At 47.1% G+C, this 57,432-nt stretch carries 58 protein-coding genes (2 of these 58 cut by a window edge); 50 read left to right on the top strand and 8 right to left on the bottom strand.

Annotated elements, in window-relative coordinates; translation table 11 throughout:
* The 13 genes from HMPREF1548_RS12240 to HMPREF1548_RS28945 form a co-directional block, all read left to right on the top strand.
* Positions 1–1,081, top strand: the 3' portion of a protein-coding gene (locus HMPREF1548_RS12240; protein ID WP_021636462.1) for an FtsK/SpoIIIE domain-containing protein. Its footprint begins 317 nt before the window's first position; only the last 1,081 of its 1,398 coding nucleotides appear in the window; the start codon falls outside the window, past its left edge; the stop codon is at positions 1,079–1,081.
* Positions 1,082–1,272: 191 nt separating this feature from the next.
* Positions 1,273–2,454, top strand: coding sequence for a MobT family relaxase (gene mobT / locus HMPREF1548_RS12235; protein ID WP_502690627.1), 1,182 nt, complete (start codon positions 1,273–1,275; stop codon positions 2,452–2,454).
* Positions 2,455–2,502: 48 nt separating this feature from the next.
* Positions 2,503–2,724, top strand: coding sequence for a hypothetical protein (locus tag HMPREF1548_RS12230; RefSeq protein WP_021636460.1), 222 nt, complete (start codon positions 2,503–2,505; stop codon positions 2,722–2,724).
* A 201-nt stretch (positions 2,725–2,925) separates the two neighbouring features.
* A complete protein-coding gene (locus tag HMPREF1548_RS12225; RefSeq protein WP_021636458.1) occupies positions 2,926–3,504 on the top strand; it encodes a hypothetical protein in 579 nt (192 codons plus the stop codon).
* A gap of 87 nt (positions 3,505–3,591) precedes the next feature.
* Positions 3,592–4,080, top strand: coding sequence for an antirestriction protein ArdA (locus HMPREF1548_RS12220; RefSeq protein ID WP_021636457.1), 489 nt, complete (start codon positions 3,592–3,594; stop codon positions 4,078–4,080).
* Between the two features lie 103 nt (positions 4,081–4,183).
* Positions 4,184–4,576 (top strand): conjugal transfer protein, encoded by a 393-nt coding sequence (locus HMPREF1548_RS12215; RefSeq protein ID WP_021636456.1) that lies wholly within the window; start codon positions 4,184–4,186, stop codon positions 4,574–4,576.
* Positions 4,560–7,013, top strand: a complete 2,454-nt coding sequence (gene tcpF / locus HMPREF1548_RS12210; RefSeq protein ID WP_021636455.1) for a conjugal transfer ATPase TcpF — start codon at positions 4,560–4,562, stop codon at positions 7,011–7,013. The genes HMPREF1548_RS12215 and tcpF overlap by 17 nt, the downstream gene beginning before the upstream one ends.
* A gap of 68 nt (positions 7,014–7,081) precedes the next feature.
* Positions 7,082–9,277, top strand: coding sequence for a CD3337/EF1877 family mobilome membrane protein (locus HMPREF1548_RS12205; RefSeq protein ID WP_051358380.1), 2,196 nt, complete (start codon positions 7,082–7,084; stop codon positions 9,275–9,277).
* The gene (locus HMPREF1548_RS12200) at positions 9,274–10,275 is read left to right on the top strand and encodes a bifunctional lytic transglycosylase/C40 family peptidase (protein ID WP_021636453.1); all 1,002 of its coding nucleotides are present in this window, start codon (positions 9,274–9,276) and stop codon (positions 10,273–10,275) included. Before HMPREF1548_RS12205 ends, HMPREF1548_RS12200 begins: the two co-directional genes overlap by 4 nt.
* Positions 10,276–10,289: 14 nt before the next feature.
* A complete protein-coding gene (locus HMPREF1548_RS12195; protein ID WP_035321911.1) occupies positions 10,290–11,198 on the top strand; it encodes a conjugal transfer protein in 909 nt (302 codons plus the stop codon).
* Between the two features lie 170 nt (positions 11,199–11,368).
* Positions 11,369–11,947 (top strand): TetR/AcrR family transcriptional regulator, encoded by a 579-nt coding sequence (locus HMPREF1548_RS12190; RefSeq protein WP_021636451.1) that lies wholly within the window; start codon positions 11,369–11,371, stop codon positions 11,945–11,947.
* Between the two features lie 143 nt (positions 11,948–12,090).
* Positions 12,091–12,576: a flavodoxin domain-containing protein gene (locus tag HMPREF1548_RS12180; RefSeq protein WP_054354502.1), complete on the top strand. Its 486-nt coding sequence runs from the start codon at positions 12,091–12,093 to the stop codon at positions 12,574–12,576.
* A gap of 87 nt (positions 12,577–12,663) precedes the next feature.
* Complete coding sequence (locus HMPREF1548_RS28945) at positions 12,664–12,849, top strand: cysteine-rich KTR domain-containing protein (RefSeq protein WP_083492971.1); 186 nt, start codon at positions 12,664–12,666, stop codon at positions 12,847–12,849.
* A gap of 50 nt (positions 12,850–12,899) precedes the next feature.
* Here HMPREF1548_RS28945 and HMPREF1548_RS12175 read toward each other — a convergent pair whose 3' ends face one another.
* On the bottom strand, positions 12,900–13,256 hold the full coding sequence (locus tag HMPREF1548_RS12175) for a helix-turn-helix domain-containing protein (protein ID WP_021636447.1): 357 nt from the start codon (positions 13,254–13,256) through the stop codon (positions 12,900–12,902).
* A gap of 594 nt (positions 13,257–13,850) precedes the next feature.
* Between HMPREF1548_RS12175 and HMPREF1548_RS12170 the strand changes: the two genes are divergently transcribed.
* The 3 genes from HMPREF1548_RS12170 to HMPREF1548_RS12160 all read left to right on the top strand — a co-directional run bounded on the left by HMPREF1548_RS12170 (position 13,851) and on the right by HMPREF1548_RS12160 (position 15,235).
* Complete coding sequence (locus tag HMPREF1548_RS12170) at positions 13,851–14,273, top strand: sigma-70 family RNA polymerase sigma factor (RefSeq protein WP_021636445.1); 423 nt, start codon at positions 13,851–13,853, stop codon at positions 14,271–14,273.
* The gene (locus HMPREF1548_RS12165) at positions 14,270–14,506 is read left to right on the top strand and encodes a helix-turn-helix domain-containing protein (protein ID WP_021636444.1); all 237 of its coding nucleotides are present in this window, start codon (positions 14,270–14,272) and stop codon (positions 14,504–14,506) included. Before HMPREF1548_RS12170 ends, HMPREF1548_RS12165 begins: the two co-directional genes overlap by 4 nt.
* A gap of 519 nt (positions 14,507–15,025) precedes the next feature.
* Entirely contained in the window at positions 15,026–15,235 is a 210-nt protein-coding gene (locus tag HMPREF1548_RS12160; RefSeq protein ID WP_021636443.1) for a hypothetical protein, read from the top strand.
* Here the strand turns inward: HMPREF1548_RS12160 and HMPREF1548_RS30850 are convergent.
* From HMPREF1548_RS30850 to HMPREF1548_RS12150, 3 genes are read right to left on the bottom strand one after another with little or no spacing between them, the layout of a single operon-like run.
* Positions 15,206–15,373, bottom strand: a complete 168-nt coding sequence (locus HMPREF1548_RS30850) for a helix-turn-helix domain-containing protein (RefSeq protein WP_207708383.1) — start codon at positions 15,371–15,373, stop codon at positions 15,206–15,208. The genes HMPREF1548_RS12160 and HMPREF1548_RS30850 overlap by 30 nt on opposite strands.
* 38 nt (positions 15,374–15,411) lie before the next feature.
* The gene (locus HMPREF1548_RS12155) at positions 15,412–16,929 is read right to left on the bottom strand and encodes a ferrous iron transporter B (protein ID WP_021636441.1); all 1,518 of its coding nucleotides are present in this window, start codon (positions 16,927–16,929) and stop codon (positions 15,412–15,414) included.
* Complete coding sequence (locus tag HMPREF1548_RS12150; RefSeq protein ID WP_021636440.1) at positions 16,919–17,170, bottom strand: FeoA family protein; 252 nt, start codon at positions 17,168–17,170, stop codon at positions 16,919–16,921. The genes HMPREF1548_RS12155 and HMPREF1548_RS12150 overlap by 11 nt, the downstream gene beginning before the upstream one ends.
* 326 nt (positions 17,171–17,496) lie before the next feature.
* On the opposite strand from HMPREF1548_RS12150, the gene HMPREF1548_RS12145 reads away from it, so the two are divergent.
* The 4 genes from HMPREF1548_RS12145 (at position 17,497) to HMPREF1548_RS12130 (ending at position 22,950) form a co-directional block, all read left to right on the top strand.
* On the top strand, positions 17,497–17,958 hold the full coding sequence (locus HMPREF1548_RS12145) for a thioesterase family protein (RefSeq protein WP_021636438.1): 462 nt from the start codon (positions 17,497–17,499) through the stop codon (positions 17,956–17,958).
* Positions 17,959–17,966: 8 nt separating this feature from the next.
* Complete coding sequence (locus HMPREF1548_RS12140) at positions 17,967–19,433, top strand: arylsulfatase (protein ID WP_021636437.1); 1,467 nt, start codon at positions 17,967–17,969, stop codon at positions 19,431–19,433.
* 281 nt (positions 19,434–19,714) lie between these two features.
* The gene (lysS, locus tag HMPREF1548_RS12135; RefSeq protein WP_021636436.1) at positions 19,715–21,778 is read left to right on the top strand and encodes a lysine--tRNA ligase; all 2,064 of its coding nucleotides are present in this window, start codon (positions 19,715–19,717) and stop codon (positions 21,776–21,778) included.
* Between the two features lie 149 nt (positions 21,779–21,927).
* Complete coding sequence (locus tag HMPREF1548_RS12130; protein ID WP_021636435.1) at positions 21,928–22,950, top strand: S66 family peptidase; 1,023 nt, start codon at positions 21,928–21,930, stop codon at positions 22,948–22,950.
* A gap of 70 nt (positions 22,951–23,020) precedes the next feature.
* Here HMPREF1548_RS12130 and HMPREF1548_RS12125 read toward each other — a convergent pair whose 3' ends face one another.
* Entirely contained in the window at positions 23,021–23,551 is a 531-nt protein-coding gene (locus HMPREF1548_RS12125; RefSeq protein WP_035321908.1) for a histidine phosphatase family protein, read from the bottom strand.
* Between the two features lie 250 nt (positions 23,552–23,801).
* Between HMPREF1548_RS12125 and HMPREF1548_RS29475 the strand changes: the two genes are divergently transcribed.
* A complete protein-coding gene (locus HMPREF1548_RS29475; protein ID WP_021636433.1) occupies positions 23,802–23,957 on the top strand; it encodes a hypothetical protein in 156 nt (51 codons plus the stop codon).
* A 16-nt stretch (positions 23,958–23,973) separates the two neighbouring features.
* Entirely contained in the window at positions 23,974–25,497 is a 1,524-nt protein-coding gene (locus tag HMPREF1548_RS12120) for an alpha-N-arabinofuranosidase (RefSeq protein ID WP_021636432.1), read from the top strand.
* A gap of 198 nt (positions 25,498–25,695) precedes the next feature.
* On the opposite strand, the gene HMPREF1548_RS29935 is transcribed toward HMPREF1548_RS12120, so the two are convergent.
* Positions 25,696–25,839, bottom strand: coding sequence for a hypothetical protein (locus HMPREF1548_RS29935; protein WP_021636431.1), 144 nt, complete (start codon positions 25,837–25,839; stop codon positions 25,696–25,698).
* A 291-nt stretch (positions 25,840–26,130) separates the two neighbouring features.
* On the opposite strand from HMPREF1548_RS29935, the gene HMPREF1548_RS12115 reads away from it, so the two are divergent.
* The 14 genes from HMPREF1548_RS12115 (at position 26,131) to HMPREF1548_RS12050 (ending at position 42,427) form a co-directional block, all read left to right on the top strand.
* Positions 26,131–27,126, top strand: coding sequence for an NYN domain-containing protein (locus tag HMPREF1548_RS12115; RefSeq protein WP_021636430.1), 996 nt, complete (start codon positions 26,131–26,133; stop codon positions 27,124–27,126).
* Between the two features lie 308 nt (positions 27,127–27,434).
* Positions 27,435–28,784, top strand: a complete 1,350-nt coding sequence (locus HMPREF1548_RS12110; protein WP_021636428.1) for an ABC transporter substrate-binding protein — start codon at positions 27,435–27,437, stop codon at positions 28,782–28,784.
* Between the two features lie 44 nt (positions 28,785–28,828).
* A complete protein-coding gene (locus HMPREF1548_RS12105) occupies positions 28,829–29,749 on the top strand; it encodes a carbohydrate ABC transporter permease (RefSeq protein ID WP_021636427.1) in 921 nt (306 codons plus the stop codon).
* Positions 29,742–30,587 carry a carbohydrate ABC transporter permease gene (locus tag HMPREF1548_RS12100; protein WP_021636426.1) on the top strand — a complete coding sequence of 282 codons (846 nt, stop codon included), beginning with the start codon at positions 29,742–29,744 and terminating at the stop codon, positions 30,585–30,587. Before HMPREF1548_RS12105 ends, HMPREF1548_RS12100 begins: the two co-directional genes overlap by 8 nt.
* A gap of 17 nt (positions 30,588–30,604) precedes the next feature.
* A complete protein-coding gene (locus HMPREF1548_RS12095) occupies positions 30,605–31,936 on the top strand; it encodes a glycoside hydrolase family 28 protein (RefSeq protein ID WP_021636425.1) in 1,332 nt (443 codons plus the stop codon).
* Positions 31,937–32,093: 157 nt separating this feature from the next.
* Positions 32,094–32,861, top strand: a complete 768-nt coding sequence (locus HMPREF1548_RS12090; protein ID WP_051358375.1) for a helix-turn-helix domain-containing protein — start codon at positions 32,094–32,096, stop codon at positions 32,859–32,861.
* A gap of 36 nt (positions 32,862–32,897) precedes the next feature.
* Positions 32,898–34,058 (top strand): serine hydrolase domain-containing protein, encoded by a 1,161-nt coding sequence (locus HMPREF1548_RS12085; RefSeq protein ID WP_021636422.1) that lies wholly within the window; start codon positions 32,898–32,900, stop codon positions 34,056–34,058.
* Between the two features lie 236 nt (positions 34,059–34,294).
* Positions 34,295–35,251, top strand: a complete 957-nt coding sequence (locus HMPREF1548_RS12080; protein WP_021636420.1) for a MurR/RpiR family transcriptional regulator — start codon at positions 34,295–34,297, stop codon at positions 35,249–35,251.
* Positions 35,248–36,567 (top strand): BaiN/RdsA family NAD(P)/FAD-dependent oxidoreductase, encoded by a 1,320-nt coding sequence (locus HMPREF1548_RS12075; RefSeq protein ID WP_021636419.1) that lies wholly within the window; start codon positions 35,248–35,250, stop codon positions 36,565–36,567. The genes HMPREF1548_RS12080 and HMPREF1548_RS12075 overlap by 4 nt, the downstream gene beginning before the upstream one ends.
* A 100-nt stretch (positions 36,568–36,667) precedes the next feature.
* Complete coding sequence (gene cmk, locus HMPREF1548_RS12070) at positions 36,668–37,339, top strand: (d)CMP kinase (protein WP_025491030.1); 672 nt, start codon at positions 36,668–36,670, stop codon at positions 37,337–37,339.
* A gap of 1 nt (position 37,340) precedes the next feature.
* A complete protein-coding gene (ispH, locus tag HMPREF1548_RS12065) occupies positions 37,341–38,189 on the top strand; it encodes a 4-hydroxy-3-methylbut-2-enyl diphosphate reductase (RefSeq protein WP_021636417.1) in 849 nt (282 codons plus the stop codon).
* Entirely contained in the window at positions 38,170–39,342 is a 1,173-nt protein-coding gene (rpsA, locus tag HMPREF1548_RS12060; RefSeq protein ID WP_021636416.1) for a 30S ribosomal protein S1, read from the top strand. Before ispH ends, rpsA begins: the two co-directional genes overlap by 20 nt.
* A 168-nt stretch (positions 39,343–39,510) precedes the next feature.
* Entirely contained in the window at positions 39,511–40,023 is a 513-nt protein-coding gene (locus tag HMPREF1548_RS12055; RefSeq protein WP_021636415.1) for an L-2-amino-thiazoline-4-carboxylic acid hydrolase, read from the top strand.
* A gap of 28 nt (positions 40,024–40,051) precedes the next feature.
* Positions 40,052–42,427 (top strand): putative glycosyltransferase family protein, encoded by a 2,376-nt coding sequence (locus tag HMPREF1548_RS12050; RefSeq protein ID WP_021636414.1) that lies wholly within the window; start codon positions 40,052–40,054, stop codon positions 42,425–42,427.
* Here the strand turns inward: HMPREF1548_RS12050 and HMPREF1548_RS12045 are convergent.
* Positions 42,424–43,533 (bottom strand): ribonuclease H-like domain-containing protein, encoded by a 1,110-nt coding sequence (locus HMPREF1548_RS12045; RefSeq protein WP_021636413.1) that lies wholly within the window; start codon positions 43,531–43,533, stop codon positions 42,424–42,426. The genes HMPREF1548_RS12050 and HMPREF1548_RS12045 overlap by 4 nt on opposite strands.
* 255 nt (positions 43,534–43,788) lie before the next feature.
* Between HMPREF1548_RS12045 and rsxC the strand changes: the two genes are divergently transcribed.
* The 11 genes from rsxC (at position 43,789) to HMPREF1548_RS11995 (ending at position 53,711) form a co-directional block, all read left to right on the top strand.
* On the top strand, positions 43,789–45,126 hold the full coding sequence (gene rsxC / locus HMPREF1548_RS12040; protein ID WP_025491034.1) for an electron transport complex subunit RsxC: 1,338 nt from the start codon (positions 43,789–43,791) through the stop codon (positions 45,124–45,126).
* 12 nt (positions 45,127–45,138) lie between these two features.
* Positions 45,139–46,071, top strand: coding sequence for an RnfABCDGE type electron transport complex subunit D (locus HMPREF1548_RS12035; RefSeq protein WP_021636411.1), 933 nt, complete (start codon positions 45,139–45,141; stop codon positions 46,069–46,071).
* Positions 46,068–46,682 (top strand): RnfABCDGE type electron transport complex subunit G, encoded by a 615-nt coding sequence (locus tag HMPREF1548_RS12030; protein WP_021636410.1) that lies wholly within the window; start codon positions 46,068–46,070, stop codon positions 46,680–46,682. Before HMPREF1548_RS12035 ends, HMPREF1548_RS12030 begins: the two co-directional genes overlap by 4 nt.
* Positions 46,675–47,430 carry an electron transport complex subunit RsxE gene (gene rsxE, locus HMPREF1548_RS12025; RefSeq protein WP_021636409.1) on the top strand — a complete coding sequence of 252 codons (756 nt, stop codon included), beginning with the start codon at positions 46,675–46,677 and terminating at the stop codon, positions 47,428–47,430. The genes HMPREF1548_RS12030 and rsxE overlap by 8 nt, the downstream gene beginning before the upstream one ends.
* 12 nt (positions 47,431–47,442) lie before the next feature.
* On the top strand, positions 47,443–48,024 hold the full coding sequence (rsxA, locus tag HMPREF1548_RS12020; protein ID WP_025491036.1) for an electron transport complex subunit RsxA: 582 nt from the start codon (positions 47,443–47,445) through the stop codon (positions 48,022–48,024).
* Between the two features lie 12 nt (positions 48,025–48,036).
* Positions 48,037–48,855, top strand: a complete 819-nt coding sequence (locus HMPREF1548_RS12015; protein ID WP_025491037.1) for an RnfABCDGE type electron transport complex subunit B — start codon at positions 48,037–48,039, stop codon at positions 48,853–48,855.
* 53 nt (positions 48,856–48,908) lie between these two features.
* Positions 48,909–49,931, top strand: a complete 1,023-nt coding sequence (locus HMPREF1548_RS12010; RefSeq protein WP_021636406.1) for an aldo/keto reductase — start codon at positions 48,909–48,911, stop codon at positions 49,929–49,931.
* A gap of 305 nt (positions 49,932–50,236) precedes the next feature.
* The gene (locus HMPREF1548_RS29470) at positions 50,237–50,410 is read left to right on the top strand and encodes a hypothetical protein (protein WP_154463381.1); all 174 of its coding nucleotides are present in this window, start codon (positions 50,237–50,239) and stop codon (positions 50,408–50,410) included.
* 268 nt (positions 50,411–50,678) lie between these two features.
* Positions 50,679–52,112: a TrkH family potassium uptake protein gene (locus HMPREF1548_RS12005; protein WP_198168633.1), complete on the top strand. Its 1,434-nt coding sequence runs from the start codon at positions 50,679–50,681 to the stop codon at positions 52,110–52,112.
* 64 nt (positions 52,113–52,176) lie between these two features.
* Positions 52,177–52,851, top strand: a complete 675-nt coding sequence (locus HMPREF1548_RS12000) for a potassium channel family protein (protein WP_025491041.1) — start codon at positions 52,177–52,179, stop codon at positions 52,849–52,851.
* A 14-nt stretch (positions 52,852–52,865) separates the two neighbouring features.
* Positions 52,866–53,711, top strand: a complete 846-nt coding sequence (locus HMPREF1548_RS11995) for a DUF368 domain-containing protein (RefSeq protein ID WP_021636401.1) — start codon at positions 52,866–52,868, stop codon at positions 53,709–53,711.
* Here HMPREF1548_RS11995 and HMPREF1548_RS11990 read toward each other — a convergent pair.
* The gene (locus tag HMPREF1548_RS11990; protein ID WP_021636400.1) at positions 53,680–54,720 is read right to left on the bottom strand and encodes an FAD:protein FMN transferase; all 1,041 of its coding nucleotides are present in this window, start codon (positions 54,718–54,720) and stop codon (positions 53,680–53,682) included. The genes HMPREF1548_RS11995 and HMPREF1548_RS11990 overlap by 32 nt on opposite strands.
* Before the next feature lie 251 nt (positions 54,721–54,971).
* On the opposite strand from HMPREF1548_RS11990, the gene HMPREF1548_RS11985 reads away from it, so the two are divergent.
* The 3 genes from HMPREF1548_RS11985 to HMPREF1548_RS11975 form a co-directional block, all read left to right on the top strand.
* Positions 54,972–55,598, top strand: coding sequence for a cell wall hydrolase (locus HMPREF1548_RS11985; RefSeq protein WP_021636398.1), 627 nt, complete (start codon positions 54,972–54,974; stop codon positions 55,596–55,598).
* Positions 55,599–55,778: 180 nt separating this feature from the next.
* The gene (locus HMPREF1548_RS11980) at positions 55,779–56,528 is read left to right on the top strand and encodes a LytR/AlgR family response regulator transcription factor (protein ID WP_021636397.1); all 750 of its coding nucleotides are present in this window, start codon (positions 55,779–55,781) and stop codon (positions 56,526–56,528) included.
* Positions 56,525–57,432, top strand: the 5' portion of a protein-coding gene (locus HMPREF1548_RS11975) for a sensor histidine kinase (RefSeq protein WP_021636396.1). It continues 403 nt past the right edge of the window; only the first 908 of its 1,311 coding nucleotides appear in the window; the start codon lies at positions 56,525–56,527; its stop codon lies off the right edge, out of view. The genes HMPREF1548_RS11980 and HMPREF1548_RS11975 overlap by 4 nt, the downstream gene beginning before the upstream one ends.

Genomic DNA, 57,432 nt, shown 5'->3' with positions numbered 1-57,432 from the left:
AAATAAATGGTATGAAGCGGAACAGGTGCAGTCAGACGGTTTCTTCAAAGACCTGTCTTCCAGCCGTTCCAAAGAAAAAATCAGCTATTTCCCTAAAATCTACTACCAGCTAAAAAACGGTCAGATTCACATTCGGGTGGAAATCACGCTGGGAAAATATCAAGACCAGCTTTTGCACTTGGAAAAGAAGCTGGAAAGCGGCTTGTATTGCGAGCTGACCGACAAGGAATTAAAGGATTCCTACGTGGAATATACTCTGCTCTACGACACTATCGCAAACCGCATTTCCATTGAGGACGTGCAGGCAAAGGATGGCAGGTTGAGGCTGATGAAAAATATCTGGTGGGAGTATGACAAGCTGCCCCATATGCTGATTGCCGGAGGAACGGGCGGCGGTAAGACGTATTTCATTCTGACGCTCATAGAAGCCCTGCTCCGAACAAATGCCGTTCTTTACGTCTTAGACCCGAAGAACGCCGACCTTGCCGACTTGGAAGCCGTCATGCCGAATGTCTACTATAAAAAGGATGATATGACCGCCTGCCTTGACCGTTTCTATGAGGAAATGATGAAACGCAGCGAGGATATGAAGCAGATGGAGGACTACAAGACAGGGGAAAACTACGCCTACTTGGGATTGCCAGCAAACTTCCTTATCTTTGACGAATACGTGGCGTTCATGGAAATGCTGGGAACAAAAGAGAACGCCGCTGTCCTTAACAAATTGAAGCAGATTGTCATGCTGGGGCGGCAGGCCGGATTCTTTCTGATTCTTGCCTGCCAGCGTCCGGACGCAAAATATCTGGGCGACGGAATCCGTGACCAGTTCAATTTCCGTGTGGCTCTTGGGCGTATGTCTGAAATGGGTTATGGGATGATGTTCGGGGAAACCGACAAGGACTTTTTCTTGAAGCAGATAAAAGGGCGTGGCTATGTAGATGTGGGAACAAGCGTCATATCAGAATTTTACACGCCCCTTGTGCCAAAAGGACACGATTTCTTAAAGGAAATAAAACTATTTGCTAACAGCAAGCAGGACACACAGGCGGCGTGCGGAGCGGAAGCCGCAGGGGTGGACTGACCTGCTGGCTGGTGTGCCGCAAGGCACGCCAGCACCTAACCCCCCGTATCTAACAGGGGGGTACAAATCGACTGGAAACAGTCTGAAAATAGAGCGGAATCCTACTGGTTACATGGGATTCCTTAAAATCCGGCGTGTGTCAGCGAAGTACCGAAAGTTGACATACGCTTTTTTGATTGGAGGGATATTCACTGAATCACGATATTTGGGTACAGGAATTAAAGGAAAAACGCTCCGGCTATGGAATCTCGCAGAGCAGGCTTGCGATAGCTGCTGGCATGACACGCCAGTATCTAAGCGACATTGAAACGGGCAAGGTGCTTCCATCCGCCGAACTGAAAACGGCAATCTTGGAAGCACTGGAACGGTTCAACCCAGACGCTCCCCTTGAAATGCTCTTTGACTATGTGCGGATTCGCTTCCCTACTCTGGATGTGAAGCACGTCGTTGAGGATATTTTGAGGTTGAAGCTGTCCTATATGCTCCATGAAGACTACGGCTTTTATTCTTACGCTGAACATTACTGTCTGGGCGACATATTCGTTCTGGTATCGCCGAAAGAAGAAAAAGGCGTGCTGCTGGAACTGAAAGGGCGTGGCTGCCGCCAGTTTGAAAGCTACCTGCTGGCACAGGAACGGAGCTGGTACGAGTTTTTCATGGACTGTCTGGTGGAGGGCGGCGTGATGAAGCGGCTTGACCTTGCCATCAACGACAAGACAGGGATTCTTAACATCCCCCGTCTGACGGAGAAATGCCGGAATGAGGAATGTGTTTCCGTGTTCCGCAGCTTTAAGAGCTACCGCAGCGGCGAACTGGTGCGGAGGGATGAAAAGGAGTGCATGGGAAACACGCTGTATATCGGCTCTTTACAGAGTGAAGTGTACTTCTGCATTTATGAAAAGGATTTTGAGCAGTACAAGAAAAATGATATTCCCATAGAGGAAGCCGAAGTCAAGAACCGCTTTGAAATCCGGCTGAAAAATGAGCGTGCTTACTATGCCCTCCGTGACCTGCTGGCGTATGACAATCCAGAACGAACTGCTTTTAAGATTATCAACCGCTATGTGCGGTTCGTGGACAAGGACGATACGAAGCCCCGTTCTGAATGGCGGATAAGTGAGGAATGGGCGTGGTTTATCGGGGAGAATCGGGAAAGTATGAAGCTGACAACGAAGCCCGAACCGTATTCTTTCCAGCGCACCTTGAACTGGCTTTCCCATCAAGTAGCCCCAACCTTGAAAGTGGCTATGAAGCTGGATGAAATCAATCATACGCAGGTTGTAAAGGATATTATCGCCAGTGCGAAGCTGACGGAGCGGCACGAAAAGATTTTAAAGCAGCAAGCCGCCACCGCAAAGGAGGTGGTTATCTAACTGCTTTTTATTCCCTGTTGACATTCAAGCAAAGAAAGGAGCGATTTTATGAATTTCGGACAGAACTTATACAACTGGTTTTTATCAAACGCACAATCTCTGGTACTGCTGGCAATCGTCGTGATTGGGCTTTACCTCGGATTCAAACGTGAATTTAGCAAGCTGATTGGCTTTCTGATTATCTCGCTGATTGCCGTTGGTCTGGTCTTCAACGCCTCTGGTGTGAAAGACATTCTGTTAGAACTGTTCAACAAGATTATCGGAGCTTAAATCAATTTTGTTTGCGGTCACGCAAACACTCCTTTCCCCCTATGGGAGATGGGCATAGGGGGAATGAAAAGGGGGTAACGGAATGGTACACAAAGAAAGATTATATGGAAATCAGTGGTGATTGGCATAATTATCGAAGCATAGATTTAGTTGTTTTGCCGCCTTTCAAATGATATACTAACTACAAAGGACATAAGAAAGGTGGCGATTATAATACTTGGAAAGATTAAAGCGATTAAAAAAGCGATTGAATGTGAGTGCTACTTACCAGCTTTGGCTTTGGCATTGACGCTTCCAGATATTTGCGGTCAGATAGAATATCCAGAATTGATTTATACTTCTGGACAGAGAAAGGGACAAAGAAAGGGGCGTGAACAATACATTAAATGGTATGATAGCCATGTGAAACCGTTATACTATATTACTGATAAAGACGCTCCAACAAATCAGTTTGACGGTTACACCTGTTATGCGCTGCGGTGCTCGCTTTTACATGCTGGAAACTTTGATTTAAAAAGCCAAAACCAAAAGATACCCATTGATTTGTTTAAACTTCATGTAGATAAAATGAAAGGGCAATTTAATATTCACGATTCTTATCATGAAGAAAATGGTAAAAGGATTGTTGATTTAGATGTATATGGTATTTGTTTTTTGATTTCTTATGCAGCTAATGATTTTTACAACCAGAATAAAGATAAAGCCACATTTGAACAATTTGATTCCGTGGTTGTGGATGAAAGTTGGACTGATGATACTTATGACTTGCTATTTGAATAATATTTAATACCGTAAAACAGTAAATCTAAAAAGGTTTGCTGTTTTTTTCTTGTAGACACAGAAAGGATGTGACGCACTATCGAAGAAATGAGAATCTATATTGCCAACTTAGGCAAATACAACGAGGGTGAATTGGTCGGGGCATGGTTCACACCGCCCATTGATTTTGACGAAGTGAAAGAGCGTATCGGTTTGAATGATGAATACGAAGAATACGCCATCCATGACTATGAACTACCCTTTGAAATCGACGAGTACACGCCTATTGAGGAAGTAAACCGCTTATGTGAAATGGTGGAGGACTTACCGGAGGATATACAGGCAGAGCTTCACGAACTGCAATCCTATTTCGGTGGTATTGAAGAATTGTGTGAGCATGAAGACGACATTATCCATTATCCCGACTGTGAGGACATGGCGGATGTGGCACGTTATTTCATTGAAGAAACAGGGGCTTTGGGAGAAGTGCCGGCAAACCTGCAAAACTACATTGACTATGAAGCCTACGGGCGTGACCTTGAAATCAGCGGCAGTTTTGTAGTCACGAACCACGGCGTATTTGAAGTCACTCGTTAAGAATCTGGCAGATCACAACCCGACAGGGCTGTTCTGGCAGATTCTTTGTTTTTCGGGGCGGCGTCCATGCTGCCCCACACTAATTTATGAAAGGACTGATTACATGAAGAAAATCCGAAGCTATACAAGTATCTGGTCGGTGGAAAAGGTACTTTATTCCATCAATGATTTCAAGCTGCCGTTCCCCATCACGTTTACGCAAATGACGTGGTTTGTGGTATCACTGTTTGCTGTCATGCTGCTTGGGAATGTGCCGCCGCTGTCCATGATAGACGGGGTTTTCCTCAAATACTTTGGGATTCCCCTTGCGCTTACATGGTTCATGTGCCAGAAAACCTTTGATGGGAAGAAACCTTACGGCTTTCTGAAATCCGTTATCGCCTATCTGGTGCGCCCGAAACTGACCTATGCAGGTAAGACCGTGAAGCTGGGGAAAGACTATCCGGCAGAATCCATCACGGCAGTTAGGAGTGAAATTTATGGCATATCTGATTAAATATATCGAAAACAATCTAGTGTGGAACAACGACGGGGAATGTTTTGCTTACTATGAACTGCTTCCCTACAATTATTCGTTCCTTAGTCCAGAACAGAAATATCAAGTGCATGATTCCTTTCGGCAGTTAATCGCACAGAACCGTGACGGAAGAATCCACGCTTTGCAGATTAGCACAGAATCCAGCATACGGGCGGCGCAGGAACGCTCTAAAAAGGAAGTGTCCGGCAGGCTGAAAGAAATTGCTTATGAAAAAATCGACGCACAGACCGAAGCCCTTATTTCCATGATTGGGGAAAATCAAGTGGACTACCGTTTTTTTATCGGCTTCAAGCTGATTCTGAATGAGCAGGAAGTCACGATTAAAAGCGTGGGTAAAGAAGCGGCAAACGCCTTTTCTGACTTCATCCACGATGTGAACCATAAGCTCATGGGAGATTTTGTTTCTATGAGCAATGATGAAATCTGGCGTTACTCTAAGATGGAAAAACTGCTGGAAAATAAAATCTCACGCCGCTTTAAAGTCCGCCGTCTGGACAAGGACGATTTTGGCTATCTCATAGAACACCTTTACGGGCAGACAGGAACGGCATATGAGGACTACGAATACTATCTGCCGAAGAAAAAACTGGATAAGGAAACGCTGATAAAATATTACGACCTTATCAAGCCGACACGCTGTCTGATTGAAGAAAAACAGCGGTATTTGAAAATCGAGCAGGAAGAATCCACGGTATACGTCGCTTACTTTACCATCAATTCCATTGTGGGCGAACTGGACTTCCCGTCGTCTGAAATCTTCTACTATCAGCAACAGCAGTTTACCTTCCCCATTGATACCAGCATGAATGTGGAAATCGTGGCGAACCGGAAAGCCCTGTCCACTGTCCGCAACAAGAAGAAAGAGCTGAAAGACTTGGATAACCACGCATGGCAGAGCGACAACGAAACCAGTTCCAACGTGGCGGAAGCACTGGACAGTGTGAATGAGCTGGAAACCACCTTAGACCAGAGCAAGGAATCCATGTATAAGCTGTCCTACGTGGTGCGTGTCACAGCTCCCGACCTTGACGAGCTGAAACGCCGCTGTAATGAAGTCAAGGACTTCTACGACGATTTGAGTGTGAAGCTGGTGCGTCCATTTGGGGATATGCTGGGCTTGCATGGGGAATTTCTGCCTGCCAGCAAACGGTATATGAATGATTACATCCAGTATGTGACAAGCGATTTCCTCGCCGGATTGGGATTCGGGGCAACGCAGATGTTGGGGGAGAATGAGGGAATCTATGTGGGGTACAGCCTTGACACGGGAAGGAATGTGTATCTGAAACCCGCCCTCGCCAGTCAAGGAGTAAAAGGTTCTGTGACAAATGCCCTCGCTGCCGCTTTCGTCGGCTCATTGGGCGGCGGAAAATCATTCTCCAATAATATGATTGTCTATTACTCCGTCCTGTTCGGCGCACAGGCTGTTATTGTAGACCCAAAGGCAGAACGTGGGAACTGGAAAGAAACGCTGCCGGAAATTGCCGACGAGATTAACATTGTCAACCTGACCTCGGACGAGAAAAACAAGGGGCTGCTTGACCCCTACGTGATTATGGAGAATCCGAAAGATTCGGAATCGCTGGCAATCGACATCCTCACATTCCTTACAGGCATTTCCTCCCGTGACGGCGAAAAGTTCCCTGTCCTTAGAAAAGCCATTCGTGCCGTAACCAACAGTGAGGAACGGGGCTTACTGAAAGTCATTGAGGAATTGCGTGTGGAGGGAACGCCCATCAGCGTAAGCATTGCCGACCATATCGAATCTTTCACAGATTACGATTTTGCACACCTGCTTTTCTCACACGGGGATGTGGAGCAGTCCATCAGCCTTGAAAAGCAGTTGAACATCATACAGGTAGCGGATTTGGTGCTGCCGGATAAGGAAACCAGCTTTGAGGAATATACCACAATGGAGCTTTTATCCGTGGCTATGCTAATCGTTATCAGTACCTTTGCCCTTGATTTCATCCACACAGACCGCAGCATTTTTAAGATTGTAGACCTTGACGAAGCATGGAGCTTCTTACAGGTGGCGCAGGGAAAAACCCTGTCCATGAAATTAGTGAGGGCTGGGCGTGCCATGAACGCAGGTGTATATTTCGTGACACAGAACACAGACGATTTGCTGGATGAAAAATTGAAAAACAACCTCGGCTTGAAATTTGCGTTCCGCTCTACGGACATAAACGAGATTAAGAAGACCCTAGCTTTCTTCGGTGTAGACGCAGAGGACGAGAACAACCAGAAGCGGTTGCGTGACCTTGAAAATGGACAGTGCCTTATCAGTGACCTATACGGACGTGTCGGCGTGATACAGTTCCATCCCATATTTGAAGACCTGCTGCACGCCTTTGATACCAGACCGCCCGTCAGAAAAGAGGTGGAGGAATGAAAATAAAAAATCTGCTGCACCGGAATCCGGCGGCAGGCGGCAAGCCGGAACGGAAACGAAAATGGAATATGCAGCGGCTTGGAAAAGTGGCAGTTACGGTACTTTTAGTATTCGTGAGTGCCATTTTTCTGTTAGCGACGCTGGGAACGGTAGCCCATGCCGCAGGGCTGGTGGATGATACCGTCAATGCCGCCAACGAATATAGCAAGTACCCACTGGACAATTACCAGCTTGATTTTTATGTGGACACGGGCTGGGATTGGCTGCCGTGGAACTGGCTGGACGGTATCGGGAAACAGGTCATGTACGGGCTGTATGCCATCACAAATTTTATCTGGACAATCAGCCTGTATCTTTCCAACGCAACGGGCTATCTGATACAGGAAGCCTACTCACTGGACTTCATATCGGCAACGGCGGATTCTATCGGAAAGAATATGCAGACCCTTGCAGGCGTTACCCCTAACGGACTTTCCTCAGAGGGATTCTATATCGGATTCCTGTTGATTCTGATTCTTGTTGTGGGAATCTACGTTGCCTATACGGGGCTTATTAAACGGGAAACCACGAAAGCCATTCATGCCGTTGTAAATTTTGTTGCGGTATTCGTACTGTCAGCGGCGTTTATTGCCTATGCGCCCGACTATATCGGGAAAATCAATGACTTTTCCGCAGACATCAGCAATGCCAGCCTTTCACTCGGTACAAAGATTGTCATGCCAAACTCGGAAAGCCAGGGGAAAGACAGTGTAGACCTTATCCGTGACAGTCTTTTTTCCATTCAAGTAAAACAGCCGTGGCTTCTGCTTCAATACGGCAACTCGGATATGGAGAGTGTTGGTGCGGATCGGGTGGAGAGTTTACTATCCACCAGCCCCGACACCAACAATGGAGAAGACAGGGAAGAAATCGTTGTGGAGGAAATCGAGGACAGGGAGAACACGAACCTTACTGTCACGAAAACCATTAACCGCTTGGGGATGGTGTTTTTTCTCTTTGTTTTCAATATCGGTATTTCCGTGTTCGTGTTCCTGCTGACAGGCATTATGATTTTCTCGCAGGTGCTATTCATCATTTACGCTATGTTCCTGCCTGTAAGCTTCATTTTAAGCATGGTTCCCACCTTTGACGGAATGTCAAAGCGTGCCATTACAAAGCTGTTCAATACCATTTTGACGAGGGCAGGAATCACGCTGATTATTACAATAGCATTTAGTATTTCCACCATGCTCTATACGCTTTCCGCAGGTTATCCGTTCTTCCTCATTGCGTTCTTGCAGATTGTGACCTTTGCCGGAATCTACTTCAAACTGGGGGATTTAATGAGTATGTTCTCCTTGCAGAGCGGCGATTCCCAAAGCGTGGGAAGCCGTATTATGCGAAGACCCCGTATGCTCATGCACGCCCATATGCACCGATTACAACATAAGCTGGGGCGTTCCGTGGCGGCTCTTGGAGCTGGTGCAGCCGTTTCTAAGGCTTCTAAGCAATCGAGGGCGGCTTCCGGTTCGGGAGCTTCCAGAACCACACAGGCAGACCATACCCGACCGGATGGACAGACTGGCAAAGAGGAAAAGGCTTCTATGGGCAAACGGGCTGGACAGGCGGCAGGTGCGGTCATGGACACCAAAGGCAAGATTGTAGACACCGCCGCAGGGCTGAAAGAACAGGCAAAGGATTTGCCTGTCAATGCAAAATACGCCCTTTACCACGGGAAAACGCAGGTATCGGAGGGTGTGCGTGACTTTACATCCAGCATGACGCAGACCAGAACTGCCAGAGCGGAGGGGCGCAAGGAAAAAGAGGAACAGCGCAGGAAGACCATTGCAGAGCGCAGAGCGGAAATGGAACAGGCAAAAGAAAAGAAATCTTCTGACGCAGAACCGCAGAAAACCGCTTCCCCTGTTCATGGACGACCTGCCACCACACCGCAGACAGAATCACATGAGCCTGTGGAGCGAAGCCACACACAGACGGCCAGAGCCACGGTGCAGGCTGGAAGTGCTGGCAAGCCTACGGAAAGACCTGTGGTATCATCCGTGAAAGAAAAAGCGGATATACCGCCAGAGAGGACGGAACGTCAGATTGTGCAGACGGCTTCCCATTCAGAAAGACCGCAGCCAAAGGCGGCTGCCCCTACCACAGCAGAGCAAGAGCCGCAGCGACATTCCATCAAGGAACGCAGCTCCACCATTAAGCGTGAATCAACCAGAAAGGAGAAGTCCAGAACTGCCGCCGAAGTTAAGAAAGGGGAGAAAAAATGAAGCTGAAGCATATCATCATTGCAAGCTCTGGGATGTTCGTGCTGATTTTCTCCCTGCTCCTGTTTGTGGTCGTCTTGTTCTCGGACGAAGAAGACGGCGGCGGTTCTCATATCCAGTATGGCGGCGTGAATGTGTCAGCGGAGGTACTGGCACATAAGCCCCTGCTGGAAAAGTACGCAAGAGAATACGGGATTGAGGAATACATCAATGTTCTGCTTGCAATTATACAGGTGGAATCCGGCGGCACGCTGGAAGATGTTATGCAGTCCTCGGAATCGCTGGGATTGCCGCCAAACTCACTAAGCACAGAGGATTCTATCAAGCAGGGCTGCAAGTATTTCTCGGAACTGGTGGCTTCCGCCGAAGCAAAGGGCTGTGACCTAAACGCCGTCATTCAGTCCTATAACTATGGCGGCGGCTTTCTTGACTATGTGTCGAACCGTGGGAAGAAATACACCTTTGAACTGGCGGAAAGTTTCGCAAGGGATAAATCCGGCGGAACAAAAGTGACTTACACAAACCCTATCGCTGTGGAGAAAAACGGCGGATGGCGGTATAACTACGGAAATATGTTCTACGTGCTGGTGGTGTCACAATATCTAACAGTAGCACAGTTTGACGACGAAACGGTACAGGCTATCATGGATGAAGCCTTAAAATATGAGGGCTGGAGGTACGTGTTCGGCGGAGCTTCCCCTACTACCTCCTTTGACTGTTCCGGTCTTGTCCAGTGGTGTTTCGGCAAGGCTGGAATCTCCATGCCACGGACGGCGCAGGAACAGTACAACGTGACACAGCATATCCCCTTGTCCGAAGCAAAGGCTGGGGATTTGGTCTTTTTCCACTCTACCTATAATGCAGGCACTTATATTACGCACGTTGGGATATATCAAGGAAATAACCGTATGTTTCATGCAGGCGACCCTATCGGCTATGCCGATTTGACAAGTTCCTACTGGCAGCAGCATTTAGCCAGTGCAGGAAGAATCCCAAAATAGAAAGGATGAAAACTATGATTCAAATAAGAAAAAAGGAAAACCAGAAACAGCCAAAAGAAAAGAAGCCCCGTATCTATAAGGCGAATACCCACAAGCGGATTGTAATTGCCCTTTGGGTGCTGCTGGCGGTCAGCTTCTGCTTTGCAGTCTATAAGAATTTCACGGCGATTGACGTTCATACCATCCATGAAACAAAGGTCATTGAGGAAAAAATTGTCGATACCCATAAGATAGAGAACTTTGTGACGAACTTTGCAAAGGTCTATTATTCATGGGAACAGACGGCGGCTTCCATTGACAACAGGGAGAACGCCATCAAGAATTATATGACAGGAGATTTGCAGGCATTAAATACCGACACCATCCGTAAGGATATTCCCGTGTCCTCGGCGGTCAATGGGGTGCAGATATGGTCTGTTACACAGGTGGATGAAAACCAGTTCTCCGTGATCTTCACTGTGGAACAGTTAATCACGGAGAACGGAAGCACGAAAACGGTACGTTCCGCTTATGAAGTCACGGTTTATGTGGATGGCTCTGGAAACATGGTTCTCACGAAGAATCCGACCATTACCAGCACACCCGTGAAATCCGGCTATACGCCAAAGGCAAAGGAAAGCGACGGAACGGTGGACGCTGTGACGACGGATGAAATCAACGAATTTCTGACGACATTCTTTAAGCTCTACCCAACCGCAACCGCTAAAGAGCTGTCCTATTATGTGAATGGGGGCGTGTTAAAGCCTATTGGGAAAGATTATGTATTCTCGGAACTGGTAAATCCCATCTACAACCGTAGCAACAGTCAAGTGACTGTTTCCGTGGCTGTGAAGTACCTAGACCAGCAGACAAAGGCAACGCAGGTATCACAGTTTGACTTAGTGCTGGAAAAGAACGGGAATAACTGGAAGATAATTAAATAACATGTGGGCTATCTCCTCATATTTTTTTATGGATAGATAGCCCATTAATAAAAATTAAAAAGAAAAAACCAATTAAACTTATTGACAGATTTCAAACAACGTGGCATTATTTAACTGTGATTTAATCATGATTAAATCACAGTTAAATAAATAGTTGGGAGGATATAGAAGTGGACAATACAGAAGCAAAAAAAAGAATTTTAGAAACCGTAGTTTCAGCCATGCAGGAAAATCAGGATATTGGTAAATTGACTAATAGACAGATTGCAGAAAAAGCTGGCGTGAATAGTGCGTTAATAAACTACTATTTTAAGTCAAAAGACAATCTATTAATAGAGGCAGTTAATATTTGCATGGGTAATTTATTTGAGAATATTATACAAAAAACATCTAAAGAAATTGACCCATTACTTCGACTGGAAAGCATGATTAAAGAAATTGTATGTCTAGGATATAATCATTATCCACTAGCAAAAATTACAGTTGCAAATGAATTGAATGGAGGTGGAATCATTACAAATAAAATGATACAGCCAGTATTAAAAGAGATATTTAAGCAAAGTAAGGACGAATACGAGATAAAAATACTCGCTGCACAAATACTTTTGCCTGTACAAGTCATTTTTTTAAATGCTTCTGCTTACCAAAAATATCTTCAATGTGATATTAAAAATGTAATGGTCGAGCAGGAAAAACTTATTGACATTATATTTAAAAATCTATCTTTAGAAATGGGAGGTGCATGTTAAATGAAATTATTAATATCTATCAGCGCTACTATTACTGCCATTCTACTAATATCAACCTTGATATGTGGTTTATGGATGAAGTCAGTACCAATGGTAACTGCTAATAATATTAGTTTCCATATGAACTGTGGAGTTACCTCTATATGTTTGTTCTTCATAACTATGATACTAATACTTATCCAAAACAGAAAGGAGCGGAAGAAATAATGAAAATTGCCGTTATGTATATTTCTAAAACAGGCAGTACACAGCTATGTGCAGAATATATTGCTTCAAAATTACAAGACTGCTCTCTGTTTGATTTGGATAGAGAAATCCCTTGTCTATCAGATTTTGACGTACTATTGATTGGCTCTGGTGTTCGTATGGGTAAAATTTACAAACCTGCAAAACAGGTATTAAATGACAATATAGAAACCTTGATAGCAAAAAAAACCATCATATTTCTTTGCAATTTTTATCCAGAAACGATACAAAAAACCATTCGGAATAGTATTCCGAATAGATTAATAAACCATGCGAAAATTATTAAATGTGGAGGAATCTCACCATTTAGCAAACCAACAAATACTGAATGGTTGAATTGTACAGAAATCAATGAAGTATTAACCGCATTTTGTTTAATGTAGATGTTTCTACATATCTTATACAATGCTATATCAAAATATATAGAACGTTTAATTGAAATACGTAATCTAAAGTGGGGTAAAATAAATATGGAAAATAAATGGATTTTATGCCCTGTATGTGGTAATAAAACAAGATTAAAAATAAGAAATGACACTGAAATAAGCAAATTTCCTCTGTATTGTCCAAAATGCCGACAAGAAAATTTAATAAATGTTAAATCATTTAAAGTCACAATCATAAAAGAGCCAGACGCTAAGACGCAGAGCCGATAAACTGAGGTTATGAAATCTCAGTTTATCGGCTCTTTTCATTGGAGTTAGAATTATAAATCATCTATCTCCTTAGAATCTGTAATACCTTTGGCTAGGGCTTCCATAAGGATTAGCTCTTTATCTGTAAAGCTGTCCATCTGTTTTTCTATATGTCTGCGTCTGGTGCTTTTCACCAGATCAGCAGCAGGTAAGAAAAATTCATCAACGGACACATTTAACAAGGATACAAGGTCATAGAACACCTGTAAGCTGGGGTGCTGCCCCTTGTTCTCAATATTGGTTAAATAGCGTGGGTCAATCTCAATCAATGCTCCCACCTGTTCACGGGTTAAACCTCGCTTTTTACGGGCTTCTTTTATTGCAAGCCCAAACGCTTTAAAATCGTACTTATCTTCTTTTTTACGCATAATAAACCACCTATTTACATTTTACTGTTCCTGTTCAATAAGTGACAGGTATAGAAAAACGTATTATAAGGTTTTATAGTTCCTATTATGCGATTTATACAAAAAAATATACTGCCAGACGGCAAATAAAAAAAACCGTTTTCTGGCAGCATGATTTTCTTGCGTCAAAATCAGTTTTAAATCCAGACGACGGTTTGAAGAAAGCCGTCGTCTTTTTGATTGTTAAATGAAATCCACAGAGGATGTGTTGAAATCAGCTATGAAAGCTCGGCGGCTCGTAAGGAGGTAGCCGCCATGCACGACACAATCGTTCGGCATAATTCTACAAATGGTACGTCATTAAAAAAAGCCATTCTCCTACACTAGATAAAAATGCCTACCTATATGGTTTTTCACAATACATAGCAGGTACTAATGAAGCACATAAGCAGATTGTAAAGTCTGTTTGTGTGCTTTTTTGGTTGCTGGAAACTTTTCTTAAAGTTTTTTTGCCAGCAATGCAACTGGCAGCCCTTTCGTGTCGGGACTTAGTGCGAAAGGGGGCAAAGGAGTTCGATTCACTCCCTTTCATGGCAAGAAAGGGGGTGAGATACTATGAAGCCATCTTCTTTTCAGACAACCATTGAGAATCAGTTTGATTATATCTGCAAGCGAGCTATGGACGATGAGCGCAAGGACTATATGAAAGCCCTGTCCAGACAGTCCAAACGGGAAACGCTGTTTTCCGATATGGGCGATTACCTCGTCAGTCAGTTTGCAACTGTGGACAGCTACCCATCTGATTTTCATATCTTCACGCTGAATGATTCCACAGTCGGAGTGGAAAGCGATTTATTAAGCGAAGCATTACGGAATCTGACGGACAAGAAGCGTGAAATCATCCTGCTGTATTATTTTATGGATATGAACGACACAGAAATTGCAGACCTGCTAAAACTGAACCGTTCCACGGTTTACCGTCACAGAACCAGCGGACTTGCCTTTATCAAAGAATTTATGGAGGAAAACGAAGAATGAAGACTACATATCCCATGATTCCTTTTCCTGTCATTGTGGCGGCGACGGACGGCGATACAGAAGCTATCAACCAGATTGTAAAGCATTACAGCGGCTTTATCGCAAAACGTTCCTTACGCCCCATGAAAGACGAATACGGGAATCAGCACATGGTCGTGGATGAAACTCTACGCCGCAGGATGGAAACCAGACTGATTGCGAAGATTTTATCCTTTGAAATCGGAGAAGAATAAAACATTTTCCCTTTCGTGGAAGCGTGCCGATATGCTACACGCTTCCCGAACAGGGAAGTTTGCCACTCTATCAAAGCATATTGCCGTCAGTATGCTTTGACAGGCTGACAAGCCGTTGTTCCTTGAAAACTGAATAAAGCAATCGAATACGTTTCGATAGGGAAAGAGCCGACGGGCTGACACGCCATGACCCCGAAAGGAGGGATGAATTAGCGAGCGATTCAAGTCAGCGTTCCGTATGCAGCTTTTGGCAGAGCTGCCGCCATGACCTCCCTATCGTGATAATGATACTCCCGTACAGCCACAGTCCGAGCGTAAATGAACCGTCGCAGGCAAAGGGTACGGCTGCATGAGAACCATGCAGGGGTGGGATTCCCGTGAGCTATGCCAGAGCTGTTCGATTTGCTTATGACATAAAATGAAACTGCACCAGAATCATACAGCTTCATAAGATGGAATAGGACATACAGACATTTTCATAACATAAAGTGTCTGGTATTTATCGAAAGGAGGGCGTGAATGAAAAGAAATTGTATTCAGAATGTTATTATCCATGTTCCAGAAAATATGGATTTTCACGCCCTTTCCGATAAAATCAACGAGTTTCATTTAGAGGTGGTGGAACGCAGGCTAAACAGTTCTAATCTAACTACGGATGAAAAGATAGCCATTATTGATAAAATACTGGATAACCTAAAATCACGTGAGCTTGATGGAATCATCAAATAAGTGTTTGTGAAGCCGCCATACATTGTAAGGTGGCTTTGCTTGTTTTTGTTCCCAGCTACGAAGTGTAAAATGCTTTACGCCCATAAGCTGTGCAAGCTCCTGTTGTGTGATATGGTTTTTCTTGCGATAGGCTTTCATTTTTAAAGCCCAATCGCCAAAGTCATACATTGGTACGGTTAATTCGGCTGTTTCTTCATTGTCAGCGCCGAGGAACAATTTTGTTTCCCTTTGTATGGTGGTGGAAAACGGCCGTTGCAGGGGACAAAATTATTGGTGATGATGGCGATAAGCCGTTCCCTGGGCGAATCGATAATCCTGCAGCCGGTGACGCCCGCCGCGTTGCAGCCGAAGCCCATGCACATGGTAAGCGCCTGTTTCCCGCAGGCAGAGCAGCTTTGGAAGCACCGATCCAGGTTAAAAGCCACTCTGGGAAGGTAACCGAAATCCTCCAATAATGTAAAAAGCGGGAAAAAAATAGCCATGGGCGGCAGCATGACGGAAATGACCCAGGCCATAACACGGTAAACACCGTGAAGCAACACATCCGTCAGCACTGCAGGAACGCCCGCCAGGGAAAAGAGCAGGGCCAGCCGGTCCTCCAGCCCGAACAGCAGCCGTGACAACAGGGCGGAGGGATAATTCGCCCCGGTTATGGTAAGCCAGAAAATCCCAAGCAGCCCAAGCAGCATGATGGGGAAGCCGGTAAGCCTGCTGGTGAATATGCGATCCAGCTTCCGGTCTTTTTTATCACAGTCCTCATCCGGGTAAAATACAACGCCCTTGCAGACCCGTTCTGCTGTCCGGACAAAGGCGGAAGCCAGATCATCATGGAGCTGCTCCCTGCTGATGCCACGATCCTCAAGCATCTGGCGTATCTCCTCCAGCGTGCCTGAAATTTCCGGAATGGCAGCCGGATCAAAGCCCAGATAATTTTTCAGCGAAGCCTGCAGGCTTTCGTTGGCATCCAGCAGACGGGCGCCTATAAAACGGGCGGAGGGGAGCTTTTTTCCGGAAGCGCTGCAGAGCCTTTTCAGCCGTGGGACGAGGAGGGATAAGGCTTCCTCAATGTATTCCGGATATACTACCCGTGGAGTGGACGCTTCAGGCAGGGCGCTGGAACGGCCGGAAAGGGGCGAGGAAAAGAGCATCTGCTCCAGTTCATCCAGAAGCTCATCAAGTCCCCTGCTGCTTCGGGCCGTAGTGCCGGCAACGGGAAGCCGTAGACGGAAGGAAAGCAGGGAAAGATCCAGCCGGATTTTCTTTTTACGGGCTTCGTCCAGCAGGTTGACGCACAGAAGGACGGGCCTGCCGGCTTCCATAATCTGCAGCACCAGATTCAGGTTCCGTTCCAGGCAGGTGGCATCGCAGACAACAATCACGGCGTCCGGCTCCCCGAAACATATGAAATCCCGCGCTACCTCCTCCTCTGCGGAGTGTGCCATGAGGGAATAACAGCCCGGGATGTCCACCAGGGTATAAGTATTATCATGAAAGGTGCAGGTCCCCCGGGCATTGACCACGGTTTTGCCCGGCCAGTTGCCCGTATGCTGCTTCATACCGGTAAGGGCGTTGAAAATAGTGCTTTTTCCCACATTGGGATTTCCCGCCAGGGCGATGACCTTTTGCTGCGTTTTTTCCTGCGCAGGAGAAAGGCAGGTTTGCTGCAGGGGCAGTGCTGCCGCTTTACTTTTCATGAGACGCCTCCTTTGCCAGAAGGATATTCTTTGCATCTTCCCTGCGCAGGGCAATGACTGTGCCGCGTATCCGGTAGGCGGTGGGATCGCCCAGAGGGCTTCTCTGGAGACAGGTCACCGCTGTTCCCGGAATAAAACCGATATCCTGAAGACGTCTGCGCATTTCCCCACAGGCGTTAAGACCGCTGATTCTGGCAGAGTACCCGGGTTCCAGCCGGGTCAGAGAAAAAAGGTCTGTCATTCGTTGCCTCCTTCATTCCGCCGGGGCCGGAGCGCACTTGAAAATCCATTCCTTCCATAACGTGCACGGCAGCAGCGTTTTTGCGTTGATCGGAGCTTTCGCAAAAAAGACTGCAAAACGCAGTATACCGCCGTTAGAAAACAATTTTCAAATACGTTCTCAGGCGGACTGCTGACAGGCCCCGACGTATCATTCCAGTTTAATATATGCCGTATAAAAAAATGCGTGCATAGGGGACGATAACCGGATCGATTGTGCCAGGAAAACGGACGGGTGGGGGTTGGCATTTTGACAGAAGTACGATAAAGTAGTAGATAGGACAGGTAATGGGAAACTGTGAAGGAAGAGAACCATTACAAAAAGGAAAGAAAAGAGGGACGAGGATGCTGGAAGCAGGAACAGAAGGGTATCAGGAGCTGGTGGTAACCATGGAGGAAACGGCGCTTGCTGCGGGAAGCGGGGGACTGCGGGTGCTGGCCACGCCGGTGATGTGCGCGCTTATGGAAAAGGCCTGTTGGAAAAGTGCCGCCGGGCTGCTTGGAGAAGGAGAGGACACGGTGGGAATTTCGCTGTCCGTCAGGCATGTGGCGGCGACGCCGGTGGGCATGAAGGTGTGGTGTAAAAGCTGCTTAACCCAGGTGGAGGGAAGAAAACTGACGTTTCATGTGGAGGCGTACGATGAAACCGGCCTGATTGGAACCGGAGAGCATGAACGGGTTCTGATTCAGGCGCAGCGTTTTCAGGAAAAGGCGGACGCAAAGAGGAAGCCTGAGAAGGGAAAGGAGTAAAAAAGAGGATGGGAAGGGAACAAAAAAGAAAGAATATTGTGCTGCTGATGACGGATCAGCTGCGGGGAGACTGTATGGGCTGCGCGGGGCACCCGGATGTGAAGACCCCTTATCTGGACACACTGGCGTCCAAAGGGGTGCGGTTTGAAAATGCTTATTCGGCCTGCCCCTCCTGTGTGCCTGCCAGGGCGGCGCTGCATACGGGACTGACGCAGGAATCCCACAGAAGAGTGGGCTATGCGGACGGCATCCGCTGGGAGTATCCGCACACTATGGCGGGAGAACTGACGAAGGCCGGTTATTATACACAGTGTGTGGGGAAAATGCATGTGGACCCCCTGAGAAATTATCTGGGCTTCTGCCACGTAGAGCTGCATGACGGTTATCTTCATTACTACAGGGATCCGGAAATCCCTTACCGGGAGAACCAGAAGCAGGCGGATGATTATTTCCACTGGCTCAAGCAGGAGAAGGGCATTGACTGTGATGTGACCGACACCGGCCTGGAATGCAATTCCTGGGTGGCAAGACCCTGGATTTATGAGGAGAAATACCACCCCACCAACTGGGTGACGGACCGCTCCATCGATTTCCTGCGCCGCAGGGATCCGGACATGCCGTTTTTCCTTTTCACCTCTTATTTAAGGCCCCATCCGCCGTTTGATGCGCCCCAGTGCTATTTTGATATGTACAGGAACAAAGAGCTGACGCCTCCGGTGGTGGGAGACTGGTGTGACGAAGAGGCGCTTCGCGCCAGGGGCAGGATTTTTGATTCGGATACCGGCCCGCTGGATCCGGAGCTTGTACGGGAAATGCAGATTGGCTATTATGCTTGCATCACCCATCTGGATCATCAGATCGGGCGGCTGATCCAGGCGCTTGTGGAAAATAAGCTGTATGACGATACAATTATCCTTTTTGTCTCCGACCACGGCGAGCTATTGGGGGATCATCATCTGTTCCGCAAGAGCCGTGCTTATCAGGGCAGCAGCCGTGTGCCCTTCCTTGTTTCAGGCGGCGGCTTCCGGCCGGAAAAACCCGGCAGTGTGAAGACGGATGTGGTGGAGCTTCGGGATGTGATGCCCACGGTGCTGGAGGCGGCAGGCGTACAAATCCCCGACAGCGTGGAGGGAATCAGCCTTTGGAATACGGCGCTGAAGGAAAGCGGGACCCCTGAAGTGAGGGAATACCTGCATGGAGAGCATACGCTTGGCGAAGCGTCCAGCCACTGGATCATTACCAGGGACGAAAAATACATCTGGTATTCCCAGACCGGAGAAGAGCAGTATTTCCGGATTGCGGAGGACCCGGATGAGCTGCATAATCTCATCGGCAGCGAGACGGCAAAGGAAAGGGTGGAGGCGCTGCACGGCCTGCTGATCCAGGAGCTTCAGGACAGAGAGGAAGGCTTTGTCCGGGAGGGAAGGCTGGTAACCGGATGCGAGCCGATCGTCTGGCTGACCAAAGGAAAATAGGCGGTTGTGGTTTACAGGACAGCCGCAGGCTGAACTGGCAGGAGGATGGAACCTGTTGCCAGGGAATCTGTCAGACACACATCAGGGAATCCGCCAGACAGTTATGAATTGACAACCCAACAAGAAAATGATACATTAAATCTCAGTAAATCCTGCGTTTAAGGCCGCTTTTGGCAACCGTTTGGCTATCCAGCCGGTTGCCGCCCCTATCCACAGTCAGCTTTGGGTACGGGGCGCGGCCTGACAGAAAAATAAGAAAATCGGAGAGGTACAGAAAAGTTATGCATTGGTCAGACCGAATTGCACAGGAAATTATCAGGCGCCGCCCTGATAAGGAAGAATATGTATGCGCCGCCGGAATCAGTCCGTCCGGCTCCATTCACATTGGGAATTTCAGAGATATTGCGACAAGCTATTTTGTGGTAAAGGCATTAAGACGCCAGGGAAAGAAAGCGAGGCTTCTTTTTTCCTGGGATGAATTCGACAGGCTCCGCAAAATCCCGGTAAACGTGGCCAAGATTGCCAGACCGGAGGGAGAGAAGCCCTGGGATGAGTATATCGGCTATCCTTATGTGGACGTGCCCAATCCCTATGATGACGGCTGCCCCAACTACGCAAAGCATTTTGAAAATGAGTTCGAGGAGGCAATGGAACGCTTCGGCATCCATATGGATTACCGTTACCAGGCCGAGATGAACCGTTCCGGAAAATATGCCCAGTATGTGATTCATGCGTTGAAGAAGCGTGGAGAGATTTTTGACATCCTGGACAGCTTCCGTACCCAGAGCGCCCAGGAGGGAGAGCGTGAGAATTACTATCCTGTGAGCATCTACTGCCCTCACTGCGGCAGGGATACCACGAAAATCCTCTCTCTTTCCGATGACTGTACCGTGGCGGAATATGAATGCGCCTGCGGACATAAGGGAACCTTTGACTTTACGAAGGACTTTAACTGCAAGCTGGCCTGGAAAATCGACTGGCCCATGCGCTGGATGTATGAGGGCGTGGATTTTGAGCCGGGCGGAAAGGATCATGCCAGCCCGGGTGGCAGCTATGATACCAGCCGCGTAATCGCGAAGAAAATATTTGATTTTGAAGCTCCTATTTTCCAGGGCTATGAATTTATCGGAATCAAGGGGGCAACCGGCAAAATGTCAGGCTCATCAGGCCTGAACCTCACGCCGGATACCCTGCTGAAGCTGTACCAGCCGGAAATGATTCTTTGGCTGTACGCCAAGTCCGAGCCTACCAAGGCCTTTGATTTCTGCTTTGATGACGGCATCCTGCGCCAGTATTTTGAATTTGATAAGCAGTACAATGACTTTATGGAAGGGAAGGGGGACGAATTCCTCAATACCGTTATGGCAAACTGCCTGCTGGAAACAGGGGAAGAGGATGGAAAGCCGGTTTACCGTAAGATCGAAACCGTGCCCATGAGCCTTCTTGTCCAGTTGGGATCCGTCGTGGATTTCAACGTTCCCATGCTGGAGACTGTATTCGGCAAAATCGGCCAGCCCTTTACCTATGAACAGTTTAAGGACAGGCTGGACAGGGCTAAATACTGGCTGGAGCAGTGCTCCCCTGAAAACGTGAACCGCCTCAGGCCTTACAGGAACTGGGAGGTTTATGAGACCCTGAATGAAGAGGAAAAGAAGGAAATCGCCCTTCTTCATGACTATATTAAGAACGGCGGCTACGATCTGGATGAACTGAACCAGGAGCTGTATGCCATCCCTAAAAAGGTGATGGGAGAACTGCAGGATCCCAAGGAACTGAAGAAGATACAGGGACAGTTCTTTAAAAATGTATACCGCCTTCTCATCGATAAGGAGAAAGGCCCCAGACTTTATCTGTTCCTTTACGCCATTGAGCCTGAGAAATATGTGAGCCTTCTGGATTTCTCCGCACCCATGACGGAAGAAGAAAAACAGTCTCTGATAAAAGAAGAGCCTGCGCCGGAAGAAACGGAGAAGAAGCAGGTACCGCTGGGAGATCCCGATCCGGTGGAGCCGATCCGTGAGGAAATTGATATTGAAGAATTTTCACGCATGGACATGCGCGTATGTAAGGTGCTGAAATGTACGGAAATCAGAAAGTCACACAGCTGCTATAAGCTGACGCTGTTTGACGGCCTGAAGGAACGTGTGATTGTATCCAGCATTAAGAGCTATTATACGCCGGAAGAAATGATAGGGAAGAAGATTATCGTCATTGCGAATCTGAAGCCTGCCAGATTTTCAGGTGTTACCAGCGAAGGAATGCTGCTGGCGGCCACGAACAATGCCTGCGGCTGCCAGGTGATCTTTGTGGATGATATTGTGCCGGAAGGGACAAGAATCTGCTGATAATGTAATCGAACAGAAGCTCCGGGAAATGGGTTTTCCCGGAGCTTTCCTATTACGGCGGCTGTAAAGATCCGGAGAAGGAAGATGGAAGTTACCGGATGGCTGGTCCAGACGCTGATAGATAAAGGAAAACGGGAGGAAAAAACGATATGAGATATCCATTATTTTTACCGGATGGGGGAACCATCGGTTTTGTGGCGCCGTCCTTCGGCTGTGCGTCGGAACCATATAAAACCGCATTTATACATGCCCAGCAGCGGTTTAGGGAAATGGGCTACCGCCTGGATTTGGGGCCGAACTGCTACGCACAGGAAGGCGTCGGCATCAGCAACACGCCGGAAAAATGCGGCAAAGAACTGAATGAGTATCTGTTTACTGAAAAGGCGGATGTGCTGATCTCCTGCGGCGGCGGGGAATTGATGTGTGAGACGCTGGATTATGTGGATTTTAAAGGAATCAGTGAGGCTTCCCCCAAGTGGTATATGGGCTATTCGGATAATACGAACCTTACCTTCCTGCTGACGACGCTGTGTGATACGGCTTCCATTTACGGACCCTGCGCAGGCGCTTTCGGCATGGAGCCCTGGCATGAATCCATTCAGGACGCGCTGGAGTTGCTGCAGGGAAAAAAGCTGGTGATGAAGGGGTATGATAAATGGGAAAAGGAAGCGGGAAAATGTGAAGAAAATCCTCTTGTTCCCTACCAGGTAACGGAGGAGCGCATACTGCGCAGATTCCCAGATGCTGACAGCGAATTTTCAGGCCGCCTGCTGGGCGGCTGTATGGACTGCCTGGTAAATCTGTTGGGAACGCGTTACGACAGGGTGACGGACTTTATCCGGAAATATCAGGAAGATGGCATCATATGGTTCCTGGAGTCCTGCGATTTGAATGTATTTGCCATACGACGTGCTATCTGGCAGATGCAGCACGCCGGCTGGTTCTCCCATGTAAAGGGCTTTCTCATCGGCCGTCCGCTGGTCTTCGGACAGGAAATGATGGGCCTGGATCAATACCATGCGGTGTATGATCTCCTGAAGGGTTATCAGGTGCCGGTGATTATGGATGTGGATCTGGGACACCTGCCTCCGCAGATGCCGCTGATCTGCGGAAGCCTGGCAACGGTAAGCTGCAGGGGGAATGAACTGGAAGTGCGGATGGAACTGAAGTAGCGTTAAAAAGCGCCGGGATGAGGAATCTGCAGCGAACAGCCTGATATAAGGATCCGAGCCAAAGGAAAGGCTACCGGAAAATGTCCGGGTTCAGTTCCACAATTTCCCCGTTTGCCGGGTGATAACCATGACAGACCGACTGAATTATCATTCCGTGGCATGCGACGGCCACCTTATCGTAAGAACTGTATTTTTCCAGTACCCTCAGAACACGCTTTCTCATTGCGGCGAGATCTTCCCAGTCCTTTTCCCTGCCGTCGGCATAATTTCCGCCCATGGCAACAAATTCATGATAACTGTTTTCTGCAATTTCATCAGGTTCATAAATATAGCTCTTATTTGCAAGCCATTCATGCAGATCCGTTTCTATAACGATTTCGGCTTGCAGCTCCTTTGACAGGATTGCAGCGGTCTGCAGCGCCCTTGTATAAGGCGAGGAGAGAATAAGGCTTGTGCCTGCAAGACGGCTGTCCTTTGCAGTTTGCCTGATTTCCTCCGTGCCTTTCACGGAAAGAGGGGAAAGGTTTACGCCAAAGCCCTGATAGATTTTGGTATTCCTCTGTGAGTAATCGGTGGAACCATGTCTGATGAGATAAAACATATGCTTTGCCTCCGGGAATATATAATAAGTGATGGGGTCCATACAATGTGGCTTTATAGTAACATAGATCGCCGGCAGGGGCAAATAGTGTATATTTCGTTAACATTGGTTTGATAGCGGCGTTTTTTCAGGCTTCCAGCCTTAAGGGTATAAGAGGCTTGCGTCGGAAAATCCTTACGCCTATAATACTTATTAGGAATAGCTTGCAAAGCTCTTTGAAGCGCCGGATGGGCGAGGGATTTTTACAGCCTTGTGGATTGACAATACCTGTGGATTCGCCGGCTACAGCCAGTGCATTCTGCCTCTGCACGGAGGAAAGCAGGTGCTGAATCTGTGCCCGAGACAGATTTCAGGAGAACTGGCGTTGATCGAGGCCGCGGTAGCGGATGTGTATGTGAAAGCATAGGAGGAAAAGTAACATCGTGAAAAATGCAGAAGTACTATACAACAGAAATTTTACGACAGGAGAGGTGGACCGGAGAATGTACGGCTCCTTTGTGGAGCATCTGGGACGCTGTGTCTACAACGGAATCTATCAGCCGGGGCATCCCGCGGCGGATGAAAACGGCTTCCGCAATGATGTCAAGGAGCTGATCCGTGAGCTGGGAGTAACGGCCATACGCTATCCTGGCGGCAACTTCGTGTCCGGCTACGACTGGAAGGACGGTATCGGCCCGAAGGAAAAACGGCCCGTGCGAAAGGAAATGGCATGGAATGTGCTGGAAACCAATGAAGTGGGAACCGATGAGTTCGCGCGCTTTGCGGCGGACTGCGGGACAGAGGTCCTGATGGCGGTCAACCTGGGGACCGGGACACCGAAGGAAGCGGCAGAGCTGGTGGATTACTGCAATACCGAAAAGGGCACAGCCTGGAGCGAAGCGCGCAGGGGCAATGGCTCGGAAGCGCCTCATGATTTTAAGGTATGGTGCCTGGGAAATGAAATGGACGGCGCATGGCAGATCAATATGCTCAAGGCCGGAGAATATGCCAGAAAAGCCCGGGAAGCCGCTAAGATGATGAAATGGATGGATCCTTCCATAAAGCTGATCGCCTGCGGCACCTGTACCAATGAGGTGGGGCACACCTCCTATGGCGACTGGGATCTTGCCGTGCTGGAGGAGGCCTATGACTGCATAGACTATCTTTCCCTCCACCGGTATTTCAACTACGATCCTGCCAAGCAGCTTTTTTACCCGATGCACGAGGATGAAACGGATATCCCGTTTTTCTTCCGCGATCTGAGGGATTTCCTGGATACCATTATCAGCGCCTGTGATTTTGTCAAGGGAAAGAAACGCTCCGATAAAACAATGATGATTTCCTTTGATGAATGGGGCGTGATTACGGATACAGGCGCGGTGCCGGGAGGCGTGAGCCAGGATTTCGGCTTCGCCAATTTCCGCCAGCTGGATGCGGTGATATACGGCGGCCTGCTGTGTACTTTCCTCAATTACGCGGATCGGGTAAAAATCGCCTGCCAGTCGCTTCTTGTTAACGAGGGCGGCATGATAACCACCGATCCGGGCGGCAAAGCGATCCGTCAGACCACTTTTTACCCCTTCCAGGATGCCGCCCGTTACGGCAGGGGCATTTCCCTGAAAGGCGCTGCCCGTTTGCCGAAGGCTGCAACCTGCCATTACGGTGAGCAGGAAACAGTGACAACTGCCTGTGTCTATAATGAGGAACAAAAAGAAATCACCGTATTCGCCATGAACTGTGAAATGCAGGAGGACGTAAAGCTCCGGCTGTCCTTTGAAGGCTTCGGCAGCATGGAGGGCATTGTGTGGCGTGAGCTTTATGACGATGATCCATATGCGAAGAATACCTTTGCCGAAGAATTCAGGGTGGTGCCGAAGGAAAAAGAGCTGGCGGACGTATCGGACGGCGTAACGGAAGTTATTTTGAAGAAGCATTCCTGGAATGTGCTGCGCTGGAAGCTGAAATAACGCAGGCGGCGCACTAAAAGGAACACACAAAAAGCTGCGGATTCCAGAAAACGGAGGGATTCCGCAGCTTTTTGCCGGTGTGCCATCTGATGGCTATGGATGCAAGGTCCACATTATATAAAGGAAAATGGTAACTGTTCGGTATTTCTCCCAGTTACGGAAAATGTACACTGAATCTGTATCTGGCCACGACAGCTTTTACTTCATGATTGGTGTGCCGAAACGGACTTTTCTGTATACTTTCTGTATTACCACAACAGGAAGACTGACCAGCAGATATAAAGTGGAAAGGATTCCGGCAAGACCTCCGACGAGCATGATAATTAACATTCCGATATTCATTTTATATTGCCCCCTTTATTAGCTTCTTTCTTTTGTCAGACCTATTTTAGCAACCGTATTAGCTTCTGAAAAGACTTTGCATGGATGCTTAACACAATCATAGCGTTCTGTTAACACTTTCTTAGCGCGGGATGGGACAGGGGGCAGACCTTGTTAAAGGAGGCAGGGGCGTAGCATGTACATTCATTTGTTATTTTTAATGGAATCAACACGCCGACCGCCCGTGACTTTCCCGAAAAGCTGTGCTATACTTGTTAAGAAAACAAATACCGCGAGACAAACGGAGGGACTATGAATATAGAAGAGGAAGAAAAGAAGCATTTTGCGGTACTCATAGATGCGGACAATATCAGTGAAAAATATGCGGCGAGCATATTTAACGAAATTGCGGATTACGGTTATGCGTCCTACCGCCGTATTTACGGAAACTGGGCGAAAGGAAACGGCTGGAAGGAGGACACTCTTCTGGAAAACTCCATCAACCCCATCCAGCAGTTCAACTATACAATAGGAAAAAATGCCACGGATATGGCCATGGTCATTGACGCCATGGACATCCTGTATTCCGGCAAGGTGGACGGCTTCTGCCTGGTGACCAGCGACAGTGATTTTACCAAGCTTGCCATGCGTCTGCGTGAGGAGCAGATGTATGTGATCGGCATGGGAGAATCCAAAACCCCTCTGGCCCTGACCAAAGCCTGTAATAAATTCATCCATCTGGATTTGATTTCCGGTGAGGTGGAGGACAAGAATGCGGAGGGCATCAAGACAGCAGGCAGCGGCAGGAAGCAGAAGGCGCTTGCTGCGGAAGACAAACAGGACAGCACGGTTACTCCAATCAGTGAAATCGAAGAGGCTATCATTACCTTTGTCCAGAACAATGAAAACAAAGGCAAGCCCACCTATCTGGGCGAGGTGGGAAGCCGGCTCTGCGACAAATTCATCGAATTCGATGCCAGAAACTACGGCTACACCAAGCTGGTTACCCTGCTGAAGGACAAGTGCCCCAAGCTCATCATTATACAGGAGGGAACCTCCTACCGTATTGAGCTGAAGGAACAGACAGAACCGGAAGACCTGGAGAAGGAGATCACCGCCTTCCTGAAACGCAACGGCGGAAAGGTGGACAATCTTTCCCTGGTCCTGGAGCAGCTTAAGAAAAAGCATCCCAACTTCAATCTGAGCGACTACGGATACAGCCGTATCTCCAGTTTCCTGCGCAGCTTTGATAAAATTGCGGTGCATGGAAATGCGCTGATGCTGAAGGATGAGGGGCGAAGAAAATAATTTTCGTTATACTTTTTTGGCGTTCAATAAAAATGAAGGTTTTTTCTGATTAACCGGATTTTATAACTGCAATACAGTGTGGATTTTATTACAAAATGTAGGAAAAGAGAGTGAAAATGCAAAAATTCACTCTCTTTTATTATTGTTGAAGTTATGGCAATTTTACATATGAAAACAGGTCAATGCAGCATAGCATTGCGTCAATTGATAGGAGGCTTTTTACCTGAATTTGTAGTAAAATATATTTATTCTTAAGAAGAGTAATCCTGCAGGTAACCGGAGTTGGCAAATTAAGAGGAGGTAAGGGTATGAAGAAGATTTTTTCAATATGCATGACACTGTTTTTGATTTTTTCATTAAGCGCTTGCTCGTCAACTGAGCAAAGCAATGGTAAGAAAAAAGATACCATTGAGGCTGAAAACACGGAAAAAAGTTCTGAAACAGTCAGGGAAACCGTAATCGAAGAGGAACCTGATGTACAGGAACCTGTAACCCTGACTCTCACATTTCATTTTGAAGAGTCATATGTAAAGCCTATTGTTGAAGAGTTTGAGAAGCTTCATCCAAATGTTACCATAGAATTTCAGCTTAGTAAGGATGGAGATGAGGCCCTGCTTACAAAAATTGTAGGGGGAGGCTCTACGGATGTCATAGTAATTCCTTCCATTATGGCAACCGGAGATTTGCCGAAGTACTTTGCAGATCTGGGAGGTGCACAGGAACTTGGGGATAAGTATTATTATGGGGATTATATGCAGGTAGATGGAAGAGTTTACGGCTGTCCGATAGGAGTAGTTTATGAGGGACTGATGTATAATCAAAATCTTCTGGATGAGTATTATAATGGAAAAATCCCTGTAACATTAGATGAACTTATGGAATGCTGTGAAATAATGCATAAAAATGGGATTGTTTGTTTTTGTACAAATGCAGGCTCTACCTGGCCATGCAGATATTGGGATAATTTAGCAATTACTATGTCGGAAAATCCTGAATATGCCAATGAGATCGTTTTGGATAAAGAACCCTGGAAGGAAGGCAGTTATTTAAGGCAGGCAGGAGATTTGCTGGCAGATATGTCAAAGAACGGGTGGCTGGAAAAGGATGTTGTAACTTCAAATCTGTTTGATTCATCGTTAGTGGATATGGCACAGGGAAATATTGCTTTTATGATTACTGGTTCCTGGGCACTTCCGATGCTGAGAGATGCGGCAGTTGAGTTGGGGTACCCGGAAGAATCCATGGGATTTGCACCATTTCCATACAAAAATGACGTCAGTGTAGAAAATCCGTTATATATGCGGATTTCACAGGACTTGTTTATGGGTGTAAATAAAGACAGTAAAAACCTGGAGTTAGCAAAGGAGTTCTGCTCATTTTTCTGTGAAAGGATTTCCCTGGCGGTTGGCATGAATGAGATTATGAAAGAGGGAGGAAAGACTCAGGAGGAATTAAATAATTTGCAGGATATGGATTATGTGAAGTTTTATACATCTCCGGCAAAGGATGCGAAGATACAGGAAATGGGCGCTGCAGCAGGACTGGATGTATACCAGTATGACGGCTTCCTGTTAGATTACGTAATTCTTCCTCCAATGAATGGGCAGGAAGCGCAGTTTGATAAATTAAATGAACTTTGGGGGAAAAATTTTGAGTAAGTAACATATACACTGACTACTGTGTGAGTATATGAGGAAAAAGTATGAGAACATGGAAAAAGTACGGAAAAAAAGATGGAAAACAAAGACTTCACCATAAAAGAAAGCGACAGGAATATATAACACTGGCAGTATTTTTGATTATACCGCTGCTGTTTCTGCTGTATTTTAGCGTATATCCGGTTTTTTCCATGTTCTATTATAGCTTTACAGATTGGAGAGGCACTGTCGGCAGCCAGCAATTTGTTGGATGGAAAAATTATATTAATGTTTTTACAAATGAAAATTACCGCAATGTATTTAAAACAGCAGGATATTATCTTGCTGCAGGCATACTTCAGCAGGTTGTTTCATTGGCACTTGCCGTCATGCTAAGTAAGCCGGTAAAGGGAAGCGGTATTTTTAAGGGGATTATTTTCTTCCCTTTTATCATGAATGGAGTGGCGGTTGCGTTAACTTATCGTATTTTTTATCAGCCGGACGGGGCTTTCGATGCCTTATTGAAGGCGTTGGGCGCTTCACAGATGATTAAAATATGGCTTAGTAACCCGACAACCGTAAACTGGGCTTTAGGGTACGTATTCTTATGGAAAAATGTTGGATACAGTTTCTTGATTTATTTGGGAACCATGCAATCCATATCTAAAGATTATTATGATGCGGCTGCGATAGACGGTGCAGGAACCTGGCATCAGTTTACTGCCATTACATTCCCAAATATGAAAATGATCGTTGGCCTGATGGCAACTTTTTCTATTGTAAATTCTATTGCTGTTTTTGATATCCCTTATATTCTGACATCAGGAAAAAATGGAACAAATACTTTTTCTACAACTATGCTTGAAACGGCATTTACTTATAACAAGTTTGGAGAAGCGTGTGCAATGGCAATTGTGATGCTTCTGATTGCCGGTATTGTTATGGTTTTGCGCAACCTTGTGTTCAGGGAGGAAAAAGATGTTTAATGATGGTAAGAAAAAGAAAATAGTGTTATCCATACTGAGATATTTTTTGCTGCTCCTGATTGTATTCAGTATTATATATCCCATCATTGGAGTCTTTTTTGGATCATTTAAGACTAAGGTTGAATTTCTCGGAACAAATGGGATAACGCCTCCCCAAAAATGGAGTAATTTTGAAAATTATAAGACCGCTTTTATGCAGGGGCAGATATTAACAGGCTTTAAGAATACGGTGATAATAATTTTATTTGCCTGTATTACATCAACTCTGTTTAACACGATGGTTGCGTACTGCTTCTCCAGATTTGATTTTAAGGGAAAAGGCCTGCTTGACAAGATTTATTTGCTTGCTTCATTTGTACCTGGAACTATAGTTCATTTGATTATTTTTAAGGACTTTGTGAATGTGGGCCTTACAGATCATCTAAGCAGTATTGTAATATTATATTCCGGAGTTGATATTGTGAGTTTATATCTTTATAAACAATATCTGGGTCAGATTCCTTTTTCTATTGATGAATCAGCGATGATGGAGGGGAGCAGTTTTTTTGGTATTTTTTTCAGGCTTTTGCTTCCCATGCTGAAACCGGCTATTGTAACGGCATGTATTATCAAAACGACTTATATTTATAATGATTTCTATACTTCCTATTTGTATTTGAGTTCGGCTAAGAAGGGAGTTATGTCTACTGTCTTGTATCGTTTTATAGGGCCATACAGTGCACAGTGGAGTGTAATTGCTGCCGGTATAATTCTGGTAACGCTTCCGGTATTCATTTCATTTATTTTTGCACAAAAGTCTATCTATAAAGGCTTTTCTGACGGTGCTGTCAAAGAATAGAAAGTGATTAATAAAATATGAGAAAAAGAATAAGTATTACAGAAATGGGAGCAAAAACAGGAGTCCTTTGTACCAGGGAAATACAGAAAACCATTGACTTACTGGATGAGGCAGGTGGTGGAACCGTAGTAATTCCGGAAGGTATTTTCCTTTCCGGGACACTGGAATTGAAAAACGTTTCAATTTTTCTGGAGAAGGGCGCTGTTTTAAAAGGTTCTTCTGAAATTTCAGATTATTACGCAAATAGTTTTATTCATAATGAAATGAAACAGACGATTTCACTTTTATATGCCATGAACAGGGATAATATATCAATTTCGGGTGAAGGAACCATTGATTTGAATTCAGATGCCTTTTTTGATATGTCAAAAAGAGAGGTACCGGATTATGGGTGGGAATTCAGTAAAGAACAATGGAAAGAATGTACAGCAACATACGATTACAGGGTGACCCAGCCTTTGTTTTTTAATAACTGCAGCCATGTCAGGCTGGATGGAATCAAAATATTGAATTCTCCAAGCTGGACAGTTTCTTTTAATAACTGCAGGGATATTCATGTGGAAGCTGTATATATAAAAAATGATCTAAGAATTCCCAATGATGATGGGCTTCATTTCTGCGGCTGCAGTGAAGTATTTATCCATGGCTGCAATATATCAGGAGGAGATGATTGTATAGCGCTGACATCGGTTTTGGACTGGGAAAAACCTTGTGAGAATTTTGTAATATCTGACTGTATTCTGCGTTCCTGTTCAAAAACTATCATGTTGGGATATATGCATGGAATCATACGAAATGTTACTATCAGTAATTGCATAATCAAAGAAAGTAATCGTGGTTTTTGCATTATGTGCAGCAGCAAAACAGGCTTGGTAGAACATGTTCTTGTAGAAAATCTGCGTATAGAAACAAGAGTCAGGGCTGGCAATTGGTGGGGGAACGGAGAACCTATCTGTATTTTTGCTTTATATCATAATAATGAAAGTTATTGTAATCCTGTTCCGGACAGAAATATTGAAGTAAATATTCATGATATTCAGATAAGAAATGTTAGCTGTCTGGCGGAAAATGCTGTTGCTATTGTGGGGGAAGGAGGCAATATACAGAATATATTAATTGATGGCATATATTATGAAAAAAGAAAGAGCGACAATAGTTATCTGAAAGGAAAAAAACGTATTGATGTAAGTCCAAGCAAAGAAGATGTTACGCTGCCGGAGGATGAAAATGAATACTGGCTGTTGATTGATGCTTGCAGGAATATCAGCATTCGGAATGCCAGGACAGCGTGCTATGAGGGCAAAAGCCTTAAAAACGCTGTTAGGCACAGCCTGGAGGTAGAGCTTTAGGGCTTGGCATAGTTTTGCTGGGGGTGTATTACCGCGGCTCTTTTACCGCATTTTTGGGAGAGGAATTATGGAAATTATACAATGAACATTACCTGACTGCGAAAAAGAAAGCGGCGCCGGATATGCCTTTAATGCAAATATCAGAGAGACATCCCCATTGCATACGCATAATTTTTATGAAATATTTTATGTAAATAAGGGAAAAGCCATACATTGTGTAAATGGAGAACGCATTGTAGTTTCCAGCGGTGCATGTGTTTTCATCCGTCCATGGGATGTACATAGCTATGATTCACTTAATTATTCTGAATTTCAGATGACCAGCGTAGGTTTTACCTGCGAGGAAATGGAAGAGGGTTTTAGATGGAGCCAGTTTCCCCCTGCCATGATTACTGAACCTGGATTGCCGCCGCATATTATGCTTAATGGTTATGAAAAAACTGAATTTGAGAATAAGCTGAAGGGAATAGAAAGCCATGCAAAAGGGATAGAAAGAAAAAGATATTTCAGATCAGTATTTCCTTTTTTTATTTATTTAATATGCAACAAAATACGCAGAGCTGAAACAAAGCAACTTCAGGTAATGCCTTCCTGGTTTTCTGAAGTCGTTGAACAAATGAGTCAGCCGGAAAATTTTGTTCAGGGCCTTCCAAGGCTGTTGGACTGCACAAGCTATTCGCATGAATATATTATACGGGTATTCAGGAAATATTTACATATGACACCGACAGAATTTATTAATTTGAGAAGAATAAATTATGCAATGGGCCTGGTAGTTGAAAATAAATATCAAATAACAGATATTTGTTATATGTCGGGATTTAATAATCTAAGTCATTTTTATACTGTTTTTAAGAAGCAGACAGGGTTCACACCAAATGAATATTTAAAGGCATATGGCGAAAATCTGGATGAGGATGTGTAATGGCGTTTTAATGCGCGGATTGGAGCAGAATAAAAATTGGATAAAAAAGAGCGAATAGACAGATGCCTGAAACAGGCTGTTGAGAATGGAGAAATTGCAGGTGGCTGTGTCTTATTTATTGAAAATGGCCTTGAAGTTTGTTATGCAAAGGCAGGCTGGGCTGCTATTGAGTCACATACGCCGATAAGGCGGGATACAATATTCAGGCTTTATTCTATGACCAAGCCTATTACTGCAGCAGCAGTGATGATTCTTATGGAAGAAGGATTGCTTGATTTATATGAACCGGTTGCGAATTATATCAAAACCTTTGAGGGACAGAAAGTAATAGTAGGTAATACTCTTGCAGCGGCGGAAAGAACAATGACAATCCGCGATTTGCTTTCCATGACTTCGGGTTTGGTTTACCCAGGAAAGTTGAATTGCGCAGAGAAAGAGACAGCGCATGTATTTGAGGAACTTACAAAAAGAATGTATTCATCAGCACCAATGGATACAATAGAGTTTGCTGAAAAAATCGGAAACTGTCCACTTGCCTTTCATCCAGGGGAATCATGGCAGTATGGTGTGTCGGCAGATATTCTGGGGGCGGTGGTTGAAAGTGTCAGCCAAATGAGGTTCGGAGATTTTCTATGGAAGAAGATTTTTAAACCGTTGGGAATGCAGGATACGGGTTTTTATTTGCAGGAGGATAAAAAGGAACGGCTAGCTGATGTATATGAAAACAGGAAAGGGATAGGTCTGAAATTGTTTTCACAGGATCATCTTGGTATTCGTATTGATGCAAAACCCAATTCTTTTGAGTCTGGAGGCGGAGGGTTATTTTCTACAGTGGATGATTATGCACGGTTTGCACAAATGCTTTTAAATGGAGGAGAATCCGGCGATGTAAGAATCATGCAACCGGAAACCATACGGTATCTGACTGGTTGCGGTTTGGATGGAAAAAGGCAGGACAAATTCAGCAATTGGTTTGGGCTGGATGGCCATAGTTATGGAAATCTTATGCGTGTTTTATATGACAGAAAGCTTGCAGGAGTTTTGGGAAGCGAAGGCGAATATGGTTGGGATGGCTGGCTGGGTACCTATTTTGTAAATGATCCTGTCAGGAAAATAACGTTCCTTTTTATGACACAGATAAAGGACTTTGGAACGACAAATCTTACAAGAAAAATAAAAAATATCATATTTAGTTAGAATGGTATCTCGTTGATTCGTGCTTTATGACGATAAGAGTGTTCAAGATTTAGAAGAATTTGGCCGTGCAGTTTTAAATAACTGTAATGGCCTTTATTTTATTGAGAGCCAGAATAATTCAAACACATATTATTGACACCGAAACAGCCAGTCTGTACAATAAGAATTACCTGCCTGTGACTATAAAGGTATCGGACAGTTATGTCTGTCAAAAGGAAACCAAAGAGTAAACATTCATGGAAAATAATTATGATATCATCACCAGAATAAACAAAGCCTATTCCGGTATGAGCAAACGGCACAAGCAAATAGCGTCCTATATATTGGGGCACTACGACCAGGCGGCATTCATGACCGCGGCGAAAATGGGAGAGGCGCTGTCCATAAGCGAATCAACGGTGGTGCGTTTTGCGGCGGCCATCGGCTATGAAGGCTACCCGGAAATGCAGGCTGCGCTGGCTGCCTGGGTGAAAACCAAACTGAATGCCGTACAGAAGGTAGGCGCCGCCTATCGTGGCAGCAGCCAGTCCGAGGTGCTCACCAGTGTGCTTTCCAGCGATATGGAGAAAATACAGGATACCATTGATAACCTGGATCCCGCAGCCTTTGATACGGCGGTGGATATTATCCTGGAGGCCCGTACCGTTTATATCGCGGGCATCAGAAGCTGTGCTCCCCTGGCGGAGTTCCTCAGCTTTTACCTGAATATGATCCGGGGAAACATTGTACTGCTGAAAACGACGAGCTTAAGTGAAGTGTTTGAGCAGATGCTGCGGATCGGTGATAAGGATGCCATCATTGGCATCAGCTTTCCCAGATATTCCATGCGTACACTGAAAGCCATGGAGTTTGCCAACGACAGGAATGCCAAGGTAATCACTATCACTGACAGCGTGCATTCCCCCATGAATCTGTATTCCTCCTGCAATCTGCTTGCAAGAAGCGATATGGTTTCCATCGTGGATTCCCTTGTTGCGCCGCTGAGCGTAATCAACGCCCTGGTGGTGGCTCTGTGCCTGAAACGGCCGGAGGCCGTGAAAGCGAGCCTGGAATCCCTGGAGGGTGCATGGAATAATTACCAGGTCTATCTGAATGATGAGATTAATTTTATTGATGAGGATGCCTTCCTGAACCTGCCTGCCTCAGGCGGCGATGGGGAAAAGGCGGCAGCGGCGGAACGGAGGAATCTATGAGCAGGGTATTAATAGTCGGCGGCGGCGCCGCAGGAATGATGGCGGCGCTTTCCGCGGCCGGGAAAGGCCACTGCGTTACTGTTTTTGAAAAAAATGAAAAGCTGGGTAAGAAAATATACATCACAGGCAAAGGCAGATGTAATGTGACCAATGCCTGTGAGCCTCAGGAGCTGTATCAAAGTGTAGTCAGCAATTCCAAATTTCTCTACAGCGCCTTTTCCCGTTTTGACAATCAGGCGGTACAGGATTTCTTTGAAGCAAACGGCTGTCCGCTGAAAACGGAACGGGGCGGCCGGGTTTTCCCTGTTTCGGATCACTCCTCGGATATCATCCGCGCCCTGTCGTCGGCCCTGGAAAAAGCCGGCGTGGAAATCCGGCTCCATACCCCGGTAAAAAAGCTCCTTGTAAAAAAAGCGGAGGACGGTTCCAATGCCATAAGAGGGCTTAAACTTCTCTCAGGTGAAGAAATTACGGCGGATGCCGTGGTGCTTGCCTGCGGAGGCCTTTCCTACCAGGCTACAGGCTCCACCGGCGACGGCATGCGTATGGCGCAGGAGCTGGGACATTCCCTGGTTCCCTGTATGCCCTCACTGGTTCCCTTCCATATAAAAGAGGAGTGGTGCCGACAGCTGCAGGGCCTTGCCCTTAAAAATGTTTCGGCCGCATTATATATAGAAGAAAAAGAAATTTACAGCGGCTTTGGTGAGATGCTTTTTACCCATTTCGGCGTGAGCGGTCCGCTGATTCTCAGCGCCAGCAGCTACTACCAAACCGCTGCGGAGAAGCTGAGAAAGAAGAAGGAAAAGCAGGCAAAGAAAGCAGAGGCGGCTGCAGAGGCTTTGGAAAATGGAAAGACGAAGGCACATGCTTACCTGAAGCTGGATTTGAAGCCCGCCCTTTCCATGGAGCAGCTTGACAAAAGGATTCTGCGGGATTTTGAGGAAAATAAGAACAAGCAGTTTAAAAACGCGGTGGACGGACTCTTCCCCGCCAGGCTGGTTCCCATCATGATTCAGCTTTCCGGCATTGACCCGGAAAAGAAGGTACATGAGATAACAAGGGAAGAAAGAAAATATTTTGAAGAATGCATCAAGGGATTGACGCTGACCATTGCCGGGACGAGAGGCTTTGAAGAGGCGATAATCACCCGCGGCGGCGTCCGCGTAAAGGAGGTCAACCCCTCCACCATGGAATCCAGGCTGGTGCCCGGGCTGTATATGGCCGGTGAAATGCTGGATCTGGATGCGCTGACAGGAGGCTTTAACCTGCAGATTGCCTGGTCAACAGGATACCTTGCGGGTGCCAGCATACCGTGACGGCCTGAAGGCAGAAAGCGGCGGCCCGTACCAGGACCGCCTGAATATAATATACGCGGCGTTGGCCGCATGCCCGGCAAAAGGGCGGATAGGAGCAAAAATGAGTTATAATATCGCAATTGACGGCCCTGCGGGAGCAGGAAAAAGCACGATTGCCAAAAAGCTTGCAAAGAAGCTGGGCTATGTGTATGTGGATACAGGCGCAATGTACAGGGCGATTGCCCTTTTCCTTCTCAGGGAGAAGGTACAGCCGCAGGATACTGACTCAATACTGGCGAAATGCACAGGGGCAGATGTTACCATAAGCTATCAGGACGGCGAACAGATTGTGCTGCTGAACGGAGAAAATGTGAATGGCCTGATCCGTACGGAGGAAGTGGGAAACATGGCCTCCAATTCCTCCGCTGTCCCGGCTGTAAGGGACAGGCTGCGCAGTCTTCAGCAGGAGCTGGCTGCCAATGAGAATGTGATTATGGACGGCCGCGATATCGGAACCTGCGTGCTCCCTGACGCGGACGTGAAAATATTCCTGACTGCGGACAGCGCTGTCAGGGCCAGACGGAGATTTGAGGAGCTTGCGGCAAAAGGGACGCCGGAGCCGCTTGAAAAAATCGAAAAGGATATCATTGAAAGGGATGCCAGGGACAGGAACCGGGAGATATCGCCATTAAAGCAGGCAGAGGACGCGGTTCTGGTGGACACCTCCGAAATGACCATTGACGAGGTAGTGGAAGCTATCCTGGAAATCTGCAGAAAGAAAGGATGCATATAATATGGAAGTAATTCTGGCAGAAAGCGCCGGCTTCTGCTTTGGTGTAAAGCGTGCCGTGGATAAGGTCTACGAACAGATAGAAACCGGAAAGAAAATATATACCTACGGACCGATTATCCACAACGAATTTGTAGTGCAGGATCTGGAAAAAAAAGGGGTTGAGGTCATCGAATCCGAGGAAGCGCTGGAGCAGCTTACGGAGGGAACCATCGTCATCCGATCCCACGGAGTGCCCAAATCCATCTGCGAAAAAATAGAAAAACAGGGACTGGAATGCGTGGATGCCACCTGCCCTTTTGTAAAAAGGATTCATAAAATAGTAGAAAAGGAAAGTGCGGCAGGCCGACAGATAGTTATCATCGGAAATGCCGGACACCCCGAAGTAGAGGGGATTCAGGGCTGGTCCGTCACTCCGGCGATAGTTATTGAATCGGAAAAAGAAGCACAGGAATTCGTACCTGAAGCCGGGAAAAAGCTGTGTATTGTGTCGCAGACGACATTTAACTACAATAAATTTCAAGAATTAGTTGAAATTTTTCTAAAAAAAGGTTATGATATTAGTGTTGTGAATACTATCTGTAACGCAACTGAGGAGAGACAAACTGAGGCAAAGGATATTGCAGCGAAGGTTGATGCGATGATTGTTATCGGTGGGAAGCACAGTTCCAATACAAGGAAGCTGTATGAGATATGCTGCAAGGAGTGTGCTCACACCTGTTTGATACAGACACTTGATGACTTGCATTTAGAACTACCCAAAGCTGTCCGCCTGGTGGGTATTACAGCCGGAGCGTCTACCCCGAATAAATTAATCGAGGAGGTTCAAAACTATGTCAGAATTAACTTTTGAACAAATGTTGGAGGAATCATTAAAAACTATACATGCGGGAGAGGTAGTCGAAGGTACAGTTATCGATGTTAAGCCTGAAGAAGTGATTCTTAATATCGGATACAAGTCAGACGGTATTCTTACAAGAAACGAATATACTAACGATCCCGGCGTGGACATGACAGCGGTCGTTAAAACGGGCGACAAGATGGAAGTCAAGGTACTTAAGGTAAATGACGGAGAAGGACAGGTTATCCTTTCCTACAAGCGTCTGGCTGCTGACAGAGGAAACAAGAGAATCGAAGAAGCATACAACAATCACGAAGTGCTTACTGCCAAGGTAACCCAGGTACTTGACGGCGGATTAAGCGTAGTGGTAGATGAAGTCAGAATTTTCATCCCTGCAAGTCTGGTTTCCGACACTTATGAGAAGGACCTGAACAAATATGCAGGACAGGATATTGAATTCGTTATCAGCGAATACAATCCGAAGAGAAGAAGATATATCGGCGACCGCAAGCAGCTCATCGTTGCCAAGAAGGCAGAGATGCAGAAGGAACTGCTTGAAAGAATCCATGAAGGTGATGTAGTGGAAGGAACTGTTAAGAACGTAACAGATTTCGGCGCATTCATCGATCTGGGCGGAGCAGACGGACTGCTTCATATTTCTGAAATGTCCTGGGGCAGAGTGGAACACCCCAAGAAGGTATTCAAGGTTGGTGATCAGGTTACCGTACAGATTAAGGAAATCAACGGCAGCAAAATCGCCCTCAGCATGAAGTTTGACGATGCCAATCCCTGGAAGACCGCTGCAGAGAAGTATGCAGTTGGCAATGTAGTAACAGGCAGAGTGGCAAGAATGACAGATTTTGGTGCGTTTATTGAGCTGGAACCCGGAATTGATGCACTTCTCCATGTTTCCCAGATTGCTAAAGAGCATGTGGACAAACCGTCAGATGTTCTGAAGGCAGGAGAAGAAATTACGGCAAAGGTTGTTGATTTCAATGAAACAGACAGGAAAATCAGCCTGAGTATTAAGGCTATGCTTGCTCCCGAACCTAAGGAAGTGAAGGAAGAAGCTCCTGTACAGGAAGAAGCAGACGCAGATGTGGTTTCCGTAGATATTGATGCTGTAATCGCAAAGCAGAAAGCAGAAGAAGATTCTGCTGAATAATTAACAATGAGTGGCAGCATGCTGTGCTGTTGAAAGGGATGCGGGAGTACGCCGCATCCCTTTTTTAAATATGCCCGGCGGTGTACGATTCCGAAGGCTGTGTAAGCGTAAGCAGCAAAGGGACGCAGAACCGCCGTAAATACATAAAAGTGGAAGGAAAGAGGAAAAATGAGTAAGGTTGTAAATGAACCAAAAATCAAGAATCCGCTGATTAAAGCCATACGTGAGCTTCTGGAGCACAGGGCGCTCTGGCTTTATCTGCTTTGTGACGAAGCAAGGAAGAAGGGGCTTTTGCCGCAGGATTTTGCGCCGGCCGCTATCAGACGCTGCGGACATATGCAGGGCAGGCAGTTAGTAAAAAAAGGGCGTACCAAAAGCCTGAAGGGACTGCGCAGAACCCTGTTTACCAAACCGGCACAGCTTGTTTTTGAAATGAAGATTCAGAAATGCACGGATAATGAGCTGGAAATCCATTTTCATTACTGTCCGCTTGTAAAGGCATGGCAGAAGGCGGGCTGCAGTGATGAGGAGATCGCCTGCCTGTGTGATACAGCCATGTGCGGTGACAGAGGGATCGGGGAGGCCTACGGCTGCGCCCTGGATCTGCCGAAAACCATTGCAAACGGCGATGATATCTGCCATATCAGATATTACCGCAAAAATGCCATGAAAGAGCAGTAACTGCGAGGGCGTATAACCGTCAGTTACAATGAGTTACAAATGGGATGCGAAGCCGGCAGAGGGGGACGGCTGCGCAGCAGAATGGGTTGCTTCTTATATTACAATCTGGAGGAAGATGATGAAAAAGAAGATTCTGTATGCTGCAGCGGTACTGGCAGCTTTGTTGTTTATCTGGCTGGGAAACGAGGGCAGCAAGCCCTTGGTGCTTAAAGGTACGGATTTGAACCAGACAGCGGGCGTCAGCGATTATACAGGGCTGATTGCCATTGATGAAACGGCCGCATATTACGGTATGTTTGCCTATACGGACGATTATGTGTTGGATAAGGGAACCTATACCATAAGGCCAGAATATTCCAATACCTCGTCCGATAATATCATTGAAGTATGGGACAATGGTACAAAGGTGGCCCAGTGGAGCCTGGAGAGCACGGATGGAGTGAAAACCACCCGGGATTATACCTTTACACTGGATAAAACTTCACAGCAGCTGCATATACGTATTTACTATCAGGGAAAAGGGAGCCTGATTGTAAATAATATTTCCCTGATCCCTCACGGCGCTTTTTACAGGGATGCCTGGTTCCTGGCGGCTGTAGTGATACTGTTGGCCATAACCGGTGTTTTTCTTGCATCCTATGAGAAAAAGCATCCGTCAGGAAGAGAACAGAAGGTTACTTTCCTGATATTGGCGGGACTGTGCCTGTATTCTTCCATGCCCCTGTTTATCCAGGCCTTTGCCCAGGCGGATGACGTCTGCTATCATCTGCTCAGAATTGAGGGGCTGAAGGATGGAATGCTGGACGGGCAGTTCCCGGTGGTTATTTTCCCTGAAGCGCTGGCAGGAAACGGATATCTGAACAGCATGTATCCCTATCTGTTCCTGTATATCCCCGCAGTACTGAGGCTGCTTGGCGTTTCCCTGGCGCTTTCCTATAAAACGCTGATATTTATAGCCAATATTGCCACTGTGGCGATTACATTCCGGGTATTCAAATCCATTACCAGATCAAAATACGCCTGTATTCTGGGAACGGCGCTTTATATCCTAATGCCCTACCGTTTTACGAATATTTACGCAAGGGGCGCGCTTGGGGAAACACTGGCGCTGACCTTCCTGCCGCTGATTATCGCCGGCTTTTACCATGTGCTGCTGGGAGACAAGAAGAAATGGCCGTGGCTGGTAATCGGCTTTACGGGAGTGATTGAAAGCCATGTGCTCAGCACAGCCACGATGGGCGTGATTTTCGCTGTCTGCTGTCTTATTTTTATCAGGGAGCTGTTCTGTGATAAAAGATGGCTTGAACTGCTGAAAGCGGCGGGACTTACGGTGCTGTTGAATCTGTGGTTCCTGGTGCCTTTCCTGTTCTTCTACCTGAAGGAAAACCTGTACCAGAAGGCGCTGGACTGGAGCGGCTTTTCGGAGTATTCCATCAATGCTTCCTTCCTGGCGGATACCTTCCATACCAACGATTACCGTTTCCTGTCCCTGGGACTTCCCATCCTGGGCTGTGCGGCAATATGCATCCTCAAGCTGGTATGCGAGAAATCAAAGGAAAAGAACTGTAAAAGAGACAGCTTCCTCACCTATCTTTTCGGCTGCGCCTGTGTGCTGACCTTCCTTGTGACAGGCTATTTCGGAAGCAAGACGCTGAAAGAGCTGATTCCGGCCATCGAACCGGTCCTGCGGACGATCCAGTTCCCCTGGCGGCTTCTGGCCCCTGCAGGAATCCTGTTTATCTTTGCAGGCGTCATCTGGCTGTCCGAATCGGAGGTGCTGCGGCCCTACAGGAATCTTGTATTTGCATTCCTGGTGGGAGTGAACCTGCTCACCTGCCTGAACCAGCCCTATAATCAGAATAATTTTGCCTATAAAGATTATGATGACACCACAACGGTGGGGCATCAGGATAAAATCATAGGAATCCCGAAATCGGATGCCACCGTTATTTATCCATATGAATGGCGGATAGATGCGCTGATGGACGATAAGCTGACAGCGGATCTGCAGCTTTCCGATGCCGAAAAGGTAATTGTACAGGATTATGAAAAGAAGGGCACCAAAGGAAAGCTGACCTATCAAACTTCGGAGGAAGGGCAGTATGTGGATTTCCCGATCCAGAAATATCTGGGTTATACGGCGGAGGATGAAAACGGGACGCCGCTGGAAGTAACTTATGGAAATAATTACCGTGTGAGGGTGATGTTAAACGGAGACGGAGCCAGCCATACCGTCTTTGTAAGATACCGCCAGCCTGTTATTTTCCGTATCTCCCAGGTGATATCCCTCCTGACGCTGCTTGGCTGTATTGCAGTACCGGGATATTTTGTGATAAACCGCAGAAAACGCAGTCCCGCTGTTGTGGCGGCCGGGGCGGGCAAGAAAAAGGACGGAACGCATTAACGCATTCCGTCCAGTATATGACCGGCATAGAGGGACAGCCGTTTACTGTCATTCAGGAAAGCTTCTTCCAGAAGGAAAAAGCTTTCCTTTTCTTTTACCCCTTTCCGGAAGGCCGGGGTGAAAAGATCCTCCTGTCCCGGCTTGAGATGCTGGGGCAGGAATTCGCCGCTTTTTCTCGTATAGCAGGTGGCGGGAGTAGCGGGCACCCGATGGGACTTATCCACATATACGGCCACTGATTTATGAATGGCATTGTCCTCCTCAGGAAGATAAGAGTAATTTTTATAATCCGGGTAAAAGAATTTCAGCTCGCCGGAAAGTACAGGTATTTTCAGCGTCCCCGTATTTTCGCTGCCGGAAAAATAACAGCCTCCTCCATGAAATGAGAGGGGGACAGGCAGCGCGGCGGGAAAAGTGAGCCGGACAAGGAGTTCTTTTTGTATGTTTCCCGCATAATCTGTACAAAGGTCCGTTTCCGCTCCGACAGCGGACGGGATGCTTTCAAAAAGCTCCGGATAGGAAAGGATGGGAACCACGGACAGCATGCCCCGGATGTCGTCCGCATTGTGAAGAAGGAGCACCTCCAGCAGGCGGTGATCCCGTTCCTGGCGATAGACCTTGTACAGTTCTATCAGCTGGCCGCCGGTAAAGGGATCCTCTCTGTTAAGGCCAAGATATTCCTCCAATGTTTTCTGCTTGCAGTTGGGCAGCTTGAGCAGATTTTTTAAGGGCGATATCTGTCGGTAGATGTCCGTTTGCTCCATTTGCGGGAATGGGGAATCCAGGCCATATTTTTTGCATTTTGCCTGTACGAAGGGGACATCGAAGGTCGTCCCGTTAAAGTGCACCAGCTTCCGGTAAGGGGCGGCAAATTTCAGGAAAGCGTCCAGAATGGCTTCCTCCTCAGCCGTGTTTTCTGCAAACCATTGCTGCAGGGTCCACTTTTTATCCTGAAGAAACGCGGCGCCGATAAGATAAATGGAAGCGTTTTTGGGGGAGAGTCCGGTGGTTTCGATATCAAAAAAAAGGATACTTTCCGTGTCTCCCAGAAAATGCCGGATGGTTTCTCCGGCAGTTGTATGTATGTTCTGAATTCGTGTTTTCATACAATTAATATACCATATTTTTTGATTTTTATGTAGTAATTTGATGAAAATTAAGGTATGATTATGTTATGCCGTGCGTCCCGTGGTTTGCCGGCAGGAAGGTAACCGGCCCGTTTGAAAAGAACGGCTGCAGAGGAATCCGGCGGACCCGGGGAGACACAGGAGGCGAGGGGGACCAGAGCGTGTTTGAAAAATGCGTTCCGGCTTTCGTCCTGTGCATACGCAATAATTAACAAGAAAAGAGGGATAGCTAAAATGGCTAAGGCGAAGTTAACATTTATGGGCGGCATCCATCCATACGACGGAAAAGACCTGTCCAAGGATAAGCCCATGAAAGCAGTTTTGCCAAAGGGAGATCTGGTGTATCCGTTGTCCCAGCATATCGGCGCGCCCGCCAGGCCAATCGTGGCAAAGGGGGACCATGTGCTGGCAGGTCAGAAGATAGCGGAAGCGGGGGGCTTCGTATCCGCATCGGTATTCTGTACCGTGTCGGGAACGGTGAAGTCCATTGAACCGAGGCGTGTGGTCACCGGCGATAATGTGATGAGCATTGTGGTTGAGAATGATCAGCGGTATGAAGAAGTGGAATATCCTCCGGTGAAGCCCCTTGAGGAGCTGTCAGGAGAAGAGATCATCAATCTGGTGAAGGAAGCGGGCGTGGTCGGTATGGGCGGCGCAGGGTTCCCTACGCATGTGAAGCTTTCACCAAAGGAACCGGATAAAATAGAATATGTGATTGCCAACTGTGCCGAATGCGAACCTTATCTTACCTCGGATTACCGCAGGATGCTGGAGGAGCCTGATAAGCTTATCGGGGGCCTTCAGGTGATTCTGCGGCTTTTCCCCAATGCAAAGGGAGTGCTGGCGGTGGAGGACAATAAGCCGGACTGCATTAAGCTTTTGACTGAGATGACCAGCGATGAGCCCAGGATTACGGTGAAGAAGCTGAAAACCAAGTACCCCCAGGGTTCCGAGCGCCAGCTGATTTTTGCAGTGACCGGGCGGGCCATCAATTCTTCCATGCTTCCTGCGGATGCAGGCTGTATCGTGGACAATGTGGACACCGTGGTCGCGGTCAACCGTGCGGTGAGGGAGGGCAAGCCTCTGATGAACCGTATTGTTACCGTCACGGGGGATGCCATTGCCAATCCCCAGAATTTTATTGTCCGGATCGGAACGAATTATCATGAACTGATAGAAGAAGCGGGCGGCTTTTCCAAAGAGCCGGAGAAGATTGTGTCGGGCGGCCCCATGATGGGCTTCGGCATTTTCGATCTGGATGTGCCCACAACGAAAACGGCGTCCGCGCTGCTGTGTATGTCGAAGGATGAGGTGGGAGAGCCTTCGGCCTGCATCAACTGCGGAAGATGTGTGGAGGCCTGCCCTTCCAGGCTTGTGCCCACACTGCTTTCCACCTATTCGGAGCATTATGATATGGAAGCCTTTGAGAAGCATGACGGTATGGAATGCTGTGAATGCGGCTGCTGCAGCTATGTCTGCCCGGCCAAGCGCCAGCTTACCCAGGCGATCAAATCCATGCGTAAAATGGTCCTGGCAGAGCGCAAGAAAACAAGCGCTGCCAATAAAAAATAGGAGGAAAGAGCAATGAGCGACTTGATGAAGGTATCATCCAATCCGCATATCAGATCCAAAGACTCCACAGGCAGAATCATGCTTGCGGTCATTGCGGCACTGCTTCCCACCACGATCTTTGGCATCTGGAATTTCGGTATCCGCGCCCTGCTGATTGTTGCAGTGACCATCGCATCCACGGTACTGACAGAATTTTTATATGAAAAAATTACGAAAAAGAAGAACACCATCGGGGATCTGTCCGCTGTGGTGACAGGGCTTCTGCTGGCGCTGAACCTGCCGGTGAGCGTGCCCTGGTGGATCGGCGTCATCGGCGGCGTATTTGCAATTCTCGTTGTGAAGATGCTGTTCGGCGGCCTGGGGCAGAACTTTATGAACCCGGCTCTGGGAGCCAGATGCTTTCTGCTGATCTCCTTTGCCTCCATCATGACCAATTTCAACTGCGACGCTTATACCGGCGCTACGCCGCTTGCCGCAGTGAAAGCGGGAGAGAGTGTCAACGTTCTGGATATGGTAATCGGCAGGACGGGGGGAACCATCGGCGAGACCTCCATGCTGTGCATCGTTATTGGCGCATGTCTGCTGATCTGGCTGGAAATCATCGATTTGAGAATTCCCGGTACATACATCGTAAGCTTTGTGGTTTTCATGATACTCTTCGGAGGCCATGGGCTTGACAGATACTATATTTCCGCACAGCTTTCCGGCGGCGGCCTGATGCTGGGCGCTTTCTTCATGGCGACCGACTATGTAACGCGGCCGGTGACCAAGAAGGGGCAGTATATTTATGGTATTCTGCTGGGCGTGCTCACCGGTATTTTCAGGGTTTTAAGCGCCAGCGCGGAGGGTGTTTCCTATGCGATTATCCTGGGGAACCTGCTGGTGCCCCTGATTGAGAGGTTTACTCTTCCCAAAGCTTTTGGTAAAGGAGGAGAACGGGCATGAAAAGTATGTTGAAGGATGCGGGAATTTTATTCCTGATTACATTGGTTTCCGGCCTGCTTCTGGGCCTTGTTTACCAGGTGACGAAGGAGCCCATTGCGGTGCAGGAGGAGAAGGCCAGGATGGAAGCGCGCCAGGAGGTATTCCAGGACGCGGATCATTTTGAAGACGGGGAAGGCTTCTCCGAGGAAGCGGCGCAGGCTGTGCTGAATGAGGGCGGCTTCACCCAGGAGAGCATCAACGAATACTGCGCTGCCTATGACAAGGACGGCGGCCTTTTAGGATACGTGATTACGGTGACCAGCCATGAGGGCTACGGCGGAGACATTAAGTTCACTATCGGTGTGCGCATGGACAACACGCTCAACGGAATGTCCATTCTCTCCATTTCCGAGACTCCCGGCCTGGGCATGCAGGCGGAAGAGGTATTGAAGCCTCAGTTTGCAGGCAAAAAGGCGGAAAGCTACGTCTATACCAAGGGCGGCGCTTCGGCGGACAACGAGATTGACGCCATTACCAGCGCCACAATCACGACCAATGCGGTCACAAACGGCGTAAACGCCGGACTGTATTATTTCCAGACGGAACTGAAAGGAGGCAGCGGCAATGAATAAGCCAACCGAACGTCTCTATAACGGAATTATAAAAGAAAATCCCACCTTTGTGTTGACCCTGGGCATGTGCCCCACACTGGCGGTCACCACATCGGCAATAAACGGGCTGGGCATGGGCCTTTCCACAATGGTGGTACTGGCGCTGAGCAACCTGATGATATCGCTGCTTCGCAAAATTATACCGGATAAAGTGAGGATTCCCGCCTTTATCGTAATCGTGGCAAGCTTCGTTACCATGGTGGAGCTGCTTCTGCAGGCGTATGTGCCGTTTTTGTATGATGCGCTGGGCATTTATATCCCTTTGATCGTTGTTAACTGTATCATTCTGGGCCGCGCGGAAAGCTATGCTTCCAAGAACGGGCCGCTTCCGTCTTTATTTGACGGCATTGGAATGGGCCTGGGCTTTTCCCTGGCGCTCACCTGCATCGGTCTGGTGCGTGAGATCCTGGGCTCCGGCAAGTTTTTCGGCTTCGCCATTCTGGGAAGCAAGGCTCCGGAAATTTTCGGCTCCGATATTCTGCAGCATTACGTGCCCATCAATATCTTTGTTATGGCTCCCGGTGCATTCTTCGTTCTGGCGGCGCTGACGGCGATTCAGAATAAAGTGAAGATTAACGGGGAAAAGAAAGGCAAGGATATGTCCAGGATTCAGTCAGGCTGCAGCGAGGACTGTATGTCCTGCGGAGAATCCGGCTGTGCACGCCGTTTTTATGACGCGGATGCGGGAAAAAAGGAGGAGGGAAAATAAATGTTGGATCAGCTGCGAGAATTATTGCTTATATTAATCGGTTCCTCACTGGTGAGCAACGTGGTACTCAGCCAGTTCCTCGGTTTGTGCCCTTTCCTCGGCGTTTCCAAAAAGGTGGAAACCGCGGCCGGCATGGGGACTGCCGTTATCTTTGTAATTACGCTGTCCAGCGCGGTGGCGGGCGTCATCTATAAATTCGTCCTCACGCCGTTAAACATTACTTACCTGCAGACCATTGTTTTCATTCTGGTTATTGCGGCGCTGGTTCAGTTCGTGGAAATGTTTCTGAAAAAATATATGGTGTCTCTCTACAACGCGCTGGGTGTATACCTGCCCCTGATTACCACCAACTGTGCGGTCCTGGGTGTGGCGCTGACCAACGTCCAGAAGAACTACGGGATTCTGGCGGGGACGGTCAACGGCTTTGCAACGGCGCTTGGCTTCACGATCGCCATTATCATTCTGGCGGGAATCCGCGAGAAGATGGCGTATAATGACGTACCGGAATCCTTCAGGGGAATGCCTATCGTCCTGATTACTGCGGGACTTATGGCAATTGCCTTCTGCGGCTTTTCCGGCCTGTCGCTTAAATAGGAGGTGGAGTCGGTGAGTATTTCAGGTATTCTGATTGCTACGGCAATCGTAGGCGGTGTGGGGCTGTTTATCGGCCTTTTCCTCGGAGGGGCCGCCATCCTTTTCAAGGTAGAGGTAAATGAAAAAGAAGAGGCTGTCCTTGCACAGCTGCCCGGAAATAACTGCGGCGGCTGCGGATATCCCGGCTGTGCGGGGCTGGCTGCGGCCATAGCGTCGGGCAAGGCCCCTGTAAACGCCTGTCCGGTAGGCGGCGCTGAGGTTGGGAAAAAGGTTGCTGAAATCATGGGTGTGGAAGCGGAGGAGGGAGAGCGCATGGTCGCTTTCGTTGCGTGCCGCGGAACCCGTGACAAGATTAAGGTGGATTACGATTATGTGGGCCTGCATGACTGCCGCATGCTCTCCTTTGTGCCAAACGGCGGCGCTAAGTCCTGTAATTTCGGCTGTCTTGGCTATGGAAGCTGCGTGGAGGTCTGCCCCTTTGATGCCATACATATTTTTAACGGTGTGGCGCAGGTGGACAGGGAGGCCTGTAAGGCCTGCGGAAAATGTATCTCCGTATGTCCCAAGAATCTGATTTCGCTGATTCCCTATTCGGCAAAATATGCGGCGGCCTGCAGCTCCGGCGATAAAGGCCCCATTACGATGAAGGACTGCCGGGCCGGCTGTATCGGCTGCGGTATCTGTGAGAAGAACTGTCCTTCCGGCGCCATTAAGGTGGAGAATTTCAACGCCACCATTGACCAGAGCAAATGTACAGGCTGCGGCATCTGTGTGGAGAAGTGCCCGAAGAAGGTGATTGTCCGCTGCAGCGGGGAACAGACGCAGGAATAATTGTGAAGACGCCGGATGGCGGACTTCGCAGAACAGGAAAGAGGAGTAAAATAATGGAAAGTGTTACACTGGGAAAAACAGGCATCACCGTGAATAAAAACGGCTTTGGAGCGCTTCCCATCCAGCGTATCAGCGATGAGGAAGCGGTGCATCTGCTGCGTAAGGCTTATGAGAATGGAATTACTTTTTTTGATACGGCCCGTGCCTATTCGGACAGCGAACATAAGCTGGGGCTGGCGTTCCAGGGAATGTGGGATAAGGTGTATGTGGCATCTAAAACCGCGGCGGTAACCCCGGAGGATTTTTGGAAGGATCTGCAGACCTCCCTTACTACGCTGGGAAGGGATTATCTGGATCTGTATCAGTTCCATAATCCGTCCTTCTGCCCCAGACCGGGTGACGGGAGCGGCCTCTATGAATGCATGCTGGAAGCGAAGGAACAGGGGAAAATCAGGCATATCGGCATTACCAACCACCGTCTGGCAGTGGCGGAGGAAGCCATAGACAGCGGCCTGTATGAGACCCTGCAGTTCCCATTCAGCTATCTGTCCGCGCAGCAGGAACTGGATTTGGTAGAAAAATGCAGGAAGACAAATATGGGCTTTATTGCCATGAAGGCGCTTTCCGGCGGCCTGATTAATAATTCCGCCGCAGCATATGCCTATCTTGCCCAATTTGCCCATGTGCTTCCCATCTGGGGGGTACAGAGGGAAAGCGAGCTGGATGAATTCCTCAGTTATGTGGAGAATCCTCCGGCGCTCACCGAAGAACTGGAAGCGGTCATCAGCCATGACAGGCAGGAGCTTCAGGGTGAGTTTTGCCGCGGCTGCGGCTATTGCATGCCCTGTCCGGCAGGCATTGAAATCAATAACTGCGCGAGGATGTCCCTGATGATAAGAAGAGCGCCCTCCGCAGCCCAGCTGACGCCTGAGATGCAGGAAAAGATGCTGCAGATTGAAAACTGTCTGCACTGCGGGAAGTGTAAGAGCAAATGTCCGTACAATCTGGACACCCCTGCGCTGCTGGAACGCAACCTGAAGGATTATAAGGAAATTCTGGCGGGGAAGGCTATTTAGCGGCTGGCAGCAGCTACAGAAAAATGTAACTGCAAAGGTACTGAACAATTACAAAAATAAAGGCGGAATAAAGCTGCCGCAAATCCGGAGGACCAAAGTCCGATGCCGGATCTGCGGCAGTTTTTAATTGTATTTTGGTTTTCTGCATTTTATTAAGCGTTTTATCCTGCATTTGCTAAATGCCTCCTCCTGAATTACCAATAATTGCCAATGCAATTTCGCTAGTTTTATTTTACAATATTGAAAACGGTACACCCAATATATCTTTACGAAGCAGGCTGTCAAATTTATGGAGGAAGCCAAAAATGGATAAGAATAAAGCATTGGAACTGATATTAGCAAATGCCTGTTGTACACTGGAGGACAGCTGTCGATTATGTCCGTATTATGCGGATCCGCCGTCAAAAGAATGTGAGAACTTTTCCATGGAGGATCTGAGGAAAGCGGTGGAAGTGATTCAAGCACATAAGAAAAAATAACCTGTAACTGAAAAGCCGACAGTCTGCTTCCCTGCTAAGAAAGTATTAAGTTTTCCCATTACATATTGACCGTTTGAGTTCCTTTTCCTATAATTTACTCACACTTCCGGATGCTTTCCGTCATATTTTGCGAAAGGCGGCATTACAATAGTATTAGAAGATGAAACCGGCCTGCAGCGGCCGGATGCCGGATCTCTGCCGGGGGTGGCATGGACAGAAAATTGCAGGCGCAAGATGTAAAAACGTCCTGCAGAAGGAGAGACAGAACATGGAGGAAGAATCCGATACAGGACAAATCAGTACAGAAAAAGACAATTCCGTAAAAACAACAAAAGCACCGAAGAGGCATAACCTGCGCAGCAGAAAAAAGGGCAGGCTATGTTTTTTTATGTCTTTTTGCAGGAAAACGACAGGCTACATAAAAGGCCAGCCGCCGGGCAGAATCATTGCCATGGGCTTTGCACTGGTGATTCTGGCGGGCGCTTTGCTTCTGAAGCTTCCGGTATCCGTAAGGGAAGGGGCAGATGTCAGCTTCATTGATGCACTTTTTACATCTACCAGTGCGGTATGTGTTACCGGCCTGATTGCCGTGGATACAGCGGATCATTTTACGGTGTTCGGAAGGACGGTGGTGGCGTTGCTGATTCAGATTGGCGGCCTTGGAGTCACCTCCGTAGGGGTGGGCTTTATCCTTATGGCAGGCAAGCGGATTGGCCTGAAGGGCAGAAAGCTGGTCAGGGAAGCGATGAATGTGGACACATCAAAGGGAATGGTGCGGCTGGTAAAGAATGTGCTTCTCATGACACTTTGCTTTGAGGGCGCAGGAGCGGTTCTGAGCTTTGTCGTGTTTATCCGCGACTATCCGCCGTTGGAAGCACTGGGGATCAGTCTGTTTCATTCTGTAGCTGCCTTTAATAATTCCGGCTTCGATATATTGGGCGGGCTGCAAAACATGATTCCTTATCAGAGCAATGTGCTGCTGAACCTGACCACGAGCGGACTTATTATTTTCGGTGGGCTGGGATTCCTGGTAATTCTGGATGTGCTCAGGAGCCGTTCCTTTAAAAAGCTGTGCCTGCATTCCAAAATTGTAATCGTAATGAGCATTTTTTTGATTGCGGCGGGAACGTTGTCACTTAAGGCTACGGAAAATATTACATGGCTGGGCGCTTTTTTCCAAAGCGTATCCGCAAGGACGGCCGGCTTTTCCAGCTATCCAATCGGAAGCTTTACCGATGCGGGACTTTTTACCCTGATCATTCTGATGTTTATCGGGGCATCGCCCGGATCAACGGGCGGCGGCATTAAGACAAGTACGTTTTTTGTTTTAATACAGGCGGCCAGAAGCGCGGCGACCAATCAGTATGCAGGCGCTTTTAAACGTAAAATACCGGCCGATGTGATTTCCAAGGCTTTTATTATTACTTTTTTATCCGCTATTGTTGTGGGTACAGGAACCTTTATCATGTGTCTGCTGGAACCTGAATATACGTTTCTCCAGCTGGCGTTTGAAGTGACCTCCGCATTTGGGACCGTTGGCCTGTCAACAGGAATAACGCCGGATCTGGGAACAGCCGGGAAGCTGGTAATAATTCTTATCATGTTTATCGGAAGGCTGGGGCCGCTGACCATCGCATCCCTGTGGACCTTCAAACCTACGGCAAACGCCAGATTCACGGAAGAAGGCATTACCATCGGATAACGTAAAAACGGCTTTGTGCAATGAATGACGCCGCAGCGGCGGCGGGACAGAAAGGATGAAAATAATGAATAAGAAAAAAGGCACGGAAAATACGGTTTCTTATGGGGTAATAGGCCTGGGCAGGTTTGGTTCCGCACTTGCCAGGAGACTGGCGGAAGCAGGGGAAGAAGTGATCGTGGTGGACTGCAGTGAAAGCAAGGTGAAGGAGCTGCGCCAGTACACGGAAAACGCCTATGTGGCGGATGAACTGAGCAAAGAGGTCCTGGAAGAAATCGGGATCCAGAACTGTGATACTGTGATCGTGGGAATCGGTGAAAAAATAGACACCTGCATACTCACCACGCTGAATGTAGTGAATCTGGGTGTACCGCGGGTGATTGCCAAGGCGATTAGTTCAGATCAGGGCGAGGTACTGGAAAAAATAGGGGCGGAGGTCGTTTACCCGGAACGTGACATGGCCCTCCGGCTGGCAAGGAGGCTGCTGACCGGAAGCGTACTTGATAATATATCCCTGAACAATAACGTGGAGATCGCAGAGGTGCGCCTGACGGAAAAATCTGCGGGACGCAGTGTATTGGAAATGGATTTGCGGCGAAGCTTTGGTTTAAATATCATTGCTTTGGAGCATAATGGAAAAACAGACACGGAAGTCGATCCGGCTTACATTTTCAAAGGGGATGAAATATTGGTGGTCATTGGAAAAAAAGAAAATATCACGCGGTTTGAAAAAGAAAAATAGATTGGAGGAACAGAATGCAGGGTAGCCAGGAAAATATGATAACTACGGTGATTAAGGGGATTTGTGTGGGAGGGACCATGCTTGTGCCCGGCTGCAGCGGCGGAAGCATGGCGATGATTCTGGGGATTTATGACAGGCTGGTTTCATCGGTCAGCTCCTTTATGAAGCATAAAAAGGAAAGTCTCTGCTTTCTTGCCCTCTTTTGCGTCGGCGGCGGGATGGGGATGGTCCTTTTCGCAAAACCTCTCCTGAGCCTGATGGAACGGTTTGAGATGCCCATGCTTTATTTTTTTATAGGGGCCGTGGGAGGCAGCGTTCCTATGATACTGAAAAAAGCGCAGTGGGAACGGAAAGGGTTGGGGAAAATCCTGTTTTTTCTGTTGGGAGCCGGCGTGGTGGGGCTGTTTGCCCTGTTGCCGTCTGACACGTTTCAGGCGGATATGAATGCAGGCCTTACTTCCTATCTGATGCTCATACTTGCCGGCGTCATTGCGGCGGTGGCCCTTGTCCTTCCGGGCATCAGCGTTTCCTATATGCTGCTTCTGATGGGAATGTATGACACGGTCATGAAAGCGATCACGCAGCTGCATCTGCCGTACCTGATTCCGGTAGGGCTGGGGCTGGCCATTGGGGTTATCGTTTCCACCAGGCTGCTTGAAAGTGCCATGGCAAGATTCCCGGGACCTGCTTATCTTTGTATTCTCGGCTTCATGGCGGCCTCTATGGCACAGGTGTTTCCCGGCCTGCCGGGAGGAAGGGAATGGCTGACCTGCCTTCTGATGCTGGCGGCAGGCTTTTTAATTATTTATTTCATTTCGGAAAAGGAAATCAGGGGTTCTGTGCAGACTGCTTCCCGCTGAGGCCGCTGCTGTAATGCAGCTTGTAATCCTCCGTAATAAAAACAGCTTCCGTATCAGGAAGGGATTCTATCAGCGCCATTCCTTCCTCCGGCCCCAGGACAAAGGCAGTGGTGCTAAGCGCGTCGCCCTCCATGGAAGAGGAGGACAGGATGGTGACGCCCAGCAGCCCGTTTTCCACAGGATAGCCGGTAAAGGGATCCAGAAGATGATGGTAGCGTTTACCGTCCTTTTCAAAATACCTTTCATAAACACCGGAGGAAACCAGGGAGCGATCTGATAGGGAAAGGGTGGTCAGCGCTGTATTCTGCGTATCGAAGGGGTTGCGCACGCCGATTTCAAAGGGAGAGCCGTCCGGTTTGCTGCCTACGGCCAGAATGTTGCCGCCAAGATTGATCAGGGCGCTTTCCACCCCCTTTTCCAACAGACTTTCCTTTAAGCGATCCGCGATAAATCCCTTTGCAATGAACCCCAGATCCACCTGGGTCTGCGGATCGGTTAACGTGACTGTATTTCCGTCGATGCGGATATTTTTATAATTAATATGAGGAAGAAGAGCCAGGATATCGGCAGCCGCCGGTATCTTTTTTTGTGCGTTTTTGTCCGCGGCCTGACCGGTAAAATTCCACAAATCCATCAGAGGGGCAACGGTGGGATCGATTCTGCCTCCGCTTAATTCGGCATATTTGCAGGCCTGTCCCAGGAGGTAAGCCGTATCCTCAGATACCGTGACGGGAACGCCGCCGCTGTGGTTAAGGCGGTAGATATCGCTGCCCTGAAGCGTTCGGCTCAGCTTTTTTTCATAATCATCACACAGCAGCAGACAGTCCTTAAGTACCCGGGCATCTTTGCTTCGGTAAACCGTTATCGTAATGACCGTATTGAAATAAAAACCGGATTCTGAATAAGGAACGCTTTCCCGGCCGCATCCGTTTAAGAAAATGCCTGAAAGCAGAAAAACAAGTAAAAGAGCAGAAATTATTTTATTATGACGAAATATGCGATGCTTCATGAAGAACCTCTTTTTCTTCCGGAATAATTAATGGATGTCCCGGAAATGCCGTAAATACGGCTTTTTCTTTATGCCGATCATTATAACATGTTTTCCTAAGCGGGACAAATCCTTTCCGGGTTTGAAAACTTGTCTTAAAACAGATATATTTTGCGTACCTGCTGTATAAAATATGAATATAGTATTGAATAAGTATTACAAAATGATTACGTTTCAGGCTAAAACAGCAGAAAGGTATGGTGTATTCATAGATGCAATATAAAAAATACGGGCTGGTTTTATTATTGTCCAATTTGCTTGTGGTTACAGCATGGCTGTGTGTGCGCGGTGTGGAGATAAATACCATTGCCTCCAGGCAGGCCTTCAGGGCGTCTGTTATGGAAGATATCGCCGACTTTCAGGAGACAAGCGTCAGTACTGTGGTGCAGGCGGCTTCCTCGGATCAGCGGGTTATCCATTGCGGCGTTCTGGAGAAAAAGCCGGTTTACCAGTTAAACGATGCGGATTATGAAGCGCTTTTGAAAATTGTGGAGGCGGAGGCCGGCGGTGAAGATGAGAACGGCAAGCTTCTTGTTGCCAACGTTGTTTTAAACAGGGTAAACAGCAATATTTTCCCCGACACGGTGACCGGAGTGGTCTATCAGAAGGAGTTCGGTGTCTGCCAGTTTTCCCCGGTCAGCGACGGCAGAATCAACAGGGTGAGGGTGAGCGAGGAAACCCGGCGTGCCGTGGAACGAGCTGTTTACGGGGAAGATATCTCCCAGGGCGCATTGTATTTTGTCGCGCGTCGTGCCGTGGCGCCGGATCGGATGCAGTGGTTTGATAATCACCTGACATGGCTGTTTGCTTATGGCGGGCATGAATTTTTTGGAAGCTGAGGCGGAAATTGGGATGTAATGGACTGCGTCCGCAAAATATGAGGTTTTTCTAAAAAAATAAGATAAATATTTCCTTTTAAATTGAAATCGTATATAATTATAACCGTTATGTATGCCGTTTGAGGTCAAAAAAGTGCCATTGGAGGACAAAGGAATCTTTTTCCAGAATAAGCAGGTATAATGAATGCGAAACCAGATAGGGGGGCAGAGGATTTGTTGAAAATAGCTTTGGTTGATGACAATACCGACTTTCTTCTGCTTCTGCGTAAAAAAGTGCACACGTTCTTTGATGGCAAAAATGTTTTGTGCGAGGTCAGACTTTTCCCTAACCCGGAGGTTTTTTATTTTGATCTGGAAGAAGGATTTCAATATGATATCTGTTTTCTGGACATCGAAATGCCACAAATGAACGGCCTGGAACTTGCGCGAAAAATCCGGGAAGCTGCACAGGCGACTTATCTGATTTTCATTACCTCATATCTACAATATGCCGTGGAAGGGTATGAGGTAAAAGCTTTTTCCTATATCCCAAAGAATCTCCTGGAAGAGAAGCTGGAGGCGACTCTTCTGGGGATTTTGGGGGAAATGCAAAAGAAAGTAGAAAAATATTATTTTGTTGAAACTAATTCCCGATTTGAACGGATAGAGTATCAGGAAATAATATATGTTTACAAAAATAATAAAAATGCAGTTTTCGTCTTAATTGACAGGGAAGTTCCGGTACGCAAGTCACTCCAGGAGGTCTACATACAGCTGGATTCCAGCGAGTTCCTTTGTGTGGAGCGAGGTTATATCGTTAATATCAAGCATATTGTAAAGCTCGAAAATAAAGAGATTACGCTCAGAAACGGAAAGCGGCTTCAGATTGGCAGAACACATATGAAAGAGGTAAAAGAGGCTATCCATTATTTTTGGAGGGATAGGATGTGATTTGGCTGAGAGTTGCGCAGGGTGTGCTTTGTGCCGTGGAGATTTGCGGGCTATATTATTTACTTCAGGTGTTCTTTGATAAGAGGAGCAATAAAGCCTGGAGTAATATTTTGTGGTTTTTGTCGGGAGTTTTACTTTGGGGGATAACTGTAATACAGCGTGATGGGACATCGATGTATTCTCGGTATTATATGATGTTTTGTATAGTACTGTCACTTGTTAATGCAGAGTTGTTCTTTAGAATAAGATTTTTTAAAGCAGTTTTAATTACAGTACTTTATTTTGAAACTGTTTATTTTATTGATATTCTTTTGGGATATTTTGGACAAACACTCTTTTTTAGTGATAATTTTATTGATAAAGTTCAATTTTGTGTTAGTATTGAAAGAGTGATAATAATGCTAATGAGTAGAATTATACTATTGGCAATTCTTGCTTTCATATTAAAGAGACGAAATGTTATAAGGAAGATTTTCCCTAAATATCAACTAATATTTGGAGGCTTTGTATTTATTGAATATTTAGGATTATTTTCCTGTGAGAGAGTTTTTTATCCTACAGTGCGAAACGATGGAAGAACAGACATAGTTTTTGCCCTATTTCCGTTACTAATTGCTATTATTCTGATTTTTATTGTTATATATATTATATATACAGAAAAGATGAATGAGATAAATTTAGTATTTAGTAAGAATTCAATGTTAGAAAAGAATTATCAGGATATGTTTTTACTATATCAAAAACGAGATAGAATTTATCATGATATGAAAAATCATTTGGCTGTTCTGTCATTATTGATTGCGGATAAAGATTTGGAAAGAGCTGAAGAATATATAAGTGAAATTATTACACCTATAGTAGAGGTTGAACATAAGAAATTTACAAATAATCGTATTGTAGATAT

It is taken from the genome of Clostridium sp. KLE 1755, assembly GCF_000466465.2.
Classification (GTDB): domain Bacteria; phylum Bacillota; class Clostridia; order Lachnospirales; family Lachnospiraceae; genus Eisenbergiella; species Eisenbergiella porci.
The sequence above is the reverse complement of the archived record's forward strand: the minus strand, read 5'-3'. Positions and strand labels throughout refer to the sequence as shown.

Excerpts from the sequence above, each read along its gene's own strand:
- HMPREF1548_RS12230 (WP_021636460.1), top strand. The coding sequence starts at position 2,503 with ATGAATTTCGGACAGAACTTATACAACTGGTTTTTATCAAACGCACAA.
- HMPREF1548_RS12220 (WP_021636457.1), top strand. The coding sequence starts at position 3,592 with ATGAGAATCTATATTGCCAACTTAGGCAAATACAACGAGGGTGAATTG.
- HMPREF1548_RS12215 (WP_021636456.1), top strand. The coding sequence starts at position 4,184 with ATGAAGAAAATCCGAAGCTATACAAGTATCTGGTCGGTGGAAAAGGTA.
- tcpF (WP_021636455.1), top strand. The coding sequence starts at position 4,560 with ATGGCATATCTGATTAAATATATCGAAAACAATCTAGTGTGGAACAAC.
- HMPREF1548_RS12205 (WP_051358380.1), top strand. The coding sequence starts at position 7,082 with ATGCAGCGGCTTGGAAAAGTGGCAGTTACGGTACTTTTAGTATTCGTG.
- HMPREF1548_RS12200 (WP_021636453.1), top strand. The coding sequence starts at position 9,274 with ATGAAGCTGAAGCATATCATCATTGCAAGCTCTGGGATGTTCGTGCTG.
- HMPREF1548_RS12195 (WP_035321911.1), top strand. The coding sequence starts at position 10,290 with ATGATTCAAATAAGAAAAAAGGAAAACCAGAAACAGCCAAAAGAAAAG.
- HMPREF1548_RS12180 (WP_054354502.1), top strand. The coding sequence starts at position 12,091 with ATGTTTGTTCTTCATAACTATGATACTAATACTTATCCAAAACAGAAA.
- HMPREF1548_RS28945 (WP_083492971.1), top strand. The coding sequence starts at position 12,664 with ATGGAAAATAAATGGATTTTATGCCCTGTATGTGGTAATAAAACAAGA.
- HMPREF1548_RS12175 (WP_021636447.1), bottom strand. The coding sequence starts at position 13,256 with ATGCGTAAAAAAGAAGATAAGTACGATTTTAAAGCGTTTGGGCTTGCA.
- HMPREF1548_RS12170 (WP_021636445.1), top strand. The coding sequence starts at position 13,851 with ATGAAGCCATCTTCTTTTCAGACAACCATTGAGAATCAGTTTGATTAT.
- HMPREF1548_RS12165 (WP_021636444.1), top strand. The coding sequence starts at position 14,270 with ATGAAGACTACATATCCCATGATTCCTTTTCCTGTCATTGTGGCGGCG.
- HMPREF1548_RS12160 (WP_021636443.1), top strand. The coding sequence starts at position 15,026 with ATGAAAAGAAATTGTATTCAGAATGTTATTATCCATGTTCCAGAAAAT.
- HMPREF1548_RS30850 (WP_207708383.1), bottom strand. The coding sequence starts at position 15,373 with ATGAAAGCCTATCGCAAGAAAAACCATATCACACAACAGGAGCTTGCA.
- HMPREF1548_RS12155 (WP_021636441.1), bottom strand. The coding sequence starts at position 16,929 with ATGAAAAGTAAAGCGGCAGCACTGCCCCTGCAGCAAACCTGCCTTTCT.
- HMPREF1548_RS12150 (WP_021636440.1), bottom strand. The coding sequence starts at position 17,170 with ATGACAGACCTTTTTTCTCTGACCCGGCTGGAACCCGGGTACTCTGCC.
- HMPREF1548_RS12145 (WP_021636438.1), top strand. The coding sequence starts at position 17,497 with ATGGGAAACTGTGAAGGAAGAGAACCATTACAAAAAGGAAAGAAAAGA.
- HMPREF1548_RS12140 (WP_021636437.1), top strand. The coding sequence starts at position 17,967 with ATGGGAAGGGAACAAAAAAGAAAGAATATTGTGCTGCTGATGACGGAT.
- lysS (WP_021636436.1), top strand. The coding sequence starts at position 19,715 with ATGCATTGGTCAGACCGAATTGCACAGGAAATTATCAGGCGCCGCCCT.
- HMPREF1548_RS12130 (WP_021636435.1), top strand. The coding sequence starts at position 21,928 with ATGAGATATCCATTATTTTTACCGGATGGGGGAACCATCGGTTTTGTG.
- HMPREF1548_RS12125 (WP_035321908.1), bottom strand. The coding sequence starts at position 23,551 with ATGTTTTATCTCATCAGACATGGTTCCACCGATTACTCACAGAGGAAT.
- HMPREF1548_RS29935 (WP_021636431.1), bottom strand. The coding sequence starts at position 25,839 with ATGAATATCGGAATGTTAATTATCATGCTCGTCGGAGGTCTTGCCGGA.
- HMPREF1548_RS12115 (WP_021636430.1), top strand. The coding sequence starts at position 26,131 with ATGAATATAGAAGAGGAAGAAAAGAAGCATTTTGCGGTACTCATAGAT.
- HMPREF1548_RS12110 (WP_021636428.1), top strand. The coding sequence starts at position 27,435 with ATGAAGAAGATTTTTTCAATATGCATGACACTGTTTTTGATTTTTTCA.
- HMPREF1548_RS12105 (WP_021636427.1), top strand. The coding sequence starts at position 28,829 with ATGAGAACATGGAAAAAGTACGGAAAAAAAGATGGAAAACAAAGACTT.
- HMPREF1548_RS12100 (WP_021636426.1), top strand. The coding sequence starts at position 29,742 with ATGTTTAATGATGGTAAGAAAAAGAAAATAGTGTTATCCATACTGAGA.
- HMPREF1548_RS12095 (WP_021636425.1), top strand. The coding sequence starts at position 30,605 with ATGAGAAAAAGAATAAGTATTACAGAAATGGGAGCAAAAACAGGAGTC.
- HMPREF1548_RS12080 (WP_021636420.1), top strand. The coding sequence starts at position 34,295 with ATGGAAAATAATTATGATATCATCACCAGAATAAACAAAGCCTATTCC.
- HMPREF1548_RS12075 (WP_021636419.1), top strand. The coding sequence starts at position 35,248 with ATGAGCAGGGTATTAATAGTCGGCGGCGGCGCCGCAGGAATGATGGCG.
- cmk (WP_025491030.1), top strand. The coding sequence starts at position 36,668 with ATGAGTTATAATATCGCAATTGACGGCCCTGCGGGAGCAGGAAAAAGC.
- ispH (WP_021636417.1), top strand. The coding sequence starts at position 37,341 with ATGGAAGTAATTCTGGCAGAAAGCGCCGGCTTCTGCTTTGGTGTAAAG.
- rpsA (WP_021636416.1), top strand. The coding sequence starts at position 38,170 with ATGTCAGAATTAACTTTTGAACAAATGTTGGAGGAATCATTAAAAACT.
- HMPREF1548_RS12055 (WP_021636415.1), top strand. The coding sequence starts at position 39,511 with ATGAGTAAGGTTGTAAATGAACCAAAAATCAAGAATCCGCTGATTAAA.
- HMPREF1548_RS12050 (WP_021636414.1), top strand. The coding sequence starts at position 40,052 with ATGAGTTACAAATGGGATGCGAAGCCGGCAGAGGGGGACGGCTGCGCA.
- HMPREF1548_RS12045 (WP_021636413.1), bottom strand. The coding sequence starts at position 43,533 with ATGAAAACACGAATTCAGAACATACATACAACTGCCGGAGAAACCATC.
- rsxC (WP_025491034.1), top strand. The coding sequence starts at position 43,789 with ATGGCTAAGGCGAAGTTAACATTTATGGGCGGCATCCATCCATACGAC.
- HMPREF1548_RS12035 (WP_021636411.1), top strand. The coding sequence starts at position 45,139 with ATGAGCGACTTGATGAAGGTATCATCCAATCCGCATATCAGATCCAAA.
- HMPREF1548_RS12030 (WP_021636410.1), top strand. The coding sequence starts at position 46,068 with ATGAAAAGTATGTTGAAGGATGCGGGAATTTTATTCCTGATTACATTG.
- rsxE (WP_021636409.1), top strand. The coding sequence starts at position 46,675 with ATGAATAAGCCAACCGAACGTCTCTATAACGGAATTATAAAAGAAAAT.
- HMPREF1548_RS12010 (WP_021636406.1), top strand. The coding sequence starts at position 48,909 with ATGGAAAGTGTTACACTGGGAAAAACAGGCATCACCGTGAATAAAAAC.
- HMPREF1548_RS29470 (WP_154463381.1), top strand. The coding sequence starts at position 50,237 with ATGGATAAGAATAAAGCATTGGAACTGATATTAGCAAATGCCTGTTGT.
- HMPREF1548_RS12005 (WP_198168633.1), top strand. The coding sequence starts at position 50,679 with ATGGAGGAAGAATCCGATACAGGACAAATCAGTACAGAAAAAGACAAT.
- HMPREF1548_RS12000 (WP_025491041.1), top strand. The coding sequence starts at position 52,177 with ATGAATAAGAAAAAAGGCACGGAAAATACGGTTTCTTATGGGGTAATA.
- HMPREF1548_RS11995 (WP_021636401.1), top strand. The coding sequence starts at position 52,866 with ATGCAGGGTAGCCAGGAAAATATGATAACTACGGTGATTAAGGGGATT.
- HMPREF1548_RS11990 (WP_021636400.1), bottom strand. The coding sequence starts at position 54,720 with ATGAAGCATCGCATATTTCGTCATAATAAAATAATTTCTGCTCTTTTA.
- HMPREF1548_RS11985 (WP_021636398.1), top strand. The coding sequence starts at position 54,972 with ATGCAATATAAAAAATACGGGCTGGTTTTATTATTGTCCAATTTGCTT.
- HMPREF1548_RS11980 (WP_021636397.1), top strand. The coding sequence starts at position 55,779 with ATGAATGCGAAACCAGATAGGGGGGCAGAGGATTTGTTGAAAATAGCT.